Source organism: Xanthomonas axonopodis, from assembly GCF_001304695.1.
Lineage (GTDB): Bacteria > Pseudomonadota > Gammaproteobacteria > Xanthomonadales > Xanthomonadaceae > Xanthomonas > Xanthomonas axonopodis.
The window spans coordinates 1-49,327 of the sequence record NZ_JFAQ01000164.1 but is presented as its reverse complement, the minus strand read 5'-3'; the positions used below and the strand labels follow the sequence as shown (position 1 = coordinate 49,327).

The window sequence follows — 49,327 nt, the reverse complement described above, 5'->3', positions numbered from 1 at the left end:
GCGGGCCAAGCCCGAAGACGGCGGCTTGCATTGCCGGGTGCGCGCGTTTGATCGAACGCCAGAAATCCACCAACGCCAACGATTGGGCAATCTGTTCGACCGCATCGGGCAGCGGGACTGCCAAGCCATCCGCGCAGCCGGCCAGACCAGTGAGCCGCCGTTTCAGGCCGTCCACGGCCCACGTGCCACCAGCGCGGTCACTGGCAAGTCGGTTCGGAAATCCGGTACGAGGGTGGCGCGCCCCGGACCGGCGCGCGCGACCACCAATGCCAGCGGGGCATTGACGCGGCGTTCGCTGAACACCGCGTCGGCAGCATCGAGCATCTGCCAGACAGCGCAACGCGGCATCGGGGCGAGCGGTCGTCATGCCGGCATGATCGGACAACGTTGTCCTGTCATCTCAGAGACCGTCTGCCGCTGGGTGCAGCGCTCCGACCGAGGTTCGAGGTCAGCCGGTGTTCTGCACGCCTTGCGAAACCCCATTGACGCAGGCTACCAAGGCGCGCAACAGCTCTTCGTCTTCACCATCGGTGGCGCGCCAGCGTTGCAGCAGATCCACCTGCAGCACGCTGATCGGGTCGATGTAGGGATTGCGCAAACGGATCGACAACGCCAGCCGCGGGTCGTGCTGCAACAGCGACTGTTGTTGCAGCAGCGCCTTCACCCAGCCCTTGGTCACCGCCAGTTCGTCGCGAATCAGCGGGAAAAACCGCGTGTGCAGGTCGCCGGACAAGCGCGAGAACAACTCGGCGATGTTCAGATCGCCCTTGGACAACACCATGGCGATATCGTCCAGGAAGGTGCGGAAGAACGGCCAGTCCTGCGCCATTTCGCGCAAGGTGTCTTCATGCCCGGCATCCACCGCCGCCTGCAGACCACTGCCCACCCCGTACCAGCCCGGAATCACCGCACGCGCCTGGCTCCACGCAAACACCCACGGAATCGCGCGCAGATTCGACAACGCGGCATCCTGGCCCAGCCGGCGCGAGGGCCGCGAGCCCAGCGTCATGCGCTCGATCACATCGATCGGCGTGGCCAGGCGGAAGTACTGCATGAAGTCCGGCGCACCGACGAAGGCGCGGTAGGCCACCGTGCTGCGCTCGGCCACCAGATCCATCACCGGGCGCCAGCGCGCCTCGCGCGGCTCGGGCGCACGCGGGCGCAGGCTCGAGAGCAGCACTGCGCCGGTCATCTGCTCCAGCGAGCGCAACGCCAATGCACGGATGCCGTACTTGCGGTGGATCACCTCGCCCTGCTCGGTGACGCGCAGGCGGCCATCGACGCTGCCGCGCGGTGCGGCATCCAGCGCGCGGCTGGTCTTGCCACCACCGCGTGCGATCGAACCGCCGCGGCCGTGGAAAAACGTCAACCGCACGCCCAGATCGGCAGCGGCTTCCAGCAGTTCCACCTGCGCGCGTTGCAGGCCCCAGCGCGAGGCGGCAATGCCGCCGTCCTTGCCGCTGTCCGAATAGCCCAGCATCACCATCTGCGTATCGCCGCGCGCAGCCAGATGCTGGCGATACACCGGGTCGGCCAGCAGGTCCTGCACGGTGCCGGTGCCGCCGCGCAGATCGTCCACGGTTTCGAACAGCGGCACGATATCCAGCGGCACCGCGCCGGCGTCGTCGACCAAGCCGCCACGCCGCGCCAGTGCCAGCACGGTCAACACGTCGGCGCGGTTGTGCGCCATTGAGATGATGTAGCTGCCCAGTGCATCGGCGCCATGGCGGGTACGTGCATCGGCAAGCGCGGCAAATACCGCATCCAACCGTGCATTGCCTTCATCGTCCAAGCGCGGCAAGGGCTCCTGCCCTGCGGCATACGGGCCGAGCACGGCAGCGCGCTGGGTGGCTTCCTGCGCGTCCCAGTCGGTCTGGCCAAGGGTATCGGCCACCGCGCGCGCATGCACGCTCGATTCCTGGCGCACGTCCAGCCGCGCCAGATGGAACCCGAAGCTACGCACGCGCCACAACAGCCGTCGTACCGCGAACCACCCAGCATGTAGGCCCTTGTTGGCCTGCAGGCTGTCCAGAATCAACTGCAGATCATGTTCGAGCTCCGATGGAGCCGCATAGGCGCCTTCGGCATCGTCCACGGTGGCTTGCAGCCGTGCGCGCATCAGGTCGTTGAGCAAGCGGTACGCCATGTCGCCATGGCGCGGGCGCGAACGCGCGGCGGCCTCGGGCAGCAGCGCGCGATAGCGTTCCAGCTGTGCGGTGAGTTCGGGGCTGACCTGCACCAGCGTGGTCGACTGGCTGAGCAGGCTGGCCAGCTGCCAGAGTTCTTTTTGATAGCGGTCCAGCACCGCGCGCCGCTGCGCGTCCAGCGTGCCGGCGATGGTGTTGGCATCCACATTGGGATTGCCGTCCATGTCGCCGCCCACCCAGGTGCCGAAACGCAGCAGGCGCGGCAGGGCCTGCACGCTGCCGTAGGTTTGTTCGATGGCGTGTTCCAGCGTTTCGTACATCACCGGGATGATGCGGTAGAGCACCTGGGTGAGATAGAAGCCCACATGCTCGCGCTCGTCGTCCACGGTGGGACGCACCGGCGAGGAATCGGCGGTCTGCCACGATGCGGTCAAGGCCATGCGGAAGCGCGCGGCATCGCTGGCGCGTTCGTTGGGCGTGCGCATGCCGTCCAGGTTGTCCACCAGGCTGGCGACCATCAGCTGCTCTTTTTCCAGCAGCGCGCGCCGCACCGCCTCGGTGGGATGTGCGGTGAACACCGGCTCCACATCGATGCGCGGCAACCACTGGCTGAGTTCGTCCAGGGTCACGCCCTGCGCCTTGAGCCGGCGCAATGCGTCGTGCAGGCCATCGGGCTGCGGCGTGTCGGTGCCGCTGCGCTGGTATTCGCGGCGGCGGCGGATGCGATGCACGCGCTCGGCGATATTGACTACCTGGAAATAGGTGCTGAAGGCGCGCACCAGCGCTTCGGCGTCGCGCGGCTCGCGCCCGATGAGTTGTTCGCTCAGCGTGGAGGGTGGTGCATCGCTTTCGCGGCGCGAAATGGCGGTGGTGCGCACGCGTTCGATTTCATCGAGGAATTCCGCAGAGACCTGCTCGGCGAGCAGATCACCCACCAGTGCACCGAGCCGACGCACATCGTCGCGCAAGGCAAGATCGGGGGTAGCGAACACAAGACTGCTGCGGTACTCGTTCATCGGAAACGCACACCCTCTTCAAGCGCAAAGTCGTCGAAGACTAACCCAAAAGGATTAGAGGGTTGCGACGCACAGGACGGTTTCACAGCGAACCATCCTGCACCAAGTGCCACCCACGTTCGTGCACGCCATTGGAATCCGTCGCCCGGCGCCGGCACGCAATGCGACCTCGCGCAACCGAGCACTGCCAGGCGTTACCGGCAACGCGTCATCGCGCCCGGGTGCGCTCCCACGTGCAATGCGATGATCCGGGTTGCCTTCGCACCCCATAGCGCGCGACCACGATCAACGCTTGGACGGCACTGCAGCCTGCGCGGGATCGCCGACAGTGGTCTTCAACCACTGCTCGCTTTCGGCCAGCATCTGCATGATCGATTGCCGCGCACGGTAGACGTGCGATTCGTTGGGCAACAGTACCAGGCGCGCAGTGCCGCCCAGGCCCTTGATCGCGGCGAACATGCGTTCGCTCTGGATCGGGAAGGTGCCGGTATTGTTGTCGTCCTGGCCGTGGATCAGCAGCAGCGGGTCCTTGATCTTGTCGGCGTAATTGAATGGCGACATCGCCTGGTAGACCGATTGCGCCTGCCAGTAGTTGCGTTCTTCGGCCTGGAAACCGAACGGGGTGAGGGTGCGGTTGTAGGCGCCGCTGCGTGCGATGCCGGCCTTGAACAGGCGCGTGTGCGCAAGCAGGTTGGCTGTCATGAAGGCACCGTAGGAATGCCCGCCGATGGCGATGTGCTGCCGGTCGGTGACGCCACGCCGCACCACTTCGTCCACGGCCGCCTGCGCATCGGCGATCAGCTGCGACACATAGGTGTCGTTGGGTTCGGCATCGCCTTCGCCGACGATCGGCATGGTCGGGGTGTTGAGCACCAAGTAGCCGATCGCCAGAAACGCCTGCGGCCCCCAGTAACTGATCGCGTTGAAACGGTACGGCGAGTCGGAGACCTGGCTGGCGGTGTCGGCGCTTTTGAATTCGCCCGGGTAGGCCCACATCAGCAGCGGCCGTGGGCCGTCGCGCTTGGGGTCGTAACCGGGCGGCAGCAATAGCGTGGCGGTGAGGTCCACGCCGTCGGCACGCGTGTAGCGGATCTGCTCCTTCTGCACGCCGCGCAACTGCGGCAATGGATGCGCGAAGTGCGTCAAGGCACGCGGTGCAGGGGCCGCATCGCCCAGCGACTGCACGACATAATTGGCCGGTTCCTCCGGCGATTCGCGGCTGAGCAGCAGTTGCGTAGCCTGCGCATCCAGCAAGGCCAGCGGTGCCGAATAGGTCGGCGCCTGCGAGTGGAACAACCGCGTGGCCTGCTTGCTGCGCAGATCGAATCGATCGACGAAGGGGCGGTCGCCTTCCGGTGAGGCGCCCTTGCCGAACAGGAACAGGCTGTTGCCATCGCTGCTGGTCTGCAGCAGCGGGCGACCCTTGCCGTCGGCCAGCGTCACCGGCGTGCCCGGGTCCTTGTAGCGGTCCTGCGAAGAACGGTCCCACAACAGCTCGGGCGCGCGTCGCGGTTGATCCGGTGCGATGCGCCATTGTCTGGTGCGGCGGGTCTTCCACCAGCTTTCGCTCACGATCGCCAAGTCGCCGCGGCCCCATTGAATGCCTTCAAAACGGCTGCCCAGCTGCGCCAGCGTCACCGGTGCGCGGTTGAACGGTGCGGCCTGCAGCCGCACCGCATCACGGACCTTGCTCTCGCGTGCCGGGTCGCCACCGTCCTGCGCTTCGGCCCACACCAGCGTGGCAGGTGCATCATGCCGCCAGGCGATGTCGCGCACGCCGGTCGGCACCGCATCGTTACCGGTCGGCAGGCCTTCCACCAGCGGCAGCTGCGCGATCTGGCGCACCAGTTTGCCCTGCAGGTCCAGCACCTCGATGCGGCGCGCGAAGTTGTCTACCGGCACCAGATACGAGAACGGCCGCTCGCTGCGTTCGCTCAGGATGTAACGGCCATCCGGCGACACCGAAAGGTTGAGATAGATGCCCGGTGCGGCGATCGGGCGTACCTGCCCGGCCACCGTGACGATGATCGGCTGGCCGGTGGCGTAGTACTCGAACACGCGCGCATCGGCTTCGTTGCGCAACAGGTCCTGATACGTGGGCAGCGAGCGCACCCCGGCAGCCGCACTGGTCTGCTGGGTCGCCGGGCCGGTCGGCGTCGCGTCGCGGGTCGGCGGCGCACCCTGCCCTGCCACCTGTTGCTGCAACAGCAGGCCACTGCCATCGGGCAACCAACGTAAGTCGTCGTTGACACTGATGTTCAAGCCAGCCACCAGCCACCGCGCCTGCCCGGCGGCCACGTCTACCAACCACAGCTCGTTGGCGCCGCTGGCAGCATCTTCGCGGCGAAACGCCAGATAACGTTGGTCGGGCGACCAGCTCAGATCGGCCAGCGACAACGGGGAGGGCAACCCGGCGATCTGCCGCTCGCTGCCGTCGGCCACCGCCAGCAGCCACAGCTTGCTGGCGAACGAAAAGCGGCTGGCCGCAAAGGTCTTCGGATGGATGCACAGGCCGGCCAGCTTCAGCTCCGGCTGGGCCACCTCGGCGATGTCCGGCAGTGCCGGCATTTGCAGCATCGCCGCCAAATCGCGCCTGGGCGAGAGCTGCAGCAGCGGCGCACGCGGGGCGTCCACCACCGCCTGCAGCGCCTTGGACGGCAGTTGGTAATTGCTGCCTGGCGCAGCGCCCGGTTGCACGACTGCCGCGCTGGTTGCTGCCGGGCTAGCCGCCCCGGCCGTCACTGGTGCGCTCAATGCCAGCGCCCCTGCGCCCCTGCCAACGCCCATGTGTGCTGCCGCCAGCCCTGCGCATCCTCTTTCTCTTGCATGATCCGTTCCCGATGATGACCGACCTGCGACCATAGCAGCCGCCTGTCGGCCGCTCCCATGCCGTTGGTAGGGGGTGGGCCGCAATTCATGCCGCGCGGGGGTGCTGCCGATATAATCGGGCCCTCTTGTCGAGGGGCGCTGCGACCGGTAGGGCGGACTGATCCGCTCACTGCACCACAGGTGCAGGCACACGGCCAGGCTCGACCAGCAGTTACCGTTCAACGGCGCCCGGCATTGCAGACATTCGTTTGCCTACCGGAGCCATTGCATGAACGCTGTCACAAAGATCACCCCGCACACCGACTACAAGATTGCCGATATCTCCCTGGCCGATTGGGGCCGCAAGGAGCTGGACATCGCCGAGCACGAAATGCCGGGCCTGATGTCGATCCGCCGCAAGCATGCGCAGACCAAGCCGCTGAAGGATGTGCGCATCACCGGCTCGCTGCACATGACCATCCAGACCGCGGTGCTGATCGAGACGCTCAAGGACATCGGCGCCGATGTGCGCTGGGCCTCGTGCAACATCTTCTCCACCCAGGACCACGCCGCCGCTGCGATCGCCGCGACCGGCACCCCCGTGTTCGCCTGGAAGGGCGAGACGCTGGAAGAGTACTGGGACTGCACCCTGGACGCGCTGACCTTCACCCTCCCCGACGGCACCCTCACCGGTCCCGAGCTGGTGGTGGACGACGGCGGCGACGTCACCCTGCTGATCCACAAGGGCTACGAGCTCGAAAACGGCAGCACCTGGGTCGACGAGCCGGCCTCCTCGCACGAAGAGGGCGTGATCAAGGCGCTGCTCAAGCGCGTGGCGGTCGAACGCCCGGGTTACTGGGCGCGTGTGGTCAAGGACTGGAAGGGCGTCTCCGAAGAGACCACCACCGGCGTGCACCGCCTGTACCAGATCGCCGAAGCCGGCAAGCTGCTGATCCCGGCCATCAACGTCAACGACTCGGTCACCAAGAGCAAGTTCGACAACCTCTACGGCTGCCGCGAATCGCTGGCCGATGGCCTCAAGCGCGCGATGGACGTGATGCTGGCCGGCAAGGTGGCCGTGGTCTGCGGCTACGGCGATGTGGGCAAGGGCAGTGCTGCCTCGCTGCGCGCCTATGGCGCCCGCGTGATCGTCACTGAAATCGACCCGATCTGCGCATTGCAGGCCTCGATGGAAGGCTTCGAAGTCAACACCATCGAATCCACCCTGGGCCGTGCCGACATCTATGTCACCACCACCGGCAACAAGGACATCATCACCGTCGAGCACCTGCAGGCGATGAAGGACCAGGCCATCGTCTGCAACATCGGCCACTTCGACAACGAGATCCAGGTCGATGCGCTCAAGGCACTGAAGGATGTGCAGAAGATCAACATCAAGCCGCAGGTGGACAAGTACGTGTTCCCCAACGGCAACGCGATCTTCCTGCTGGCCGACGGCCGCCTGGTGAACCTGGGCTGCGCCACCGGCCACCCGAGCTTCGTGATGTCCAACTCGTTCGCCAACCAGACACTGGCCCAGATCGACCTGTGGGAAAAGCGCGACACCTACGAAAAGAAGGTCTACATCCTGCCCAAGCACCTGGATGAAGAAGTTGCGCGTCTGCACCTGGAAAAGATCGGCGTGAAGCTGACCACCCTGACCAAGGACCAGGCCGACTACCTCGGCGTGGATGTGGCGGGACCGTACAAGCCGGATCATTACCGCTATTGATCCATCGGCGAGCCATCGCGATGCAAACAAAAACGGGCGCCGCAAGGCGCCCGTTTTTTGTGATCGGCGGGAACGTCGCTTGGCTGAGATGCCGTCCCACACCGGCATTACGTTGGCCTGCGCCTCACCGACGGCAGCCCGTACAGGCACCGCCGCGAAAATCCGCCTGCCGGACGAGCCGCCTTTCACCGCTTACAGTGAAACAGAACCAGTGCCTCGCTGCGTGGAAGTGTCTGCCAGTACGTATACCGAGATCTGGATGCGGCTGCGCGCATCATACGGCTCGCGGCCCCACCTTCCCCATCGCGTGTGTAGCCACAAACCGGCCATCTGGGCCATCAGGTCGAGCTCCGACGGCCACACATAACGTCGACGCTCGGAAAAGAGGCGCGTGCCGTCCTCGCTCAGAACGACCACCCGTTGATCGATGCGCTGTTGCACCGGATCGGGTTGCGAGCACACCAGCATCACGGCAGCGCCCTCGTGCTGCGACTCCGGGATGTCGAGTACCTGACTTATCTTTCCGTTGCCGTCGAACACTTCGGCGCCAGGTACCGCGGTCTGGATCACGAGTAGGCCATCGGGCGCAAGGCAACACGCGGCATTGACGACGCAGCGCAACTGCTCGGCCTGGGTGAGCAGGTAGCCAAACGCGTTCACCGCGTAGATCAGACCAAACCGCCCGCTCAATGGCATGTCGGCAAAATCGGCGCAGACCAGTTGCAACTGATCGCTGCCAGGTTTGGCGCGCAACGCGTCGAGCATTGCGCGCGCATTGTCGATGCCGGTCACTGGCACACCGTGGTGGGCCAAAGGCAGTGCGATACGTCCGCTGCCGATGCCCAGCCCAAGCGATGCAAGGCCTTCGGCCAGGTCGGCCAGGGTTTGCACGCACCGCTGCAACGCTTGCGTCGGCCAACGATCATGGAAGCTATCGTAAACGCCGCCATCCGATCATATTGGGAATTGCCAGGCATACGGCGCACTCGCGTTCGAAACGGATTCGGCGATGGTACGCGGCGATGCAGGCGCGAGCGTTCGCGGCCGACACAATGAGTCGAAATACTATGCCGTGACAGATTTGCGCAATCCGGTTTGACCAATGTGACCCATACCTAGTATATTGAAAATTGGTTACTGCTGAATACTTTTTTTACAAATGAGCATGCCGTTCACTTCGTTCGGCCTTTATGAGGAGATCGTTATGAAACGTCTTTTTCATGCTCTCTCGCGCTGGATCCAGTCCATCGGTGGCCGCAAGCTCGGGTACATCTACATCTACTAACTTCCACGCTGTCACGGGCAGAGGGGCCTCATCCTGTGACAGCGCGGCATCGCCTCCGATCCGCTCCGCGTCCGTAGCGCGCCGCCTGCATCGTCGTCAGTCACACTCAAATGCGCATGAATTCAGGTCGCAGGCACGCAATTCCCCCTGGTCCGGTTGGACACTGGGCATTCGGCAACCGCCGCCAGTTCTCTGAAGATCCCCTGGCATTTCTGCGATCGTGCACGTGCGCGCACGGCGACGTGGTCAGGGTCGCCAAACGCACGTATCTGCTCGCCGCACCGGCCACGATCGCGACGGTGTTGGGTGATGACGGGACGCTTTACGCCAAGACCGATCCTGACCCGGGCGCGCGGCGCGCTGCATTTCCCGCTTCGGTCATGAATAGCACTGGCGCAGTCTGGCGGCACAAGCGGCAGACGCTGCAGCCTGCATTTCGTGCCGCCTTGGTGCGCGACTCCGCAATGCAGGCATCGACTGCCACGCTGGCGCTTCTACGCGAACAGGGCGAGTGCGTCGCTGCACAGGATATGCGCATGCTGATGACCGAACTATGTGCGCAATTGGGCGCCGGCTTTCTCCTCGGCAATCCGGCACATGCACCGAACCTGCTGCGCATGCTGCCGATGGTCGATGCGATCCTGCAGCAGACGCGCCGTCAATCCCTGGTGGCGATGTGGTGGCCATCGGCGCATCAACAGCGCATGCGCCGCGCACGCGACGATCTCCACCTGGCGCTGGACCAAATTTTGATACGTGCCAGGCAGCAGCCACCCCACGCAGCATCGGTCCTGTCGCTGCTGTTGGCCGACGCTGCACAAGGTGACAGCGACTGGTGCCGCGACGAAGCGGCGGCGATGCTGATGTCCGCGTTGGAACCGATGGCGGCCGCACTGACCTGGACCTTGCTGCTACTGGCGCAGCATCCACATGTGGCGCAGCAGGTTACGCAGGAAGCGGACGGACTGGACGATGCTGATACCGCAACCGGCACCGGATTGCTCGACCGCTTACCGCACGCGCGGGCCTGCGTGAAAGAGGCCATGCGCCTGTATCCGCCGGCCTGGATGACCGCGCGGATTGCGCAACGCGACACCACCCTGGGCGGCTTCCACGTTCCAAGCGGCACCCAGCTGCTGATCAGCCCATGGGTGGTGCACCGCGACGAACGTCATTTCCCCGATCCCGAGGCTTTCCTGCCCGCCCGCTGGCTAGACGATACCGCCACGCACTCGCTGGCGCGCTACAGCTACTTCCCATTCGGCGGCGGCCCACGCAGCTGCATCGGCAGCATGCTGGCCCTCACCCAGATGACCGCGGTCATCGCCACCGTGTTGCGTGCGCGCAGCCTGCAATTGGCTGCCGATGCTTGCCCCACGCCTTTTCCCGCGCTCGTGTTGCGACCACTGGATGTGCGCATCGCACTGCGGCCACGACACGGCATCGCGTCTCGCTCAGGCACTGCCGCATGACCGATCCACACATTCGCAAAAAGATCAGGGAATATCCACATCGATTCTTCGATTCCAGCGTGTGGAACGATCTGTCCCTGCGCGAAGGAGATATCGTGATCGCCAGTTACGCCAAGGCCGGCACGACCTGGCTGCAGCAGATCGTGGCGCAACTGATCTTCAGCGGCGAAGCAGAGATCGATGTCTCGGCCATTTCACCCTGGGTCGACGGCGCTTATCCGGACAAGGCGACCAAGCTCGCGCTGCTGGACGCGCAGAGCCATCGACGCTTCATGAAGACGCACCTGCCAGCCGATGCACTGGTCACCAGCAGGCTGGCCAACTATCTGTATATCGGCCGCGATGGACGCGACATTGCGCTGAGTCTGTATGACCATCAATGCGCGGTAAGCCTGGATGCGCAGGCACGTCTGGACGCTGGCGGTGCCGAACCCGGCAAGCTGCGCGTGCTGCAGCCGCCGCAGATGACGCGCGATGCCTATGTGGCGCATTGGCTGGAACATGATGGAGCGCCGTTCTGGCCGTTATGGGAAGGCGTGCGTTCGCGGTGGGAGCGGCGTGAGGATGCGAACGTGCTGCACCTTCATTACAACGACCTGCTCGACGACCTGCCCGGCCAGATCGGCCGCATCGCCGCCTTTCTGGACATCCCGGTTACACCCGGCAAATGGAACACGATCGTGGCGCACTGCCGCTTCGACTATATGCGACAGCATGCAGCGCGGTACGTGCCTCAGGGCGCCGGCCTGTGGCGCGAAGGCGGCAGGGCGTTCTTCAACCAGGGGCGCAGCGGTCGCTGGCGCACTGCCCTGCCGGAGGCACTCAACCACGCATATGTGCAACGCGCAGATGCGGAACTCGGCGAAGACGCAGCGCAATGGCTGGCCCACGGCCAGGCGCGGACGTCGTGAGCCTGCAACTCATCGGCGCCGGTCTGGGCCGCACTGGCACCCTCTCCCTGAAGCTGGCGCTTGAGCGGCTCGGCGTGGGCCGCTGCTATCACGCGATGGAGTTGGCAGCGAATCTGCGTCAAGACCTGCAGCACTGGGAGGCGGCGATCGACGGGCACCCGGATTGGGATGCACTGTTCGCCGGCTATGCAGCGACCACCGACTACCCCGGCTGCTGCTTCTGGGAGGAACTGTCCGCGCACTTTCCGCACGCCAAGGTGATCCTGACCGTGCGCGACCCCGACGCGTGGTTCGACTCGGTCAGCGCGACGATCTTCTCCGGCGACGGCAGCGTGCCGTCGCTGTTTGGCGCCCATGGCCAACGCGTGAGCCACTTCCTGCGTCGCGACATCCAGGCACACCTCGGTGATCGTGCCTTCATGACCGATTACTTCCGTCGCTGGAACCAGAGCGTAATCGAGCGTGTACCACCGTCTCGCCTGTTGGTGCTCGACGCCGACGCCGACGCGCACTGGGAACGCCTGTGTACATTTCTCGATCTGCCAGTGCCGGCGCTGCCGTATCCCCGCGTCCATGCCCGCGGCGCCGGGAACGCGTCGGTGCGTCCGCTGCCAACGGAGCCGGCATTGATCGAATACCGCATGCGCAACTACCTGGAAAGGCTCGCCGAAGAGGCCTTCCTGCCGCCGACCGCCCTGTAACCGGCGCGACCCGCTTAGATCACGCCAGGCCAAACGCGGCGCCCAATGCGGCAAGCCGCAGGCTGCTGATGCGAATCAGGTCTGCGGCGACTGCACTGCAGCCATACGGCTGGGGTGAATCACGCCGGTAGCGCGTGGCGCTCGGCCATTGCATTGCTACCGAACTGCTCACCCACGCCAATTGGCATTGCGCTCCCAGAACGCGACGCTACGCCGATAGGCATCGCGGTCCAGCGGCGTGCCCGAGCCACCCTCTTCCACGCCCAAGGCATTGCGCAACATGGTGATCGGTGCCATCGGAATCTCGTCCGGCTCTGCGGTGTAGAGGCAACCGACCACACCCCAGTCTGCCTCGATGGGCGTGCCTTCCTTGGCCAACTGATCGTGGCTGTAGAGGATGGGCAGCAGATACGCGGCCACCGGTGGCTCGACACCTTCGAACCAACGCACCAACACGGCCAATTCCTGCGTGCTGCGCGCCTCGTAGCCGGAACGCAGCAGATGCCGGTTGTCATCGGTGACGGGAATGGCGAGGCAGCGGGTCGAGGTCCAGTTGCGGTGCACATGCAATTGGCAAAACGGCGCATAGCCCTCGATCACGCGTAGCGGCGCCTCGTCGTTGAGCCGCTGGATGAACTGCTCCGGCGTGCAGTCCTGGATGGCATTGCGACGCCCATCGCGCGGAAACAGGCGGGTGCGGGCGAACTGGGTCAAGACGATCGACATGAGCGGGTTATGCGGCGACAAAGAGCGCCAGGGTAGCGCGCAGGCGTTCGCACGACTACGTTGGATCACGGTCAGCCGACCGCGCGGCGATCAGACCACCCGAGTGGTTAGCATGGTTCCCGGCAGTCACCGAACACGCACCGACAACATGCAGGGACGCATCGCGCAGCGTGCCGCGCCTGCGGTGGCGCTGGATCCGTCCAGCAATCACCCGAAGCGATGGTTCGCCAGCGCTACCAGATCAAATCGTCCGGCACCTTGAACTGGCTGTAGTAGTCGTCATCGCTGTCGGCCACCGCCGGCGCGCTGTTGCGTCCGTGGTCCAGCACCACGGCATCGGCATCGCGGCTGTACACCTTGTCGGCGGCCGCGCGCGGAATCAGCTCAAAACCATCACCATGACGCACGATCACCAGCGCGCCGCTGGCCAGCTGGCTGCGCAGCGTCGTGTTCACCAGCACGCTGCGGATCACGCTGCCGTCGTTGAAGCGGTAGTCGATCTCGCCTTCGCGCTTGACCTTGTTGGTCTCCACGATCTGCCGCACCTGCGCGAGCACCTGCTGTCGGCGCACCTGCACGTTGCGCTCTTCGGCCAGCGCACGATCGCGCTCGGCACGCTCGGCCTGCAGGCGCGCCGCATCGACCTTGTCCGTCGCCGCCGGCTGCACCGCCGCGCCCTTGGCATGGCGCTGTTTGACCTGTTCGCGCGCAACCTTGTCCACCTGGGCCTTTTTCACCAGGCCGGCCTTGAGCAGCTGTTCTTGCAATGGATTGCGCATCGGGAGGCTGGGCAGTGGACTGGCGGCTAGTTTAACGCGGCCAGCGCCGGGCCATCGTCGCAGCCGGGCCGAGCCATTGGCTTGCCCTGGTCCGGATGGCGGCCGTGCCGCTGGCAGTGGCAACCAGCGGCCCGTTGCGGCTTTGGTCGATGCGGTAGGCCGTTGCCGCTCTGCGCGATACGGGTTCAGCGTGTGAGCCGCGAGGTGGTTGCACTGGAACTGCCGCACAGGCGCAACGAGGCGTCAAAGGTCAGGTGCACGGTGCCGACACCAAATAGCGCAAGGCCGCTGACCCATGCCACCTGCGACGTTATCGCGCGATGCCGCTGGCCACGTTGCACGCGCCGCTTGCTGACGATGCGCGTGACCTATCGCCGAGCCTCGCTGGATACAGCCGGTGTGAGCGGGATTGCAGCGGCCGCGTGGTGCACCGATTTTTGCGACCAATCGCACCGTTGGCCCCAAACCCCGCGCCCAGTTTGCCGGCGCGCTGTAGTGAATACGTATGCACAACACCTATGCTGCGCCGCGATGTGCGCTTAGCATCACCGCGCGCTGCACGCCGTGCGCGCGCTTTCCGGAACAGGGGCCGGAGGCCTTGATGCGGGCATCGCGCACTGCGCGTCGGCCTGCGCTTACCACTGGAGATCGATCCGATGCGCAACACGCCTGCTCATGCTCCACCTTCACTGCTGCAACGCGGTGCACGTCTCTTGCTGACTGCATTGGTCTTGTTGTTGACCACCGCCAACGCGCAGGCCGATGTCATCCTGCATGCCTTCAACTGGCCGTATGCCACCGTCGAAGCGCGCGCCAAGCAGATTGCCGATGCCGGCTATCGCAAGGTGCTGGTCGCCCCCGCGTACCGCTCCGAAGGAAGTGCCTGGTGGGCGCGCTATCAACCGCAGGACATCCGCCTGATCGACAACCCGCTCGGCGACACCGCTGCATTCAAGAAGATGGTCCAGGCGCTGGCCAGCAACGGCGTGGAAACCTATGCCGACATCGTGTTCAACCACATGGCCAACGAAGCGGCCACGCGCTCGGACCTCAATTACCCAGGCAGCGCGGTGCTGTCGCAGTACGCCGCAAACCCCGGCCGTTACGATGCGCTGCGCCTGTTCGGCACGCTGCAGTCAAACTTCCTCAGCGCCAGCGATTTCGGCCCGGCGCAGTGCATCAGCAACTACAACGACGCTTACCAGGTGCGTAATTACCGCATTTGCGGCGGCGGCAGCGATCCAGGGCTGCCGGACCTGGTGGGCAACGACTGGGTGGTGCAGCAGCAGCGCGCCTATCTGCAGGCGCTCAAGAGCATTGGCGTGACCGGCTTCCGGGTGGATGCAGCCAAGCACATGAGGTTCGACCATCTCAATCGCGTCTTCGATGCGGGCATCCGCTCGGGTGTGTATGTCTTCGGCGAAGTGATCACCGGCGGCGGTACGGGCAATGGCGATTACGACCAGTTCCTGGCGCCGTATCTGCAGTACACGCGGCATGCGGCCTACGACTTTCCGCTGTTCAATGCGGTGCGCAACGCGTTCGCCATTGGCGCCAGCATGCAGCAGCTGGTCAACCCCGCCGCGTCCGGACAGGCATTGCCGGGCAATCGCGCCGTGACCTTTGCAGTGACTCACGACATTCCCAACAACGCCGGCTTCCGCTACGCGATTCTCGACCCGGTGGATGAAACCCTGGCCTATGCCTACCTGATCGGTCGCAACGGCGGCATGCCGATGATCTATACCGACAACAACGAAAGCGGCGACAACCGCTGGGTCAACGCCTATCTACGCGACGACCTGCGCCGCATGATCGGCTTCCATAACGGCGTGCAGGGCACCGACATGCAGGTCTTGTCGTCCAGCTCCTGCCACATCCTGTTCCGTCGCGGCAGCCTGGGCATCGTGGGCATCAACAAGTGCGGCAACCCTGTCACCACCACGGTGGGAATGAACAACAGCGTGTTGTACTGGAATGCCGATTACGTGGACGCGCTGGGCTCGGGCAACGTGGTCCGCATTTCCAGTAGTTCCTACACCTTCACGCTGCCGGCGCGTGGCGCGCGCATGTGGCGCCGTTGAGCAACCACCACAGTAGGACGATGGCACCACCTTGCAGCGCTATCGTCGTTTGAAACGGTGACTGCAACGTATCTTGCGACGTCGCACGACGACGCAAGATACGATCGAGGCGAAGCCCCCGACGCGAATCGGTGTACGGGGCTTCGTTATCGCTACGGGCTGGCGCCGATCGACTGCACCAGGATGCCGTGGGGTGCAGCGTACATGCGCACTCGCATCGATGGACAGCCACCACGCGTCGCAGTCAACCCATTGCGCGAGGAAACGCGCACTGCGGTGGCCAACGACAACTGGCAACGACACACAACTGGTGCGCCCTGAACCCCACGTCCACACATCGCGTAAGGCCGCAGAACCACCGGCATTGACCGGCGGTGTTCGCCGTTGGCCAAGCGGACTGACCGACCTACCAGGCGAACGGTGCGGTGACCTGGCGTGCGCCAAGCATGAACGCATCTGCCACGTGCACGAACGGTGCAATGTCCACTTCCGACTGGCCCGCGCGCACCAGCTGCACAAAGCGCCCGTACAAGCCGTCGTATTCGCTGCGGGCAGGCAGGGCCTGCGGCTGCCCATCGATGCTCAGTTTGGCACCGCCTTCGCTGAGCATGAGCAGGCCCGCGGTGGTCTCCACCTCGATATCCCAGCGCTGGTGCCCGGTCTGCAGGAAATCGAATTCGGCCGTTACCGGGAGTCCTGCGGTATCGACGAACGCGAGTCTGGCATACAGCGGCGCCTGACGGTTTTCCGGAGTATGCAGCTCGGCGTCGCGCAGCGCCAAGCTGCGTGGCAGCAGATGGGTCGCGATGGAGAGCGCATTGATGCCCGGGTCGAACACGCCCATGCCGCCGGGTTCCAGAATCCAGTCCTGGCCCGGATGCCAGTGACGAATCTCTTCCTTCCAGGTGATATGCGCGCGCACCAGTTGCTTGTCTGCCAACCAGGCACGGGCAGGCTCGACACCGGCGGCGCAGCGCGAATGCCAGCTGGTGAACAGGGTGCGTTGTGCATGCTGTGCCACGTCCTGCAGGTCGTGAATTTCGGCGAGCGTGGCGGCCGGTGGCTTTTCCAGAAACACATGGCGGCCGGCCATCAACGCGGCCTGCGCCAATGCGTGCCGCCCGACCGGTGGCGTGCACAGGGCCACCGCGTCGATCTGCGGCTGCGCGGCAAATGCTTCCTCCAGGGTGTGATAGGCGGGCACGCCCTCGACCGTGCCATGCCGGCTCACGGTGGCCACCAGCTGCACATCGTCGCGCGCCGCGATGGTCGGCACGTGCTGGTCGCGGGCGATCTTGCCGATCCCGACAAGGGCAATACGCAATGCGTCTGGATGCTTCATCGAAACCTTCGTGCTGGTAGGAGATGGCAAGCGGCGCAGGCACCTGCTCACGCACACTGCTTGGGCAACGCTGCAGGGCGCGCGATGCGGCGAGCCCAAGCGACGGCGCAGTGTAAGGTCAGGGTGCGACCCACCGCGAGACATCGCTCCTGCTTGTTTTGCTATACCCGCGCGCGGGTACTTGCGTACGGGCCGGCCTGCCTGCACCGCAAATGGCGTGAAGGGCTACACGCACAGTGGGCAGGGCAGCGGCAGGTGGCGACGCTTGACCACCACGCCACCGACACGCGCTGCATCCCGCGATTGGCGCAAGCCCGCACCGCAGGCATGCAGACCAGCATCGCCACCGGCATGCCGATGTGTCGTCGCCCTTGAAGGTCGCACCGATGTTGCATCACGTTTCGCCCGGCGTTCGCGCGATCGCTGACCCGCTGACCGTCCGCAGCGCGATCGACGTTTGCGGCGTGGCGCTGCGCTTGATGGAACAACGCGCAGCGCCGTGCTGACCAACAGGCGCCTTTTACGACGCCGCGCCAGGCGCGCTTGACTATGTGCGGGCGGGGTCGGATCTGGAGCCGGGCACGCGCGACCAGGCGGTCGGCGACGGCACGCCCGGCGGCGAAGACTGCCTGGTATTGAAGCAATGTCAGGCCGCACAGTGCGCCAAGGGGCCGGCGTCCACCTGACATTGCGGCCACTGATGCGTCAGCGGCGCCCGCCTTTCATCGCCTTGCGCTACAGCACGGCGGCCGCTGCCATGGCGCGCCAGGCTTGCGGCCGGACTATGGCGACGATGATGACGCCGCGTTCGTCATCGACCCCGACGACCACCACATCGAAGCGGTGGTCGCCCGTTAGCCGCCACGCCAAGCGACAGCATCGTGACGCAAGACCGGAGTGGCGGTGGTTGGAGTCCCGCACGCGCGGCACGCTCACCGCGCAGTGGAGGTCATGGCGATGCCTGCGTCAGGAAGCGGTCGAAGTCGCCGATGTTCATGCTGCCCCAGCCCGACGCGAAGTCCCACCCGTAGCTCGCGTTGTATCCATCGCGATACAGGCCATTGCTGCCGACCACGACGTCATGGGCGCGCTGCGCATCGTCACGCTGGCTCGCGTACTGATAGATCTGCGGCGCGACGAAGCCCAGATTGGGATGCGATTGCAACAGCCGGGCGATATAGCCGGCGAAGGTCGGGGTGGCGGCACTGGTGCCCCACACAGACCAGCCAGCCTCGTTCCCCTGCGCATCGGTGCCGCGGATCTGCGCACTGCTGTAGAACGAGCCATTGAAGCTGACATCGGGCACCGCGCGGTAGCCGGAGGCCGTCTGCCCAGGCAGCAGGGTGCGCTGCCACTGCGGCGCATAGGCAATCATGCTGACCCCGCCCTGGCTGAGTTGGCGGCCGACACCGGCATTCCAGACGTGCTCGGAGGCGTAGCGGCCGGGGTTGCCGCCCTGGGTCAGCAACTCGGTAGCGCCCACCGCAATCGCGTAGCGGTGCGAGGCCGGCCAACCCACCTGGCGCAGGTCCGGGCGTGCCGCCAGCGTGTCGTAGTAAGGCGCGTTGGCGCGTGCACTCAGCGGCAGGTAGACGCCGTCGTCGCCGCTGCAGATCACGACGTTCTGCCCCTGGCGCACCGCCTTGGTCAGGCTGGCGTCCATGGCCTGGAAGACCGCGTGGTTGACCTGAATTTCCTGCCCATAGATCGACATGCTGACCACGCGGGCCAGGTTGTCGTCGGCCGCCCATGCCATGCCATGCCATGCCATGCCATGCCATGCCATCGATGATGCTCTTCCAGGAAAAATCCGGGATGTTGTAGACGATCAGGCGCTTCAACCCGCCGGCGCTACCCACCAGCAACTGGGTATCCATGTCCCACTCGACTTCCGAATCCTTGCTGGCAGCATTGGACTGATAACCCGGTGCACCGGGGTCGCCCACCGTCACCACCGTGACCGGGGTGTGCAGGCCGTGCAGGGCCTGGAAGCTCTGCAGCCGCGCGAGGGTATTTTCCAGATTGCCGGCGGCAATGACAGCACCGACGATATCGCTGGCCGGTGCCAGCGTATCGGCGCCATAGGCACTGTTGAGCTCTTCGATGCTGTGGCGCACGACTTCTGCGCCGCAGCTGCTGGCGGCCATCACGGCGCTGCCGTTCAACACCGATGTGCGCGCGGCGCTCAGCGGCGCCCCGTGCGGCGTGACTTTTGCACCGGCGGTACCGTCCAGGCCGACCACACCTTGCACCACTGCCTGCAAGCCGGCCGGCACTGCGACCGCGCCCTGCGCGGCGGCAACGCCGACGCGGCCATCGGCACTCACGGCCCGCAGTTGGGTGCCCAGGGCGGCCTGCAACGCCGCCGCTGTCGCACGCACTTGCAGCAGGCGGCCATCGGTGGCCGGGCGTACATCGGTGATGCCATACCGGCTCAGATGTGCCTTGACCTGTGCGATATCGCTGGTGGAAGCAGCCGATGCGCGGGCCAGCTGGCCGCGCAACAGTGGATCGCCGCCATCGCGGGTCAACCACTGCTCCACCGCCGCCTGTTGCTGGCGCATGGCCACCTGCGGCTTGAGCACAAATCCCACCTGCAGGATACGTTGCGGCGAGTTGCGCAGGTGTCGGTTCGGCTGCATGCGCGAAACCGGACATGCCCAACGCGATGGCGCAGGCCAGGACGGCCCGAGAGAAACAACGCGTCATCATTCGTTTGCCGCCATTGATCGTGAGTTAACAGGCTGCGGATTCTCACGAGGCGGCAGTGGTTTCGGACGCAACAGTGCGAACTCTGTGTGCGTGAAACGATGCAACCGCGAACTGACACGCGAACCTTGTGCCGAGGTATCTGTCCGATTGCGCAGTAGCGCGTCCACCGCTTGTCGATCGCCGGACGCACGGCGCCTGTAGCCGCTGACGCCGATCCTTATGTCGCGAGTGACTGCGTTCTACATCTCCAGCACCACCTTGCCCAGGTGACTGCCCTGCTCCAGGTAACGATGCGCTGCGGCCGCTTCGCTCAGCGGGAAGCGCTTGTCGAGCAGTACGCGCAGCTTACCCTGCGCGATCCATGGCCACACCACACGTTCCACTTCCGCGGCCAGCCGGGCTTTTTCGTCTGCATGGCGCGGGCGGAGCGTCGAGCCAATGACCACTGCCTGCTTGCGCATCAGCACCGGAATCGGCACCTCGATGGTGGCGCCGGCCTGCGAGGCAATGTAGACGATGCGTCCGCGCGGGTTGAGCGCTTCCAGGGTATCGGCGAATACCGCAGCGCCCACCATGTCCAGCGCAACGTCCACACCGCCGTGCGCCTTGGCCACCTCGACAAACGACGCAGTGGTGGAATCGATCGCCACATCGGCGCCCAACTCGCGCGCCTGTGCCGCCTTGCTGGCCGAGCGTGCGGTGGCCAGCACGTGCGCGCCCGCCGCCTTAGCCATCTGGATCGCCGTGACACCGATGCCCGAGGTCGCACCATGCAACAGCAGCCATTGGCCTGCCGCCAGCCGGCCGTGTTCGAACAGATTGGCATAGGCAGTGAAGATGGTTTCCGGCAACGCCGCGGCATGCACCAGATCCATGCCGGTGGGAATGGGCAGTACGTGACGCGCATCGACGGCGGCATATTGCGCATAGCCACCGCCACCCAGCAATGCGCATACGCGGTCGCCCACCCTCCAGCGACCAGCCGGCTCCACGATCTCGCCGGCGATTTCCAGCCCCAGCGTTTCCGGCGCGCCAGGCGGCGGCGGGTAGTGCCCGGCGCGTTGCAGCAGATCGGGACGATTGATGCCGGCGGCATGCACGCGGATCAGCACCTGCCCCGGCGCAGGACGCGGGCGCGGTTGCTCGGTGGCGTACAGCGCGTCGGCGTCGCCCTTGCCATCGCGGATGGCGATGGCGGTCATCGTGGTATCGCTCATGAAGGCGCTCCATGGAAAGTGCGCCCAGTGTAGGCGTGCAGGCGTCAACGCCTGGCGCAGATGCGTCCCACGGTTTCCAGCAGGCAGTGCCACAGCAGCAACAAGCGAGCGATGGTGGGTCTTCGACAACGTCGTGATACTGCATGGTGTTCGAAGGAGGCCGTGCGCATTGGACAAACGGTCATCGTCGACAGCATCGCAAAGATGCACGCGCGCAATCGGGTGGCTGCAGCGATGCCATGCACCCGCAATGCAGATGCCACCCGCCTTGCCTTCGTCGAATCGACAACCGTCCACAACACATCGCATGCAGTGGTTGGCCGGGTTTCGACAACACGCCTGAGACGAGGGAACAACCGTGCGGCAACATCGCTCAGCAGCATGGCGCCTCCCCCCTGGGTTGCTCGGCCAACACAGACGCACGGTCGTCGAAGCGCCAACGCGACCCAAGACCCACGCCAGGATTCGGCGCCAAGCCCACCACCTCTTCTTGCATGTCACATTGCAGCCCGATGCCGCGACACGCTTGAGCTCACCGAATGCGCCGCAGGTTCAAGCAGACAAGCGGCGCGCGATTGCAGCAACCAGGCCCCAGAACCCGATGCCATCGCCTACAAGCAACCCCAACCAGGCAGATGCTGCGCGGCCGCCCGCACCCCGGTGTCCCGGCCTATGCTGGTGTATTGCCAACCTCCGGGAGTCGCCATGCAACTGCCATGGACTGCGCGTGTCATCGCCGTCTGCGTGCTCGCACTGTCCGCGAGCACGCAGGCAAGTGCGGCGCAGGTGCGCATTGCGCAGGAAGCAGACGGCTACCGCCTGTTGGTGGATGGCGCACCCTTCGTGATCAAAGGTGCCGGGCTGGGCAATGGCAGCATGGAAACGCTGGCCGCACGCGGCGGCAATGCGTTACGCACCTGGCGCGTGGATCCGGACCCGCAACGCCAGCGCGCCCTGCTCGATCGCGCACAACGCAATGGCCTGAAAGTGGCGGTCGGCATCGAGGTCGGCAACCAGCGACATGGCTTCGACTACAACGATGCAGCGGCAGTGCAGCAGCAACTGCAACGCGTGCTTGCGCAGGTACGGCAATCGGCGGCGCATCCGGCGGTGCTGATGTGGGTGGTCGGCAACGAGCTCAATCTGGATTACACCAATCCCAAAGTCTGGAATGCAGTCGGCGAGATCGCCGAGGCGATCCATGCCATCGACCCGGATCATCCGGTCACCACCACCCTGGCCGGTTTCGACAAGCAACTCATCGACCAACTCAAGACGCGCGCGCCGACACTGGACCTGATCGCCGTGCAGCTCTACGGCGATATCGCAACACTGCCGAAGAAGCTGTACGAGAGCGGGTGGCGCGGGCCTTACGTGGTCACCGAGTGGGGCCCTACCGGGCATTGGGAATCGCCCACCACTGGCTGGGGCGCGCCGATCGAAGACGACAGCACGCGCAAGGCGCAGTTGCTCCAACAGCGCTACCGCGACTACGTCGCCAGCGACACCCGCCAGGGGCTGGGCTCGTTCGTGTTCCTGTGGGGCGACAAGCAGGAGCGCACGCCCACCTGGTACGGCCTGTTCCTGCCTTCGGGCGAGGCCACGCCCAGCGTGGACACGTTGCAGTTGCTGTGGACCGGCCAGTGGCCGGCCACGCGTGCGCCAGCGGTGTCGGCACTCACGCTGGCTGGCCAACGCGCCACCGACAGCGTGAGCCTGCACTCCGGCCAGGCCGTGACCGCAAGCATTCATGCCAGCGGCGCGTCCGTGCTGCGCTACGACTGGCATGTGCGCCGCGAAAGCACTGCGCGCAGCATCGGTGGCGACCCCGAGACGCTGCCACCGCTGGTCGACGCCGCCATTGCGCAGAACCGCGTGGCCGGCGATCGCAAAGGCGCGCGCGGTACCGGCGAGGCGGTGCGCCTGATCGCACCACCGCCGGGCAATTACCGCTTGTTTGTGGAAGTGCGCGATAACGCCGGCCGCGCCGGCTATGCCAACCTGCCATTCCGCGTGCTGCCGCCCGCACTCGCCTCGCGACAAGGCGCACCGTAACCGTCGCAGCCAGATATGCATTCATCGCGATGAAGCGATATTATCCCGAGACGATCCGCCGGAACCACCGCGATGACGCATCTCAGTTTCGAGTTCTACCCGCCCAAGACCGATGATCAGCGCGCGCAACTGGACCGCACCGCAGCCAGGTTGAAGGGCTACGCGCCGGAGTACGTGTCGTGCACCTTCGGCGCCGGCGGCTCCACGCTCAGCTACACCTCCGAGACGGTGCGCCACCTCAAGCAGGAGCATGGCTTCGAAGCGGCGCCGCATCTATCCTGCGTCGGCGGCAGCCGGCAGGAAATCCGCGAGCTGCTCAAGCTGTATCGCGCGATCGGCTGCAGCCGCATCGTCGCACTGCGCGGCGACCTGCCGTCGGGCATGGGCCATCCGGGCGACCTGCGTTACGCCTCGGACCTGATCGCCTTCATCCGCGCCGAGCACAGCGACGCGTTCCGGATCGAGGTCGGCGCCTATCCGGAAACCCATCCACAGGCGGCCGACGCGCTCAGCGACCTGCGTTACTTCAAGGCCAAGGTCGATGCCGGCGCCGACGCTGCGATTACCCAATATTTCTACAACGCCGATGCCTACTTTCATTTCCGCGACGCAGTGCAGCGGATAGGCGTGGAGATACCGATCGTTCCCGGCATCATGCCGATCTCCAATTTCTCGCAACTGCGGCGGTTTTCCGAGCAGTGCGGCGCAGAGATTCCACGCTGGATCGGCAAGAAGATGCAGTCCTACGGCGACGATGCCGACGCGGTGCGCGCGTTCGGCGCAGAGGTCGTGGCGGCCTTGTGCGAGCGCCTGATCGCAGGCGGCGCACCGGCATTGCATTTCTACACCCTCAATCTGGCCAAGCCGACCACGCAGGTGTTGCAGCTGCTCGGACGCTGAGCATCTGCTTCGCATTCCAGTCGTCACTCTCGCACACCCGCGCGCTTGTATGTCGCCAGCTCACACGCGCCCGGCTACGCTGCGCCGATGCCTCGCCTTCTGCCCCTGTTGTTCTTGCTCTGCGCCTGTCCCGCCGCGCGCGTGCAGGCGCAGGAAATCCATCGCTGCGTCGCGCCGGATGGGCAAACCCTGTTCACCGACCGGCGCTGCGAAGACGTCGGCGCGGCCAGCCGCGCGCCGCCCGCCATCCGCCCCCAGGGCAATGCCGGCCTGTATCGCTACGGCTGCCCGCGGCGGCCGAGCGAACTGGTGTCGTTGCTGCAACTGGCGGTCGACAGCCGCGACGTCAACCGCCTGTCCAGCCTGTATCTGTGGAGCGGGCAATCCGATGCCGCCGCCAATCAGGTGCTGAGCCGCCTTGAAGCCATCGTGCAGCGCCCGTTGCTGGACATCGTGCCGATGTATCCGCAAAGCGACACCCCGACCTGGGACGCCGACACCACCACGCCCACACCGTCACTGGATGGCAGCGCCATCGATGCGCCGCTCCCCACCCCGCCCAGCCGCCCGCGCCCCTGGGGACTGCGGCTGGAACAGAACCTTGCCAGCGGCACGCCGGCGCGCAGCATGCTGCGGCTGCGCAGGCAATACAACTGCTTCTGGGTGACGTTCTAGCGGTGTCTGCGTGGCCTGAGGACCGCTGCACGCCGGGACAGCTATCGACCATAGTGCGTTGGCGGTTCGGCCGTCAGACGCTCCGGTGCGCTCACTGCGGCCACAGCGACCGAATTGCCGCGATGCCCTGGGCGCCATGCGATCGCGCCTCGCGCAGATCCTCGATCTGCATGCCGCCGAGCGCGTAGATCGGCAGCGAGACCTGTTCGCGCAAGGTTTCGAAACCGTCCCATCCGATGGGTGCGGCACCCGGATGCGAAGCGGTCGCCTGCACCGGCCCCAGCACGGCGAAGTCGCAGCCGAGCCGCTGGGCGTGGCGCAGGTCGTCCAAGCCATGACACGACGCAGCCACCAGCTGTTCTGCGGGCAGCGGGCGTTCCTGCAAACCGGCCAATTGCTCCGATCCCAGATGCACGCCGATACCCAGGTCCGCAGCCAGTGCGATATCGCGATTGAGCAGCAGTTGCGCACGCGCGCGGCCACGCAAGCGCATCACTTGCTGCAACAGCGCCTGCCAACGCGCAGGCGCAAGCTGCCGCGCACGCAGCTGGATCCGCGTGATCCCGTTCTGCAATGCGAGCTCCAGGCCCTCCAGCCAGCGCACGTCGTCCTCCGGTTCGGGCGTGATCAGGTAACGGTCGGGCTGCCGCAGCGCGCCCACCACCGGCACATCGGCCGGCGGCATCGAATAGCGGGCCAGCTTGTCTGCCGCCACCCAGGTCATGGCCTGGCCTTCGCGGCCGCGCGGGCTGCCTTTCCAGCTGGTGATACGACGCACTTCCAGGCGCAGCCGCTTGTCCGGATAGAGCTGCGGCACCTCCATCACCCAGTCGCCCACCTGCGCCTCGATGCCGAGCTCTTCGTTGAGCTCGCGCACCAGCGCCTGTTCGGAGGTCTCGCCAGGCTCGCGCTTGCCACCAGGGAACTCCCAGAGGCCGGGCATATCGCGGGTTTCGGTACGGCGGGTCAGCAGGATGCGGCCGCGGGGGTCGGCGATCACGCCGGCAACGACGTGAATGGATCGAAGAGAATCAGGCATGGCTGCAAGAGTGCCGCGAGTGAGCGGTGCAGTGCAATGAGGCCGGGATGGTGGATTCGGGATTCGCTAACGCAGGCGTTACACAGGCACTGCCAGTCCCGAATCCCTAATCCCGAATCCCCAACCTCCGCCTCCACGGCAAACCAACGCCGTACTTTCCTGCGTAACCTCGTGGCTTGCAAAAGCATCGCGATAGTTCCGAAAGCAAAGCCCCCCCTTGGCAAGGGGGGGCGCGCCGAAGGCGCAGGGGATCGGTAGCAAGGGACCGTGCGCCAGGCGTCCGCTACGCGGTGGCCTGGTGGGCAGCCCGCGCCGCGGGCTGCCCCACGGTCAGCTCAGCATCAGTTGAGCTGACCGTGGCAGTGCTTGTACTTCTTGCCGCTGCCGCACGGGCATGGGTCGTTGCGGCCCACCTTGGGTTCGTCGCGGGTGACCTGCGACACCGGCACAGGCGCGTTGCCGCCCTGCATCTGTTCCACTTCCTCGTCGGCACCGTAGCCGCCCGCCTCCTGGTGCTGGAATTGCGAGGCCATCAAGCGCGCCTGCGCCTGGAGACGTTCCTGCTCTTCCAGTTCGGCCACTTCTTCTTCGCTGCGAATGCGCACGCGCGCCAGCAGGTTGATCACCTCGCGCTTGACGTTCTCCAGCATTTCGGAGAACAGCTCGAAGGCTTCCTTCTTGTATTCCTGCTTGGGCTGCTTCTGCGCATAACCGCGCAGATAGATGCCCTGGCGCAGATAGTCCATCTTGGCCAGATGCTCCTTCCAGCCCTGGTCGAGCACGGTCAGCATCACGTGCTTCTCCAGCGCGCGCATGGTGTCCGCGCCGATGGCGGCTTCCTTCTCGGCGAAGTGCGCATCCACCGCTGTCTGGACTTTCGCGGCGATCTGCTCGGCGTCGATTTCTTCCTGCACGCGCACCACGTCGGTCAGCGACAAGGTCATGCCCAGCTCCGACTCCAGCGTGGCTTCCAGACCTTTCAGGTCCCACTGTTCGTCGACCGAATTGGGCGGCACGAAGCGTGCGACCAGGTCGTAGATCACATTGCCGCGAATACCGTCGACGTTGTCCTTGACCGACTCGGCGTCCAACAATTCATCGCGCTGGGCGTAGATCACCTTACGCTGATCGTTGTTGACGTCGTCGAAATCCAGCAAGTTCTTGCGGATGTCGAAGTTATGCGCTTCCACCTTGCGCTGCGCCTTTTCGATCTGCCGGCTGACCAGGCGATCTTCGATGACGTCGTCTTCCTTCATGCCCATCATGCGCATCGCCTTCTGGACCCAGTCCGAGGCGAAGATGCGCATCAGGTTGTCTTCCAGCGACAGATAGAAGCGCGACGAACCCGGGTCGCCCTGACGACCGGCACGGCCGCGCAGCTGGTTGTCGATACGCCGCGATTCGTGGCGTTCGGTACCGATGATGTGCAGGCCGCCGGCCGCCTTGACCGCGTCATGACGACGCTGCCATTCGGTCTTGATCTTGAAGCGCGCGTCTTCGGTGGCGTCTTCGCCGAGCGCGTGATACTCCGATTCCAACGAGCCGCCCAGCACGATATCGGTACCGCGACCGGCCATGTTGGTGGCGATGGTCACCGCGCCCGGCTGGCCGGCATTGGCCACGATGGTGGCTTCGCGCTCGTGCTGCTTGGCATTGAGCACTTCGTGCTTCACGCCTGCCTTGCGCAGATGCTCGGACAGCATCTCCGAGGTTTCGATCGAGGTGGTACCCACCAGCACCGGCTGGCCGCGCTTGGCGCAGTCTTCGATGTCGGCCAGCACCGCGTTGAACTTGCCCTTGCGGTTGAGGAACACCTGGTCCGGATGGTCCTTGCGCACGGTCGGGCGGTTGGTCGGGATCACCACCACCTCCAGGCCGTAGATGCTCTGGAATTCGTAGGCTTCGGTGTCGGCCGTACCGGTCATGCCGGACAGCTTCTTGTACATGCGGAACAGGTTCTGGAAGGTGATGCTGGCCAGGGTCTGGTTCTCGCGCTGGACCGGCACGCCTTCCTTTGCTTCGACCGCCTGGTGCAGGCCGTCGGACCAGCGGCGCCCGGACAGCGTGCGGCCGGTGAATTCGTCCACGATCACCACTTCGCCATCGCGCACGATGTAGTCCACATCGCGCTGATAGATCGCATGCGCACGCAGCGCGGCGTTGAGATGATGCACCACGCTCAGGTTCTGCGCGGCGTACAGGCCGTCTTCGGCGTTTTCCAGGATGCCGGCCTGCAACAGCAGCTCTTCGGCGTGGCCCATGCCCGCCTCGGACAGATGCACCTGCTTGCCTTTCTCATCGACCCAGAAGTCGCCATCGCCCTCTTCGCTTTCCTGCTTGGTCAGCTGCGGCACGATGCGGTTGACGCGGATGTACAGCTCCGGCGATTCGTCGGCCGGGCCGGAAATGATCAGCGGGGTGCGCGCTTCGTCGATCAGGATCGAGTCCACTTCGTCGACGATGGCGTAATGCAGATTGCGCTGGTAGCGGTCGGCCCGCGACAGCGCCATGTTGTCGCGCAGGTAATCGAAGCCGAATTCGTTATTGGTGCCGTAGGTGATGTCCGCGCCGTAAGCCTCGCGCTTGTCGCTGTGTGGCATGCCCGGATACACCACGCCCACGCTCAGGCCCAGCCAGTTGTACAACTTGCCCATCTGCGCGGCGTCGCGGCGCGCCAGGTAGTCGTTGACGGTGACCACATGCACGCCCTCGCCTTGCAGCGCGTTGAGGTACACCGGCAGCGTGGCCACCAGGGTCTTGCCTTCGCCGGTGCGCATCTCGGCGATCTTGCCCAGATGCAGCACCATGCCGCCGATCAGCTGCACATCGTAATGGCGCATGCCCAGCACGCGGCGGCTGGCCTCGCGGCACACCGCAAAGGCTTCAGGCAGGATCTTGTCCAGGGACTCGCCGGCGGCAAGCCGCTGCTTGAACTCCGGGGTCTTGGCTTGCAGCTCGGCGTCGGAGAGCTTCTCGATCGTCGGCTCCAGCGCATTGATCTGGGTGACGAGGCGGTTGAGCTGGCGCAGCTGGCGTTCGTTACGACTGCCAAAGACACGGGTAAGCAGACTGTTGATCATTGAAGAAACCGGTTGAAAAGGAACGGTTTGACCGACGCCGGTCCCCACAGACCCGACCGCCGTAAACGAAACAGGGCGCACTGCGCCCTGTCGATGGCAACACCCTATTGTAGCTTGGGGCGGGCCTTCACGAATCAAGCGCGGCCCGCGCCCTGGTCAACCGCGCCCCTGACGTCCCACCGGCGTGGCTTCACCCAGGAACTTGCGCGGATTGACCACGCGCCCGTCCGCCCACACCTCGAAATGCACGTGTGCACCGGTCGAGCGGCCGCTGGAGCCGGCACGCGCGATCTGCTGGCCGGCGCGCACCAGATCGCCCACCTTCACCACCAGACGCGAGTTGTGCGCGTAGCGGGTCACATAGCCGTTGCCGTGATCCACTTCGACCACGTTGCCGTAGCCGCCGCGCACACCGGCATAGCTGACCACGCCATCGGCGACCGACAGCACCGGGTCGCCCACGTTGGCATGGAAGTCCACGCCCTTGTGGAAGGCCGAACCGCCGTCGAACGGATCGGCGCGACCGCCGAAACCGGAGGTGATGTAGGTGTTGCGGATCGGCATCCGCGAGGGCATCGAATTCTGCTCCAGCTGGTGATCGAACATCAGCGAGGCCAGCACATTCAATTGCTGGCCGGAGGCGGAGAACTGCTGCTCCACTTGCCCTAGCGTCTCCTTGAGGTCTTTCACGGGCATGTCGCTGACCGGCTCATCGCCGCCACCGACGCCGACCGACTCATCGAAGTCGAACTCGCCGTCCTTCAACTTGCCCATTTCGGTCAGGCGCTCGCCCAACGCGTTGAGGCGGGTGGCCTGCGCCTGCAGCTCGCCCAGACGCGCGGCCAGTGCATTGACCTGCGCCTGCGAGGCGCGCTGCGCCTGTGCCAGCTCGGCATGCTGCTGCGCGACCTTGGCCTGCAACGCCGAATTGGTCACCATGCCGGTAGCGGTGCTTGCACCGACGCCGATCAGCATGCCCAGGCCCAATACCGCACCAAGCACCACCATCGGCCGATCTGCTGCAAAGTCCTGGAACTGTCGGGCCACACGCTGGGCCCGGGTCTGCCGAGATTTGATTACAACTTTGTTCAACGCCATATGACTGTCATGTCCAAACCCAAGTCCAACGCACGCAACCCTTCCACTCCACAACCGGCCATCGAGGCCGCGCTGGGTGAAAAGGCTGGCGACCCCTTGCGCCGAGCCTTGTGGCTCGATGCGCTGGACCGGCAGTTGCGCCCCCTGTTACCACCTCATCTGGCCACCCGTTGCCGGTTGGCCAATGTGCGAGGCGAACAGCTCGTTCTTCTGGTGGATTCGCCGGTCTGGCATGCCAAGGTGCGGCTTGCCGAAACCCAAATCCTGGATGCCGCCCGATCCCTTGGACTGAAGGCCACCGCGGTGACCGTCAAGACCGCAACCGTGCCGCTGCATTCCCCAACGCAGCAGAACCGCGATCGTCCAAAACCTGTCTCCGAAGCGACGCACAACGGCTTGCGCGACGCGTTGGCTTCTCTGCAGGACGTGTTACCGACCAAACGGTAAAGCCGTGCAGCCAATCCGAAGCGGCCGCCAGTGCGTAAAAGAGTTGCGAAGACCGCAGACGACCCAGCGCATCCTAGCGGTCATGTGGCCCGCAGGAGTTAGGGAAGTATTAAATAAACGTTAATAATAGGCCGGAAATCCGACTTGCTTCACACTTCGAACGCCAACTAGGGCATTCCCCGACATCAGGCGTAGACGGGGCTGGCGTAGGTGACCGGCGGTTGTTCGGTGCCTTCCGGGAAGCTGACCCATTCCCAGGCGGTCTGGTCGGCCAACAGCGCACGCACCAGTTTGTTGTTGAGGGCGTGGCCGGATTTGAAGCCTTCGTAGGCACCGAGGATGGCGCCGCCAGCCAGATAGAGGTCGCCGATGGCGTCCAGAATCTTGTGCCGCACGAATTCGTTGGTGTAGCGCAGGCCGTCTTCGTTGAGCACGCGGAACTCGTCCAGCACGATGGCGTTGTCCATCGAACCGCCCAAGCCCAGATTGCGCTCGCGCATGTACTCAAGGTCGCGCATGAAACCGAAGGTGCGCGCGCGCGAAATTTCCTTGACGTACGCCGAAGTGGAGAACTCGATTTCCTGGCGCGACTGCTTGGCCGGAATCATCGGGTGATTGAATTCGATGGTGAAGCCAAGCTTGTAGCCCTCGTAGGGCTCAAAGCGCGCCACCTTGTCGCCGTCGCGCACTTCCACCGTCTGCCTGATCCGGATGAAGCGCTTGAGCTTGCTCTGTTCGACGATGCCTGCCGACTGCAGCAGGAACACGAACGGACCGGACGAACCATCCATGATCGGCAACTCGGCCGAGGACAGTTCGACGATGACGTTGTCAACACCAAGGCCCGCCAGTGCGGACATCAGATGTTCGACGGTCTGGATCTTGGCACCGTTGCAGGTTAGCCCGGTGCACAGCGTGGTCTCGGTGACCAACTCGGCATCTGCAGGCACTTCGACGACCGGTTCCAGGTCCACCCGTCGGAACACCACGCCATGATCGACCGGAGCCGGTCGTAACGTCATGTACACCTTGTCGCCGCTGTGCAGGCCGACGCCGGTGGCGCGAATGGTGTTCTTGAGAGTGCGTTGCTGAGTCATATGCGAAGTCTGGATGAACAATGCAGACAGACGCTGAACCGACTGTCTAATTCCGCTGAGATTATCCGAATTTTAACAAGTCGCGCGTGACGGCAACCGTAATCAGTCAGTCACGCGACAACAAAAGCTGCCGGATCGGCACCGATCCGGCAGGAATGACATGACATGGCAGTGCAACCCGAAGCGGGCTCCGGGCAGGACGGGCTGCGTCACCGTAGCGACGCAGCCGACGATCCTCAGTCGGCCTGGCGGCGCAGGAACGCCGGGATATCCAGGTAATCGTTGGGCAGGTCTGCCGCCGGCGTCGAGGCGCCGCCGCTGTTGTGGTTGCCGCTGCTGCTGCCGACCGAGTCGCTGCTGGGACGACGCAGGCCCAGGCCCATGCTGCCGCCGACCGCCTTGGACACCACATCGCCGCTGTTGGTGTCGAAATCGCCGAATTCCGGCTGGCCGGTGGTGGCATTGCGCACCAACTTGATCGGCGCGCGCTGGTCCGGACGCTGGGTCTGACGGGCAACCGCACGGTTCAGGCCGGTGGCGACCACGGTCACGCGCACTTCGTCCTGCATGTCCGGGTCGAGCACGGTGCCCACGACCACGGTCGCATCTTCCGACGCGAAGGCTTCGATAGTGCGGCCGATCTCGTCGAACTCGGACATGGTGAAGTCCGGGCCGGCGGTGATGTTGACCAGGATGCCGTTGGCACCGGCCAGGTTCACATCGTCCAGCAGCGGGTTCTGGATGGCGGCTTCGGCAGCGGCCTGCGCGCGATCGTCGCCGCGGGCCGAACCGGTGCCCATCATGGCCAGGCCCATTTCCGACATCACGGTGCGCACGTCGGCAAAGTCGACGTTGATCAGGCCGGGGCGCACGATCAGGTCGGCGATGCCCTGCACCGCGCCCTGCAGCACGTCGTTGGCAGCGCGGAACGCCTGGATCATGGTGGCGTTGCGGCCCAGCACGGTGATCAGCTTTTCATTGGGGATGGTGATCAGCGAGTCGCAATGCTGGCTCAGTTCCTCGATGCCCTTCAGCGCCACCTGCATACGGCGACGGCCTTCGAACGGGAACGGCTTGGTGACCACGGCCACGGTCAGGATGCCCATTTCCTTGGCCAGCTGCGCGACGACCGGTGCGGCGCCGGTGCCGGTGCCGCCGCCCATGCCGGCGGTGATGAACACCATGTCCGCACCCTGCAGCGCGTCCATGATGCGCTCGCGATCTTCCAGCGCGGCCTGACGGCCGACTTCCGGATTGGCGCCTGCGCCCAGGCCCTTGGTGACGTTGGTGCCGAGCTGCAGCTGCAGCTTGGCACCGCAGTTCTTGATCGCCTGCGAGTCGGTGTTGGCGGTGATGAATTCCACGCCATCGACGTTGGTGTTGACCATGTGGGCAACCGCGTTACCGCCGCCGCCGCCGACGCCAACGACCTTGATGACCGCGTTGGGAGCCATTTTTTCAATCAGTTCGAAATGTGCCATGTCAGTGTCCTCTTGAGCCGGGATTGGGGAGTGGGGATTGGGGATTCGCAAAAGCGCTGGTCCCTGCCCACTCCGCATCACGGCGAGTGTTGTTGTTTGAAAGTCGGGCCTCGGTTGCGCGGCCATCGATGCGCTATGCGCTCAACGACTCACCACACCTGCTCCTCGACGCAATGCCTGCAAAAAAAAGTTTACCGCCTACCTGCTCGCCGCTCTCTACTTATCTTCGCCGCCACCCTGCTTCTCTTTCGCTCTTTCCAATCCCGAATCCCGAATCCCGGCCCCTCAAAATTCGCCGCGATACCAATTCTTCAATTTCTTGAACAAGCTTCCTGCACGCCCGGTCGGAATCGACGGGCGACGCGGATGCTCGATCTGGCTGCCCATCAGCAACAGGCCCACGCCGGAGGCGTGCACCGGGTTGCCGACGACTTCGCCCAGGCCGGTGACGTGCTGGGGGATGCCCACGCGCACCGGCATCTGCAGCATTTCTTCGGCCAGTTCCACCACGCCTTCCATCTTCGAGGCGCCACCGGTGAGCACCATGCCGGCGCGCACCATTTCTTCGAAACCGGAGCGCCGCAATTCGGCCTGCACCATCTCGAAGATTTCCTCGTAACGGCCCTGCACCGCCTGCGCGAGTGCGTGGCGCGGCATGCGACGCGGCGGGCGGTCGCCCACCGACGGCACCTGGATGCTTTCTTCGGCGGTGGCCAGCTGCGCCAGCGCGCAGGCGTAGCGGACCTTGATCTGCTCGGCTTCCGGCGTCGGCGTGCGCAGCATGTGCGCGATGTCGTTGGTGACATGGTCGCCGGCGATCGGCAGCGAAGCGGTGTGGCAGATCGCGCCTTGCACATATACCGCCAAATCGGTGGTGCCGGCGCCGATGTCCACCAGCACCACGCCCAGCTCGCGCTCGTCTGCGGTCAGCACGGCCACCGAGGAGGCCAGCGAGGACAGCACCAGATCGTCGACCTGCAGGCCACACTTCTGCACGCACTTGGTGATGTTGGCCGCGGCCGACTGCGCGCACACCACCAGGTGCGCATGCACCTCCAGGCGCACGCCGGTCATGCCGACCGGGTTGCGGATGCCTTCCTGAGAATCGTCTAGCACATACTCGCGCGGAATCGCATGCAGGATGCGCTGATCTGCCGGAATGGCCACAGCCTTGGCGGCATCGAGCACGCGCTCCAGATCGCTCCAGGTCACTTCGCCATCGCGGATCGGCACGATGCCTGGCGAGTTCTTGCACTGCACGTGGTTGCCGGAAATCGAAGCGTACACCGAGCGGATCTCGCAGCCGGCCATCAGCTCGGCTTCTTCCACGGCGCGCTGGATCGACTGCACGGTGGATTCGATATCCACCACCACGCCGCGCTTGAGACCGCGCGATTCATGCGAACCGATGCCGATCACCTCGATCGGATTGCCAGGCGAGTATTCGCCAACCAGCGCAACGACCTTGGAGGTGCCGATGTCCAGTCCAACGATGAGGGATTTGTCGCCTTTGCGATTCATGTCTTAAAGCCGGGATTCGAGATTCGGGATACGGGATTGGGGAAACGCGGAAATGCCAGGGCGACGGGAGGTGCGGAAGGTGTTGCGCGATGCCGGGGCTGCGCTTTTTCCAATCCCGAATCCCCACTCTCTAATCCCCGCCTTTCAACCGTAAATCCGTTGGTGTAGCGCAGGTCGGCGCGGGCGATGGGGCGCTGTGGATCGGACAGCTGCGGCAGCACGCGGGCGAAGCGCTGCAAGCGTGCGCGTGCATCGTCGCGGCCCACCACGATCTGCACGCCATTGCTCAGCCCTAGCGACCAGCTGCCGCGCGCGTCCATTTCAAGACGCTCCACATCCAGCCCGGTCGGTGCGAACAGGGCGCGCGATTCGTTGTACAGCGCCACCACGTCCTGGGTCTTGCTGTCCGGCCCACCGAGTTGCGGCAACTTGAAATCCTTCAACAGCGGCGGGGTGCGAAACAGACGGCCCTGCTCGGACAACATGCGGTCGGTGCCCCACCGCGCGAACGGCTTGTGCTCGGTCACGTGCACTTCCAGCACGTCCGGCCAACGCTTGCGCACCTGCGCACTTTCCACCCACGGCAAACGCGCGATAGCGTCCTGCGCCTGCTGCAATTTCACGGCAAAAAAGCCCGCACGCGCATACGGCAACACCACGGCACGCAACTCTTCGTCCGGCACCCGCTTGAAATCGCCGGACACCCGCAACTTCGCCAACGGCCAGCGCTCGGCACCGACCCAGCCATTGAGCACGGCCACCACCGGCAACGCGACCAACGCCAGCGCGAGCAACCAGGCCAGGATGCGCAGGGTGGCGTTCATGCGCGCGCTCCGCACACGGGATTCGGCATTAGGGATTGAGGATTCGTCACAGCAACAGCAACAGCAACAGCAACAGCGCTCATGGCGCCGCCGTTCACCAATCCCGAATGCCGAATCACCAATCCCGGCTTCACAGCGTCTGCTCCAGCACGCGCCAGACCAGTTCTTCGAAATCGATGCCGAGCTGGCGGGCGGCCTTGGGCACCAGCGAATGGCTGGTCATGCCGGGAGCGGTGTTCACTTCCAGCAGGTACAGCTGGCCACTGCTGCCATCGCGCATCACGTCTACACGGCCCCAGCCACCGCAGCCGGCAGCGCGGAAGGCCTCCAGCGCCAGCTGGCGGACCTGCGCTTCGGCTTCGCCTTCCAGGCCCGGGCACAGATACTGCGTGTCCTCGGCGATGTATTTGGCGTTGTAGTCGTACCACTGCCCCTTGGGCACGATGCGGATGGACGGCAAGGCGGTCTCGCCGAGCACGGCCACGGTGAGTTCGTCGCCCTCGATCAATTGCTCCATCAACAGCGCGCCGTCATAACGCGCCGCCAGCACCACCGCCTCTTCCAGCTGCGCCTGATCGAACACACGGCTGACGCCGACGCTGGAACCTTCATTGGCCGGCTTGACGATGACCGGCAACCCGATCTGGCATGCAGCAGCGTGAATGTCCTCGGCGCTCGCGCCGGCGGCCAGTCGCGCATAGCGCGGCGTCGACAGGCCCAGCGACAACCACACCTGCTTGGTGCGGATCTTGTCCATGCTCAGCGCCGAGCCCAACACGTCCGAGCCGGTATAAGGCACGCCGAAGGCTTCCATCAGGCCCTGCACGATGCCGTCTTCGCCGCCGCCGTTATGTCCGTGCAGTACGTTGAACACGCGATCGAACTGCTGCGCGACCAAGGCCTTGGCCAACGCCGCAATACCATCGACCGGATGCGCATCGACGCCGCGTGCGCGCAGCGCTTCGAGCACGTTGCTGCCGGAATTCAACGACACCTCACGCTCGGACGAAGTGCCGCCGAGCAGTACGGCAACGCGGCCAAAGGCTCCCGGATCGCTGGTGCGGGCGTTGCCGATCACCGCGCTCATGCCTGCTCTCCGACAAACCCGTTGTTGATGATGTGCTGAGCCACGTAACCGATATCGCCGGCGCCCATCATCAACAGCAGGTCGCCGTCTTGCAGGACGTCCGGCAATACTTCGGCAAGACCGGCGATCTGGCCGACCACTACCGGCTCGCTGCGGCCGCGCGCACGGATGGCGCGCGCCAGTGCGCGCGAGTCGGCGCCCGGGATCGGCGCTTCACCGGCGGGGTAGACCTCGCTCAGCACCAAGGCATCGACCATGCTGAGCACCGCGGCAAAGGCGTCGAACTGGTCGCGGGTGCGGCTATAGCGGTGCGGCTGGAAGGCGACGACCAGGCGCTTGTCCGGCCAGCCGCTCCGCGCGGCGGCGAACACGGCTTCGAGTTCGCGCGGGTGATGGCCGTAATCGTCGACCACGCGCACGCGTGCGCCGCTGCTGGTGGTGACTTCGCCCAGATCGTTGAACCGGCGGCCGATGCCGGCGAAATTTTCCAGCGCGCGTGCGATGGTTTGCGGCGCCACGCCGAGCTGCCAGCCGATCGCGGCCGCCGCCAGCGCATTGAGCACATTGTGGCGGCCCGGCAACGCAAGCGTCACTGGCGTGGTGGTGCCTTCGGGCAGGCGCAGCGTAAAACGCATGCGCGGGCCGTCCTGCACGACATCTTCGGCACGCACATCGGCGTTTTCGCTCATGCCGTAGCTCATAACGTGGCGCGGCGTCTTGCCGGCCAGAGCAGCCACTTCCGGGTCGTCGATGCACAGCAACGCCAGACCGTAGAACGGCAGGCGCTGCAGGAATTCGGCGAATGCAGCCTGCACGCGCGCGAAATCGTTGCCGTAGTTTTCCAGGTGATCCGCATCGATGTTGGTGATCACCGCCATCAATGGATTCAGGCGCAGGAAGCTGCCATCGCTCTCGTCTGCTTCGGCCACCAGCCACTGGCCGCCACCGAGCTTTGCATTGGCACCGGCGGCCAGCAGCTGCCCGCCGATGACGAACGTCGGGTCCAACCCGCCTTCGCTCAACACCGCAGCCGCCAGGCTGGTGGTGGTGGTCTTGCCATGCGTGCCGGCCACCGCAATGCCGCGGCGGAAGCGCATCAGCTCGGCCAGCATCGCCGCACGCGGCATGATCGGAATGCGCTGGCTGCGCGCTTCCATCAGCTCGGGGTTGTCTTCGCGGATGGCGCTGGACACCACCACGCAATCGGTACCCAGCACGTTGGCCGCCGAATGCCCACGCATCACGCGCGCACCCAGCTTGCCCAGCCGGCGCGTGGCTGCATTGTCGGCGTTGTCGGAGCCGGACACTTCATAGCCCAGCGTCAGCATCACCTCGGCAATACCACTCATGCCGGTACCGCCGATGCCGACGAAATGCACGCGCGGAAATGCGCGCACCAGATCGCCACTGTCTTGCAGACGGCGGATCACGGGGCACCTCCTGCGGAGGTGCCGGGATTGGGGATTCGGGATTGGGGATTGGTGGCGATCAAGTGCACCGAACGGTCGCCATTCAATGGTGTTTGCATGCTGTCCTGCTTGTGCATTTGCTTGTCACGAATCCCCAATCCCACTCGCTCTTCGACAGCCGGAGGCTGGCCATCCCCACTCCCGGCTTCCTGAAGAATGATGTCGGCAATGCGCTCGGCGGCGTCCGGTTTGGCCAGGGTGCGGGCGGCGTTGGCCATCGACAGGCGACGGGCCGGGTCGGCGAGCAGGCTTTGCAAGACCTGTTGTAGACGCGCGGCCAGGCCATCGTCCTGCTTGAGCAGCACGGCGGCGTTGGCGCCGTCCAGGTATTCGGCATTGCGGGTTTGATGGTCGTCGACGGCGGCGGCAAACGGCACCAGCACGCTGCCGACACCGGCCGCGCACAGTTCGGCCAGGGTGGACGCGCCGGCGCGGCACACCACCAGATCTGCCCAGGCATAGGCAGCGGCCATGTCGGCGATGAAGGGTTCGACGCTGGCGTTGACGCCTGCCTGTCGGTAGGCCGCTTCGGCTTCGGCGCGCAGCTTTTCGCCGCACTGATGGCGCACGTCGACCTCCGGATGGCCGAGTGCGACCAGCGCTGCCGGCACCGCCTGATTCAACACGCGCGCGCCCTGGCTGCCGCCCAGCACCAGCACGCGTACCGGGCCGGTGCGACCCACCAGGCGATCGGCCGGCGCAGGCAATGCGGCGATTTCTGCGCGCACCGGGTTGCCCACCGCTTCTTCGCCCGCGAAGCTGCCCGGAAAACCGGTCAACACGCGGCGCGCGAAACGCGACAACACCTTGTTGGTCATGCCGGGTGCGCGATTTTGTTCGTGCACCAGCAGTGGCGCACCGAGCAAGCGCGCGGCCAGGCCGCCCGGGCCGGCCGCAAAGCCGCCAAAGCTGATCACTGCGCGCGGCTGGCGCTTGCGCAGCACGACGCCGGCAGCGCGCACCGCGCGCATCACCCGCACCGGCGCACCGAGCAACTTCACCACGCCTTTGCCGCGCAAGCCGCTGATGGCCAGCGTATCGATGGGAATATCGTGCTGCGGCACCAGGCGGGTTTCCATGGCGCCCTCGGCACCCAGCCAGGTCACCGGCACGCCGCGCGCACGCAGCACCTTGGCCACGGCCAAGCCCGGAAAGATGTGCCCGCCGGTGCCGCCGGCCAGAATCATGACCGGCCGCGCCAGCGCAGACGACTGTGCGGGCGTTTGCGCGACATTCGCAGAAACGCTCACGCAATTCTCCCGAACGTCGGTTCCACGCGCGGTTGCATGCGGCTGGTGCCGCGCAGGATGGCCGATGCCGGTGCGACATAGGCGGCGGCAACCGGTGCGGCGGCGGGTGCGGGCGCAGCAGCAGTGTCGCGTTGCGGCTTGTGCGCAGGCGCGTAAGCCGGCGACACCGAATCGACCATCGGCTCGGCTGGCTCAGCTGGCGAGGGGGCCGCGCCCTGCGGAGACAACTTGCTGCGCAGGCGCTCGGCGCGATCGGCCTCGTAGGACACCCGCAGCAGCACGCCCATCGCAAGACAGGTCATCAGCACCGACGAGCCGCCCGACGAAATCAGCGGCAGTGTCAGCCCCTTGGTCGGCAGGATGCCCAGGTTGACACCGATCGACACGAAGCTCTGCATCGCGATCCACAGGCCGATGCCGAAAGCGATGTAGCCGGAGAAATGCCGCTTCATTTCCACACAGCGCATGCCCAGCCAGAAGGCGCGACCGACCAACAGCGCGTATAGCCCGATCACGCCGCAGACACCCAAAAAGCCCAGCTCCTCGGCGATCACCGAGAAGATGAAGTCGGTATGCGATTCGGGCAGATAGTTGAGCTTCTGTACCGAAGCACCCAGGCCCACGCCGGTCCACTGGCCGCGGCCGATGGCCATCAGCGCGTTGGACAGCTGGTAGCCTGAGCCCAACTGATCCACCCACGGGTCCATGAAGGAGGTCACGCGCCGCATGCGGTACGGCTCGAAGATCACCAATGCCACCAGGGCCGGCAGCAACAGCAGAATCGGCAGGATGATGCGCCCGATCGGCGCACCGCCCAGCACGAGCATGCAGGCAGTCACGCTCAGCAGCAGCATCGAGGAGCCGAAGTCCGGCTGCAGCAGCAACAGGCCGACCAAGAAACCGACCACGAACACCGGCTTGAGCATCGCCTGCCAGGTCGCGTTGACCTCGTCGCGGAAACGCACCAGATAGCTCGCAAGCCAGATGATGTAGAACACTTTCACCGATTCGACCACCTGGAACCGCGACACGCCCAGATTGATCCAGCGCTTGGCGCCATTGACGGTGCTGCCCAGGCCAGGCACGAACACCACCACGAGCAGCACAAAACAGGCCAGCAAGAGCATCTGGTTGTGCTGTTCGATGGTCTTGAGCTCGGTGCGCATCGCCCAGAACGCCAGCGCGATGCCGCCGCCCAGGAACAGCAGGTGGCGGGTCAGGTAATAGAACGGACTGGCGTCCAGTTCGATCGAACTGGACGCCACCATCACCACACCGAGCGAGGCGAGCGTGACGGCGGCCCCGAGCAGCCACGGGTCGTAGCGGCCGCCGATGGCGTCCAGTCGTGTGGCCTGGCGGGACATGTCGTTCATCAGCGCACCTTCAAGGTGGCAAGGCCGATCAGCACCAGCACCACCGAAATGATCCAGAAGCGCACGATCACGCGCGGCTCAGGCCAACCCTTGAGCTCGAAATGGTGGTGAATCGGCGCCATGCGGAACACGCGCTTGCCGGTCAGCTTGAAGCTGGCCACCTGGATAATCACCGACAGCGTTTCGATCACGAACACGCCGCCCATGATCACCAGCACCATCTCATGGCGCACGATCACCGCGATGGTGCCGAGCACCGCACCCAGCGACAGCGCGCCGATGTCACCCATGAACACCATCGCCGGATAGGTGTTGAACCACAGAAAACCAAGCCCTGCCCCGGCGATCGCCGAGCAGATGATGATCAGCTCGCCGGCACCGGGAATCAGCGGAATTTTCAGATATTCGGCAAACACCACATTGCCGGACGCATACGCGAACACGCCCAGCGCGCAAGCCACCAGCACGGTCGGCATGATGGCCAGACCATCCAGCCCATCGGTGAGGTTCACCGCGTTGGAGAAGCCCACGATCCAGAAGTAGGCGATCACCACGAAGCTCACGCCGGCCAGCGGCAGCGCGATCGACTTGAACATCGGGATGTAGAACGTGATCGCCGCCGGCACGTCGGCGGTGTAGTACAGGAACAAGCCGGCGGCCAGACCGAAGATCGACTGCAGCAGATACTTCCAGCGCGACTTCAACCCATTGGGATCGCGTTTGACGATCTTGATCCAGTCGTCGTACCAGCCGATCGCACCGAAGCAGATCATCACCGCCAGCACCAGCCACACATAGCGGTTGCGCAGGTCGCCCCACAGCAGCACCGACAAGGTGACGGTGAGCAGGATCAGCGAACCGCCCATGGTCGGCGTGCCGGCCTTGGAAAAATGCGTTTGCGGGCCGTCCTGGCGGATCGGCTGGCCGCCCTTGAACTGGGCGAGCTTGCGGATCACCGCCGGGCCCATCCACAGCGACAGGAACAGCGCCGTCAGCGCCGCCAGGATGCCGCGGAAGGTCAGATAGTTGAACAGCCCGAACAGGCTCTCCAGTTGCTGCAGCCAACGGGCCAACTCAAGCAGCATGGGATGCGCCCTCCGCCGATGCGAGCAGCGCGGTGACGACGCGGTCCATCGCGCTGCCGCGCGAGCCCTTCACCAGGATCGTGATGGAGGCGGCGCCCGCAAGAGCGTTGATGGATAGCGATTGCTGCTGGTGAATCACTGCATGTTCCTGCGTATTTCCTGATCCGTGCTGCGGCGTTTGCTGTTGCTGGCTGGCGGCATCTACCAGATCCGCCTGCAAGGCGTCGATCAACTCGGCGTGCGTGGCGAACACGCGGCCGCCATTGCCGAATGCCTGCGCTGCGGCGGCGCTGAGCTCGCCCAGCGCGTACAGGCGCTGCAGCTTGGCGGCGCGTGCGCGACGTCCGGCGGCGGCATGCAATGCAACGCCTTCGGCGCCGAGTTCGCGCATGTCGCCCAGCACCAGCCAGCCTTCGCCCGGTGCGGCGGCCAAGGCATCGATGGCCGCATCCAGCGAGCCCGGGTTGGCGTTGTAGCTGTCGTCGATCAGTACCGCGCCATTGGGCAAGGTCTGTGCAATCTGCCGGCCGGCCACCGCGCGCGCCTGCGCCAGACCGGCCGCGATCACCGGCAAGGCAATGCCGGCACCCAGTGCAAGGCCGGTTGCCGCCAGTGCGTTGAGCACGCTGTGACGGCCGGGTAACGGCAGCGCAATCTGCGCCTCGCCCTGCGGTGTCACCAGGGTGAACTGCACCCCGCCAATGTGCAGCCGCAGGTGACGCGCAGTGATCTCGGCACTGGCCTGCAAGCCATAGCGCAACACGCGACGTCCCTGCACCGGCTGGGTCTGCAACTGCTGTTCGAACCACATGCCGAACGCGTCGTCGGCGTTGATCACCGCCACACCATCGGCAGGCAATGCGGCGTAGATGGCGCCCTTGGTCCGTGCGACGCCGAGCAGGCTGCCCAGGCGTTCCAGATGCGCGGGCGCGATGTTATTGACCAGTGCGACATGCGGCTGCGCAATCTCGGTGAGATAGGCGATATCGCCCGGCTTGCCGGCGCCCATTTCGTAGATCGCAAAGTCCGCATCGTCAGGCGCGGCAATCACCGCCAGCGGCAGGCCGATCTCGTTGTTGCGGTTGCCCGGCGTGGCGTACACAGTGGTGCCATCCACGCGCCCGGCTTCGGTCAGGATCGACAACAGCAGTGCCTTGACGCTGGTCTTGCCGTTGGAGCCAGTCAGTGCAAGCACACGCGTGGCGCGGTCGCGTTGCATGCCGGCGGCGATGCGCGCCAACGCCAGCTCTGTGTTGTTCACCACCACCTGCGGCACGCGCTGCGCCGGCAGCAGGCGATCGACCAGCAAACCGCTCGCACCGCGCGCCACCGCCTCGGCAGCGAAATCGTGCCCATCGAAGCGTTCGCCGCGCAGCGCCACATACAGGCTGCCGTCGGCCAGCGTGCGGGTGTCGTTGCCGACGGCATCGATCATGGCGTCGTCGCCGTGCAGCTCGCCGCACGCCCAATGGGCAATCAACGACAGGGGCGTGAGCTTCATGGGCGCACTCCCAAGACGGTCCGCGGCAGCAGCGCCTGCGCCGCCACGATGGCGTCGTCGAAGGCATGCCGCACGCCTGCAACTTCCTGATACGGCTCGTGGCCCTTGCCGGCGATCAACACGATGTCCGACGGGCTGGCCATGCCGATGGCCTGATGGATCGCAGCGGCGCGGTCGCGCTGCACGATGGCCGCATCCGGTCGCGCGAAGCCGCGCAGGATATCGGCCACGATCGCATCGCCATCTTCGCCACGCGGGTTGTCGTCGGTCACGATCGCCACGTCGGCCTTGAGCTCGGCGATCGCCGCCATCTGCGGGCGCTTGCCGGTGTCGCGTTCGCCGCCGCAGCCGAACACGCAGATCAGGCGGTCCTGCGCATGCGAACGCAGGCTGCTCAATGCCTGTTCCAGCGCATCGGGCGTGTGTGCGTAATCGACCACCACCAACGGTGCGCCATGTGCGCCACCGAGGCGGTTCATGCGGCCATGGATGGGCTGCAACTGGCCGAGCACGCTGGCGATGCGCGCAGGCGCAAACTCCATCGCCCACAGCGCGCCGGCCACGGCCAGCAGGTTATCCACGTTGAAACGGCCCAGCAGCGGCGAATGCACCGGATGCACTTCGCCCTGGACATTCAACGCAAAGTTGATGCCGTTGTGGTCCAGCTGCAGTGCCTGCGCGCTCACGCTGGCGTCGGCATGCGCGCGCGAGCTCACACCGATCGCGCGCAGCGCCGGATCGAGCGCGGCGAACAGCGTGTGGCCGAACGCATCGTCCAGGTTCACCACGGCCGCCTTCAACCCGGCGCGGGTGAACAGCTTGGCCTTGGCTGCACCGTACTGCGCCATGTCGCCGTGGTAGTCGAGATGGTCGCGGGTGAGATTGGTGAACACCGCCACATCGAAATGCACTGCATCCACACGGCCCTGATCGAGCGCGTGCGAGCTGACTTCCATTGCCACGGCCTGCGCACCCTCATCTCGCAACTGCGCCAGCAGGGCATGCGTGGGCAGCACCAGCGGCGTGGTGAAACCGGTCGGCACGGCCGCGCCGTACAGGCCCACGCCCAGCGTGCCGAGCGTGCCGGTGGGCGTACCGAGCAGCGTCAACGCCTGCGCCAGCAACTGCACGGTGGAGGTCTTGCCGTTGGTACCGGTAACGCCGACCATGCGCATCGCCTGCGACGGCCGGCCATGAAATTGATCGGCCATCGCGCCAAGCCGCGCGCGTAAACCGGGCACGGCAATCGCATCGACCGGGACCGGCAGACCGTCGGGCGCCGGCGGCTCGAACAACACCGCCGCCGCGCCATTGGCGCGCGCCTGTTCGACAAAGCCCAGACCATGCGCACCGAAACCGGCGATCGCCACGAACGCATCGCCCGGGCGCACGGCACGGCCATCCATCACCAGCCCGGACACCTGCACGTCGTGCGTCAACGCCACGTCCGGCAATAACTGCGAAAGCGCCATGCAGCGGCTCACTGGCGGCTCTCCTGCAATGGCGCGGGCTGCGCTGGCGCGGCAGCCGGCGCAGGCGCCAGTGCGGTCGGAATGCCGGCAGAGACTTCATCCACCGGGTCCGGCACCAGCGCCGGGTCCGGATCGACCGATTGCGGCTTGGCCACCGGCTGGCCGGTCTTGCCGGCAGCCTGTGCGGCCAGCCACGACTGGATATCGTCCGGCGGCACGTCCATCAGGCGCAGCGCGCCTTCCATCACCCGGTGGAAGACCGGCGCCGACACCAAACCGCCGTAATACACCTTGCCTTGCGGATCGTTGATCACGATGACGGTGGCAAAACGCGGGCGCGTGGCCGGCACCAGGCCGGCGAACAGTGCGTTGTAATGCCCGCGCTCGTAGCCGTTGGCGCCATTCTTGCGTGCGGTACCGGTCTTGCCGGCCACGTGGTACCCCAGAACTGCCGCGCCCTTGGCGCCGCCCTGGGTGACCACGGTTTCCATCATGTCGATGACCTGGCGCGCCACTTCCGGCGTGATCACCTGACGGGTTTCGTTGTGCTGGCCACGCACGAAGGTCGGCGGAGTGAGCTTGCCGCCGTTGCCGAGCGTGGCGTACGCCTGCGCAATCTGCAGCGGAGTCACCGACAGACCGTAGCCGTAGGACATCGTGGTCTTGGACGGGCCGCTCCAGCGCGCCGGCTGCAGCACCACGCCGGCCGATTCGCCGGGGAACCCGCTATGCGGCGCGCTGCCATACCCGAAGTTGCGGATCGACTGATAGAAGGTCTGGTCCGGCACCTTGGCTGCGATCTTGGCCGCACCGATGTTCGAGCTACGGGTGATCACGCCGGTCACGTTGAGCACGCCGTTGTTGCGCGGCACATCGCGGATGGTGAAGCGCCCCACCGACATGTAGCCGGGGTTGGTGTCGATAATGGTGTCCTTGGTCACCACGCCGGCGGTCAGCGCGGTGGCCACGGTCAGCGGCTTCATCGTCGAACCCGGCTCGACCAGATCGGTGACCGCCCGGTTGCGGCGCGCCGACGGATTGATGCCGGTGACCGAATTGGGGTTGTAGGTGGGCAGGTTGACCATCGCCAGCACTTCGCCGGTGGCCACGTCCATCACCACCATCGAACCGCCGGCCGCGTTGTTTTCGACCAAGGCTTTACGCAGTTCCTTGTAGGCCAGGAACTGGATGCGGCGGTCGATGCTCAGCGTCAGGTCCTTGCCCGGCTGCGCCGGACGCACCAGGTCCACGCTTTCCACGATGGCGCCGCGTGCATCGCGCACCACCTTCTTGGAGCCGGGCTTGCCGCGCAGCCATTCGTCGAACGCCAGCTCAAGACCTTCCTGGCCGCGGTCGTCGATATTGGTGAAACCCAGCACATGGGCCATCGCCTCGCCTTGCGGATAGAAGCGGCGGAACTCGCGCTGCGAGAACACGCCGGGAATCTTCAAATCGACGATGGCATGTGCCTTGTCCGGATTGATCCGGCGCTGCAGGTACATGAATTCCTTGCCGGCCTTTTGTGCCAGCTTGGCGTTCAATTCGTCCAGCGGCTGCCCGAGCGCCTTGGCCAGCTCGGGAATGCGGTCGGGGTTGCGCAGCAGTTCCTGCGGATTGACCCAGATCGATTCCACCGGCGTGGACACCGCCAGCGGCTCGCCGTTGCGGTCGGTGATCATGCCGCGCGAGGTGGCGATGGGCAGTTCGCGCAGGTAACGCGCTTCGCCCTGACGCTGGTAAAAATCGCGATTGACCAGCTGCACATATGCCGCGCGCCCGATCAGCGTCACCGAGCACAGGCCAAGCGCAATGCCGACCAGGGTCAGGCGACCACGGAGATTGAAATTGCTACGGGGGCGGTTGCGACCGGCCTTCACCGCACACCTCCCCGTGCGCCGTCCTGGCGGCGACTGCGCCGTGCAAAACGGCTGCTCTGCCAACCTGTCATGGGCGCACCACCACGATGTCGTTGGTCTCCGGGAACTTCATCCCGATGCGCGCACGCGCGACCTGATCGACCCGGTTGCTTTCCGCCCACGTGGCCTGCTCCAGCTGCAGCCGGCCGAATTCGATATTCAATTCGTCGCGTGTGTGTTCAAGCTTGGACAACTGCACGAACAGCTTGCGATGCATGTGGCGCATGTACACCACACCGATCGCCGAGGCGATGCTGCAAGCCAGCAGCACGATGAGCAGCAGGCGGCTCATGCAGCGTCTCCGTTCGGAGACGCCGGGATTGGGGATTGGGGATTGGGGATTCGCTTAGAGCGCTCCTCCAATCCCGAATTCCGAATCCCGAATCCCAGCTTTTCAGCCACCCGCAACACCGCAGTACGTGCGCGCGGGTTGACGTTCAATTCGGCGTCGTCGGCCTTGATGGCGCCGCTGATCAGCTGCAGGGTCGGCACGAATGGCTGCGCTTCGGGCAGCCGGCGGTTGCTCGGCGGGGCCTTGGCGTAGCGGGCCATGAATTGTTTGACGATGCGGTCTTCCAGCGAATGAAAGCTGATCACTGCCAGCCGGCCGCCGGGCTTGAGCGCGCCCAGGGCGGCATCCAGCCCGGCTTCCAGATCGGCCAGCTCGCGATTGATGTGGATGCGGATGGCCTGGAAGCTGCGCGTGGCCGGGTGGGTCTTGCTGTCGCCGCGCGGCATCACCGAGGCGATCAGGTCGGCCAGTTGGGCGGTGCGCAGCAGCGGCTGTTCGGCGCGCCGCGCCACGATGGCGCGCGCGATGCGGCGGCTCTGGCGTTCTTCGCCATAGGTCCACAGCACATCGGCGATCTCGCGCTCGCTGGCCTGCGCCAGCCACTGCGCCGCGCTCTGGCCGTTGTCCGGGTCCATGCGCATGTCCAGCGGGCCGTCCTTGCCGAAGCTGAAACCGCGCCCGGCCATGTCCAGCTGCGGCGAAGACACACCCAGGTCCAGCAGGATGCCGTCGACGGTGGCCGCGGCAACCACCTGGCCGAGCCCGGCAAAACTGCCGCGATGGATGGACACGCGCGCATCGCCACCGAAGCTGTGTTCGGCCACCGCGATCGCTTCGGGGTCCTTGTCCATCACCAGCAGTCGACCTCCCGGGCCAAGGTGTTCCAGCAAGCCGCGTGCGTGCCCGCCACACCCGAACGTGCCATCCAGATACGTTCCGTTTTCGGTCACTTGCAGGCCATCCAGAACCTGCGTGTACAGCACCGGCACATGGGCCGCCGGCGGCTGCGACACCGGGTGACCGGGCTGCGCTTCACCGCGCATCCGGGCACCCCGGCTCACAACCTGAGATCGAGCAATTCATCGCCCAGATCCCCGTCAGACAATGTCTGTTGGATCAGTGCGCGATGTGCCTGCTCGCTCCAGAGTTCGAATTTGTCGCCCATGCCCAGCAGCACGGCTTTTTTCTCGATGCCAACCGCGTTGCGATGGCTGGCCGGGATGCTCAGACGGCCGTTGGCGTCCAGCTCGAGCACCGCCGAAGAACCCACCAGTTTCTGCTGCAGCGTGCGGACCACGCGCTGAGTGTTGGGCTTGGACATCACGTCGTCGCGCACCCGCTCCCATTCCTTCTCCGCGTACAGCCACAGGCATCCGGCTTCGAACGGGTTGTAGGTGAGGACCAGGCGGTTGCCGCTGACACGCGCAACAAGGTCGCGGTACGCGGTTGGCACCGCCATACGCCCCTTGTCGTCCACCGTGATGGCAGTCTCGCCCTGAAACACCGAATGCAACCTCAAAATACCCACTGGGGGATCATTAAACCACGAAAAACCACAAAACACCTGGTTTTCCCTCCGCTGCCCACCTTAGCAGTGCGTCAAAGGTTGTCAACAGTTTTCAAGGCCGCAAATCCGCCAGTTGCATCAACAAGTTGCAGCACTCTTTAGAGACTTGTTCAAAGGTTATCCACAATTTGCTGTTTCGTCTCATATTTTGAGATTGAACGGAAATTCAGGGCGGTGAAGACCATGTAAACCCAACTACCGTCTCACTTCACATTGCGCCAGCGACGTAGCTCAACCGCGCAAGCGAGGTGACAATCGGCGGCATGTGTCTGGTCGCCCTTGCCTGGAAAGCCCACCCGCGCTGGCGTTTGCTGCTGGCAGGCAACCGCGATGAGTTCCACGAACGTCCCACCGCCGCGCTCAGGCGTTGGGCCGCCCCGGCCGACACTGTGCTGGCTGGCCGCGACCTGCGCTCCGGCGGGAGTTGGGTTGGCCTGGGTCAGGACGGACGCGCTGCGGTGGTCACCAATGCGTGACCCGCTCGCCACGGCCTCAGGGCGCTCGCGTGGGCATCTGATCGCCGACTATCTGTCCGGCAGCCTGCTGTCTAGCAGCCTGGGCGCTACTGCCTACGCCGAGGCACTGGCCGGTGCTGCCCACGAGTTCCCACCTTTCAACCTGTTGCTGTGCGACGCCGACCGTTGCGAGCACCTGAGCAACCACCCGCTACTGGCACGGCAACTGGCTGCGGGCATCCATGGCATGTCCAACGGGCCGCTGGAGGCGCCGTGGCCCAAGACCGCTGCGCGCTGACAAAGGTGCTGCACCGCTGGTGCGCCGACGGCGATGAAGACCTACAGCCGCTGTGGGCCGCCCTGGGCAACCCGGCCATCGCGCCGGACGCCGCGCTACCGCAGACCGGCGTGGACCTGCCCACCGAACGCCTGCTCTCGGCCACCTTCATCAGCGGCCCCAGCTACGGCACCCGCGCCAGCACCATCGTTGCGGTGGACCATCACGGCCACGGCTTCATCCACGAACGACGCTTCGGGCCGAATGGGATTTTCCAGGGCGAGACACGCCTGGAGATCCCTGCAATGCGTTGACAAGCCACCGTCATGCGCAGAGCCGAGGAGGCGACGCATGCACCGCTATTACGATGTTTCTGCGCAGGAGAAACCGACGAGCTATTCACCCGCTCGTTCGGCTAGGTGTTCAGTCCCGGC

At 65.3% G+C, this 49,327-nt stretch carries 36 protein-coding genes, 3 pseudogenes and 1 riboswitch; of the genes and pseudogenes, 11 read left to right on the top strand and 28 right to left on the bottom strand.

Going from position 1 to position 49,327, the window contains the following annotated elements; all coding sequences use genetic code 11:
• Positions 1 to 162 precede the first annotated feature (162 nt).
• From XAXN_RS15000 to XAXN_RS14990, 3 genes are all read right to left on the bottom strand, one after another.
• Positions 163 to 324, bottom strand: a complete 162-nt coding sequence (locus XAXN_RS15000; protein ID WP_164514253.1) for a hypothetical protein — start codon at positions 322 to 324, stop codon at positions 163 to 165.
• A 124-nt stretch (positions 325 to 448) separates the two neighbouring features.
• On the bottom strand, positions 449 to 3,163 hold the full coding sequence (gene ppc / locus XAXN_RS14995; protein ID WP_054320138.1) for a phosphoenolpyruvate carboxylase: 2,715 nt from the start codon (positions 3,161 to 3,163) through the stop codon (positions 449 to 451).
• Positions 3,164 to 3,448: 285 nt separating this feature from the next.
• A complete protein-coding gene (locus tag XAXN_RS14990) occupies positions 3,449 to 5,950 on the bottom strand; it encodes a S9 family peptidase (protein ID WP_054320137.1) in 2,502 nt (833 codons plus the stop codon).
• Between the two features lie 166 nt (positions 5,951 to 6,116).
• Positions 6,117 to 6,229, top strand: a riboswitch (S-adenosyl-L-homocysteine riboswitch).
• 31 nt (positions 6,230 to 6,260) lie between these two features.
• On the opposite strand from XAXN_RS14990, the gene ahcY reads away from it, so the two are divergent.
• Complete coding sequence (gene ahcY, locus XAXN_RS14985) at positions 6,261 to 7,703, top strand: adenosylhomocysteinase (RefSeq protein ID WP_016851313.1); 1,443 nt, start codon at positions 6,261 to 6,263, stop codon at positions 7,701 to 7,703.
• A 192-nt stretch (positions 7,704 to 7,895) separates the two neighbouring features.
• On the opposite strand, the pseudogene XAXN_RS14980 reads toward ahcY, so the two are convergent.
• A pseudogene (locus XAXN_RS14980) lies at positions 7,896 to 8,680 on the bottom strand (class I SAM-dependent DNA methyltransferase).
• A 424-nt stretch (positions 8,681 to 9,104) separates the two neighbouring features.
• On the opposite strand from XAXN_RS14980, the gene XAXN_RS14975 reads away from it, so the two are divergent.
• Genes XAXN_RS14975 through XAXN_RS14965 form a run of 3 tightly spaced genes read left to right on the top strand, consistent with a single transcriptional unit; the run spans position 9,105 to position 12,072 of the window.
• Complete coding sequence (locus XAXN_RS14975; protein ID WP_134980247.1) at positions 9,105 to 10,460, top strand: cytochrome P450; 1,356 nt, start codon at positions 9,105 to 9,107, stop codon at positions 10,458 to 10,460.
• Positions 10,457 to 11,371: a sulfotransferase domain-containing protein gene (locus XAXN_RS14970; protein WP_054320135.1), complete on the top strand. Its 915-nt coding sequence runs from the start codon at positions 10,457 to 10,459 to the stop codon at positions 11,369 to 11,371. Before XAXN_RS14975 ends, XAXN_RS14970 begins: the two co-directional genes overlap by 4 nt.
• Complete coding sequence (locus XAXN_RS14965) at positions 11,368 to 12,072, top strand: sulfotransferase family protein (RefSeq protein WP_054320140.1); 705 nt, start codon at positions 11,368 to 11,370, stop codon at positions 12,070 to 12,072. Before XAXN_RS14970 ends, XAXN_RS14965 begins: the two co-directional genes overlap by 4 nt.
• A gap of 168 nt (positions 12,073 to 12,240) precedes the next feature.
• Here XAXN_RS14965 and XAXN_RS14960 read toward each other — a convergent pair whose 3' ends face one another.
• Together XAXN_RS14960 and XAXN_RS14955 are read right to left on the bottom strand one after the other, a co-directional pair.
• A complete protein-coding gene (locus tag XAXN_RS14960) occupies positions 12,241 to 12,798 on the bottom strand; it encodes a DUF3228 family protein (protein WP_054320134.1) in 558 nt (185 codons plus the stop codon).
• A gap of 233 nt (positions 12,799 to 13,031) precedes the next feature.
• Positions 13,032 to 13,577, bottom strand: coding sequence for a DUF2058 domain-containing protein (locus XAXN_RS14955; protein ID WP_054320133.1), 546 nt, complete (start codon positions 13,575 to 13,577; stop codon positions 13,032 to 13,034).
• Between the two features lie 713 nt (positions 13,578 to 14,290).
• On the opposite strand from XAXN_RS14955, the gene XAXN_RS14950 reads away from it, so the two are divergent.
• A complete protein-coding gene (locus XAXN_RS14950) occupies positions 14,291 to 15,661 on the top strand; it encodes an alpha-amylase family protein (RefSeq protein ID WP_167694804.1) in 1,371 nt (456 codons plus the stop codon).
• 406 nt (positions 15,662 to 16,067) lie between these two features.
• Here the strand turns inward: XAXN_RS14950 and XAXN_RS14945 are convergent, their stop codons facing one another.
• The gene (locus XAXN_RS14945; RefSeq protein WP_054320131.1) at positions 16,068 to 17,003 is read right to left on the bottom strand and encodes a Gfo/Idh/MocA family protein; all 936 of its coding nucleotides are present in this window, start codon (positions 17,001 to 17,003) and stop codon (positions 16,068 to 16,070) included.
• A gap of 551 nt (positions 17,004 to 17,554) precedes the next feature.
• Between XAXN_RS14945 and XAXN_RS23430 the strand changes: the two genes are divergently transcribed.
• Positions 17,555 to 17,689, top strand: coding sequence for a hypothetical protein (locus XAXN_RS23430; protein WP_277422454.1), 135 nt, complete (start codon positions 17,555 to 17,557; stop codon positions 17,687 to 17,689).
• A 49-nt stretch (positions 17,690 to 17,738) separates the two neighbouring features.
• Here the strand turns inward: XAXN_RS23430 and XAXN_RS23425 are convergent, their stop codons facing one another.
• The 3 genes and pseudogenes from XAXN_RS23425 to XAXN_RS14925 all read right to left on the bottom strand — a co-directional run bounded on the left by XAXN_RS23425 (position 17,739) and on the right by XAXN_RS14925 (position 20,932).
• Complete coding sequence (locus XAXN_RS23425; RefSeq protein WP_280631823.1) at positions 17,739 to 17,873, bottom strand: hypothetical protein; 135 nt, start codon at positions 17,871 to 17,873, stop codon at positions 17,739 to 17,741.
• Between the two features lie 79 nt (positions 17,874 to 17,952).
• Positions 17,953 to 19,715, bottom strand: a pseudogene (locus tag XAXN_RS14930) (S53 family peptidase).
• A gap of 239 nt (positions 19,716 to 19,954) precedes the next feature.
• On the bottom strand, positions 19,955 to 20,932 hold the full coding sequence (locus XAXN_RS14925; RefSeq protein ID WP_054320129.1) for an NAD(P)H-quinone oxidoreductase: 978 nt from the start codon (positions 20,930 to 20,932) through the stop codon (positions 19,955 to 19,957).
• Positions 20,933 to 21,637: 705 nt separating this feature from the next.
• On the opposite strand from XAXN_RS14925, the gene XAXN_RS14920 reads away from it, so the two are divergent.
• The 3 genes from XAXN_RS14920 (at position 21,638) to XAXN_RS14910 (ending at position 24,562) form a co-directional block, all read left to right on the top strand.
• Positions 21,638 to 22,987, top strand: coding sequence for a glycoside hydrolase family 2 TIM barrel-domain containing protein (locus tag XAXN_RS14920; RefSeq protein ID WP_054320128.1), 1,350 nt, complete (start codon positions 21,638 to 21,640; stop codon positions 22,985 to 22,987).
• A 72-nt stretch (positions 22,988 to 23,059) separates the two neighbouring features.
• On the top strand, positions 23,060 to 23,887 hold the full coding sequence (gene metF, locus XAXN_RS14915; protein WP_054320127.1) for a methylenetetrahydrofolate reductase [NAD(P)H]: 828 nt from the start codon (positions 23,060 to 23,062) through the stop codon (positions 23,885 to 23,887).
• Between the two features lie 45 nt (positions 23,888 to 23,932).
• Positions 23,933 to 24,562 (top strand): hypothetical protein, encoded by a 630-nt coding sequence (locus tag XAXN_RS14910; RefSeq protein ID WP_054320126.1) that lies wholly within the window; start codon positions 23,933 to 23,935, stop codon positions 24,560 to 24,562.
• Positions 24,563 to 24,653: 91 nt separating this feature from the next.
• Here the strand turns inward: XAXN_RS14910 and XAXN_RS14905 are convergent, their stop codons facing one another.
• The 3 genes from XAXN_RS14905 to XAXN_RS14895 all read right to left on the bottom strand — a co-directional run bounded on the left by XAXN_RS14905 (position 24,654) and on the right by XAXN_RS14895 (position 29,779).
• Positions 24,654 to 25,601 (bottom strand): Nudix family hydrolase, encoded by a 948-nt coding sequence (locus XAXN_RS14905; protein WP_054320125.1) that lies wholly within the window; start codon positions 25,599 to 25,601, stop codon positions 24,654 to 24,656.
• Between the two features lie 341 nt (positions 25,602 to 25,942).
• Entirely contained in the window at positions 25,943 to 28,681 is a 2,739-nt protein-coding gene (gene secA, locus XAXN_RS14900) for a preprotein translocase subunit SecA (RefSeq protein WP_054320124.1), read from the bottom strand.
• 156 nt (positions 28,682 to 28,837) lie between these two features.
• Positions 28,838 to 29,779: a M23 family metallopeptidase gene (locus XAXN_RS14895; RefSeq protein WP_054320123.1), complete on the bottom strand. Its 942-nt coding sequence runs from the start codon at positions 29,777 to 29,779 to the stop codon at positions 28,838 to 28,840.
• Between XAXN_RS14895 and XAXN_RS14890 the strand changes: the two genes are divergently transcribed.
• Positions 29,780 to 30,226 (top strand): DciA family protein, encoded by a 447-nt coding sequence (locus tag XAXN_RS14890; RefSeq protein WP_054320122.1) that lies wholly within the window; start codon positions 29,780 to 29,782, stop codon positions 30,224 to 30,226.
• Between the two features lie 185 nt (positions 30,227 to 30,411).
• Here the strand turns inward: XAXN_RS14890 and lpxC are convergent, their stop codons facing one another.
• The 15 genes from lpxC to mraZ all read right to left on the bottom strand — a co-directional run bounded on the left by lpxC (position 30,412) and on the right by mraZ (position 48,107).
• A complete protein-coding gene (lpxC, locus tag XAXN_RS14885) occupies positions 30,412 to 31,323 on the bottom strand; it encodes a UDP-3-O-acyl-N-acetylglucosamine deacetylase (RefSeq protein ID WP_054320121.1) in 912 nt (303 codons plus the stop codon).
• Between the two features lie 236 nt (positions 31,324 to 31,559).
• Positions 31,560 to 32,804, bottom strand: coding sequence for a cell division protein FtsZ (gene ftsZ, locus XAXN_RS14880; RefSeq protein WP_054320120.1), 1,245 nt, complete (start codon positions 32,802 to 32,804; stop codon positions 31,560 to 31,562).
• A gap of 285 nt (positions 32,805 to 33,089) precedes the next feature.
• Complete coding sequence (gene ftsA, locus XAXN_RS14875; RefSeq protein WP_003485272.1) at positions 33,090 to 34,325, bottom strand: cell division protein FtsA; 1,236 nt, start codon at positions 34,323 to 34,325, stop codon at positions 33,090 to 33,092.
• A complete protein-coding gene (locus XAXN_RS14870; RefSeq protein ID WP_042821284.1) occupies positions 34,322 to 35,149 on the bottom strand; it encodes a cell division protein FtsQ/DivIB in 828 nt (275 codons plus the stop codon). Before XAXN_RS14870 ends, ftsA begins: the two co-directional genes overlap by 4 nt.
• A 130-nt stretch (positions 35,150 to 35,279) precedes the next feature.
• Positions 35,280 to 36,236: a D-alanine--D-alanine ligase gene (locus XAXN_RS14865; RefSeq protein WP_042821283.1), complete on the bottom strand. Its 957-nt coding sequence runs from the start codon at positions 36,234 to 36,236 to the stop codon at positions 35,280 to 35,282.
• Positions 36,233 to 37,666: a UDP-N-acetylmuramate--L-alanine ligase gene (gene murC, locus XAXN_RS14860; RefSeq protein ID WP_054320119.1), complete on the bottom strand. Its 1,434-nt coding sequence runs from the start codon at positions 37,664 to 37,666 to the stop codon at positions 36,233 to 36,235. Before murC ends, XAXN_RS14865 begins: the two co-directional genes overlap by 4 nt.
• Positions 37,663 to 38,955 (bottom strand): undecaprenyldiphospho-muramoylpentapeptide beta-N-acetylglucosaminyltransferase, encoded by a 1,293-nt coding sequence (gene murG, locus XAXN_RS14855; protein ID WP_054320118.1) that lies wholly within the window; start codon positions 38,953 to 38,955, stop codon positions 37,663 to 37,665. Before murG ends, murC begins: the two co-directional genes overlap by 4 nt.
• Positions 38,952 to 40,328, bottom strand: a complete 1,377-nt coding sequence (gene ftsW, locus XAXN_RS14850; protein WP_054320117.1) for a putative lipid II flippase FtsW — start codon at positions 40,326 to 40,328, stop codon at positions 38,952 to 38,954. The genes murG and ftsW overlap by 4 nt, the downstream gene beginning before the upstream one ends.
• A complete protein-coding gene (mraY, locus tag XAXN_RS14845) occupies positions 40,328 to 41,413 on the bottom strand; it encodes a phospho-N-acetylmuramoyl-pentapeptide-transferase (RefSeq protein WP_054320116.1) in 1,086 nt (361 codons plus the stop codon). Before mraY ends, ftsW begins: the two co-directional genes overlap by 1 nt.
• On the bottom strand, positions 41,403 to 42,914 hold the full coding sequence (locus tag XAXN_RS14840; RefSeq protein WP_054320115.1) for a UDP-N-acetylmuramoyl-tripeptide--D-alanyl-D-alanine ligase: 1,512 nt from the start codon (positions 42,912 to 42,914) through the stop codon (positions 41,403 to 41,405). The genes mraY and XAXN_RS14840 overlap by 11 nt, the downstream gene beginning before the upstream one ends.
• A complete protein-coding gene (locus XAXN_RS14835; RefSeq protein ID WP_174515512.1) occupies positions 42,911 to 44,386 on the bottom strand; it encodes a UDP-N-acetylmuramoyl-L-alanyl-D-glutamate--2,6-diaminopimelate ligase in 1,476 nt (491 codons plus the stop codon). Before XAXN_RS14835 ends, XAXN_RS14840 begins: the two co-directional genes overlap by 4 nt.
• Positions 44,387 to 44,394: 8 nt before the next feature.
• Positions 44,395 to 46,263: a peptidoglycan D,D-transpeptidase FtsI family protein gene (locus XAXN_RS14830; protein ID WP_042821277.1), complete on the bottom strand. Its 1,869-nt coding sequence runs from the start codon at positions 46,261 to 46,263 to the stop codon at positions 44,395 to 44,397.
• Between the two features lie 67 nt (positions 46,264 to 46,330).
• Positions 46,331 to 46,594 carry a cell division protein FtsL gene (ftsL, locus tag XAXN_RS14825; RefSeq protein ID WP_005991913.1) on the bottom strand — a complete coding sequence of 88 codons (264 nt, stop codon included), beginning with the start codon at positions 46,592 to 46,594 and terminating at the stop codon, positions 46,331 to 46,333.
• A complete protein-coding gene (rsmH, locus tag XAXN_RS14820) occupies positions 46,591 to 47,637 on the bottom strand; it encodes a 16S rRNA (cytosine(1402)-N(4))-methyltransferase RsmH (RefSeq protein ID WP_054320113.1) in 1,047 nt (348 codons plus the stop codon). Before rsmH ends, ftsL begins: the two co-directional genes overlap by 4 nt.
• A gap of 14 nt (positions 47,638 to 47,651) precedes the next feature.
• The gene (mraZ, locus tag XAXN_RS14815) at positions 47,652 to 48,107 is read right to left on the bottom strand and encodes a division/cell wall cluster transcriptional repressor MraZ (RefSeq protein WP_005910933.1); all 456 of its coding nucleotides are present in this window, start codon (positions 48,105 to 48,107) and stop codon (positions 47,652 to 47,654) included.
• A gap of 317 nt (positions 48,108 to 48,424) precedes the next feature.
• Between mraZ and XAXN_RS14810 the strand changes: the two are divergent.
• Positions 48,425 to 49,207, top strand: a pseudogene (locus XAXN_RS14810) (NRDE family protein).
• Positions 49,208 to 49,327: the final 120 nt, after the last annotated feature.

Excerpts from the sequence above, each read along its gene's own strand:
- XAXN_RS15000 (WP_164514253.1), bottom strand. The coding sequence starts at position 324 with ATGCTCGATGCTGCCGACGCGGTGTTCAGCGAACGCCGCGTCAATGCC.
- ppc (WP_054320138.1), bottom strand. The coding sequence starts at position 3,163 with ATGAACGAGTACCGCAGCAGTCTTGTGTTCGCTACCCCCGATCTTGCC.
- XAXN_RS14990 (WP_054320137.1), bottom strand. The coding sequence starts at position 5,950 with ATGGGCGTTGGCAGGGGCGCAGGGGCGCTGGCATTGAGCGCACCAGTG.
- ahcY (WP_016851313.1), top strand. The coding sequence starts at position 6,261 with ATGAACGCTGTCACAAAGATCACCCCGCACACCGACTACAAGATTGCC.
- XAXN_RS14975 (WP_134980247.1), top strand. The coding sequence starts at position 9,105 with ATGAATTCAGGTCGCAGGCACGCAATTCCCCCTGGTCCGGTTGGACAC.
- XAXN_RS14970 (WP_054320135.1), top strand. The coding sequence starts at position 10,457 with ATGACCGATCCACACATTCGCAAAAAGATCAGGGAATATCCACATCGA.
- XAXN_RS14960 (WP_054320134.1), bottom strand. The coding sequence starts at position 12,798 with ATGTCGATCGTCTTGACCCAGTTCGCCCGCACCCGCCTGTTTCCGCGC.
- XAXN_RS14955 (WP_054320133.1), bottom strand. The coding sequence starts at position 13,577 with ATGCGCAATCCATTGCAAGAACAGCTGCTCAAGGCCGGCCTGGTGAAA.
- XAXN_RS14945 (WP_054320131.1), bottom strand. The coding sequence starts at position 17,003 with ATGAAGCATCCAGACGCATTGCGTATTGCCCTTGTCGGGATCGGCAAG.
- XAXN_RS14925 (WP_054320129.1), bottom strand. The coding sequence starts at position 20,932 with ATGAGCGATACCACGATGACCGCCATCGCCATCCGCGATGGCAAGGGC.
- XAXN_RS14920 (WP_054320128.1), top strand. The coding sequence starts at position 21,638 with ATGCAACTGCCATGGACTGCGCGTGTCATCGCCGTCTGCGTGCTCGCA.
- metF (WP_054320127.1), top strand. The coding sequence starts at position 23,060 with ATGACGCATCTCAGTTTCGAGTTCTACCCGCCCAAGACCGATGATCAG.
- XAXN_RS14905 (WP_054320125.1), bottom strand. The coding sequence starts at position 25,601 with ATGCCTGATTCTCTTCGATCCATTCACGTCGTTGCCGGCGTGATCGCC.
- secA (WP_054320124.1), bottom strand. The coding sequence starts at position 28,681 with ATGATCAACAGTCTGCTTACCCGTGTCTTTGGCAGTCGTAACGAACGC.
- XAXN_RS14895 (WP_054320123.1), bottom strand. The coding sequence starts at position 29,779 with ATGGCGTTGAACAAAGTTGTAATCAAATCTCGGCAGACCCGGGCCCAG.
- XAXN_RS14890 (WP_054320122.1), top strand. The coding sequence starts at position 29,780 with ATGACTGTCATGTCCAAACCCAAGTCCAACGCACGCAACCCTTCCACT.
- lpxC (WP_054320121.1), bottom strand. The coding sequence starts at position 31,323 with ATGACTCAGCAACGCACTCTCAAGAACACCATTCGCGCCACCGGCGTC.
- ftsZ (WP_054320120.1), bottom strand. The coding sequence starts at position 32,804 with ATGGCACATTTCGAACTGATTGAAAAAATGGCTCCCAACGCGGTCATC.
- ftsA (WP_003485272.1), bottom strand. The coding sequence starts at position 34,325 with ATGAATCGCAAAGGCGACAAATCCCTCATCGTTGGACTGGACATCGGC.
- XAXN_RS14870 (WP_042821284.1), bottom strand. The coding sequence starts at position 35,149 with ATGAACGCCACCCTGCGCATCCTGGCCTGGTTGCTCGCGCTGGCGTTG.
- XAXN_RS14865 (WP_042821283.1), bottom strand. The coding sequence starts at position 36,236 with ATGAGCGCGGTGATCGGCAACGCCCGCACCAGCGATCCGGGAGCCTTT.
- ftsW (WP_054320117.1), bottom strand. The coding sequence starts at position 40,328 with ATGAACGACATGTCCCGCCAGGCCACACGACTGGACGCCATCGGCGGC.
- mraY (WP_054320116.1), bottom strand. The coding sequence starts at position 41,413 with ATGCTGCTTGAGTTGGCCCGTTGGCTGCAGCAACTGGAGAGCCTGTTC.
- XAXN_RS14840 (WP_054320115.1), bottom strand. The coding sequence starts at position 42,914 with ATGAAGCTCACGCCCCTGTCGTTGATTGCCCATTGGGCGTGCGGCGAG.
- XAXN_RS14835 (WP_174515512.1), bottom strand. The coding sequence starts at position 44,386 with ATGGCGCTTTCGCAGTTATTGCCGGACGTGGCGTTGACGCACGACGTG.
- ftsL (WP_005991913.1), bottom strand. The coding sequence starts at position 46,594 with ATGAGCCGCCTGCTGCTCATCGTGCTGCTGGCTTGCAGCATCGCCTCG.
- rsmH (WP_054320113.1), bottom strand. The coding sequence starts at position 47,637 with ATGCGCGGTGAAGCGCAGCCCGGTCACCCGGTGTCGCAGCCGCCGGCG.